The organism is Mizugakiibacter sediminis, assembly GCF_000953855.2.
Lineage (GTDB): Bacteria > Pseudomonadota > Gammaproteobacteria > Xanthomonadales > Rhodanobacteraceae > Mizugakiibacter > Mizugakiibacter sediminis.
In genome coordinates, this window is record NZ_DF970222.1 from 6,877 (window position 1) to 56,040 (window position 49,164).

36 protein-coding genes and 2 pseudogenes are annotated in these 49,164 nt (G+C 72.5%); 24 read left to right on the forward strand and 14 right to left on the reverse strand.

Features of this window, described 5'->3' with window-relative positions; translation table 11 throughout:
* Together MBSD_RS15470 and MBSD_RS10170 are read right to left on the reverse strand one after the other, a co-directional pair.
* A pseudogene (locus tag MBSD_RS15470) lies at positions 1–1,100 on the reverse strand (hypothetical protein); the annotation flags it as partial.
* 73 nt (positions 1,101–1,173) lie between these two features.
* On the reverse strand, positions 1,174–3,294 hold the full coding sequence (locus MBSD_RS10170; RefSeq protein ID WP_062537226.1) for a RelA/SpoT family protein: 2,121 nt from the start codon (positions 3,292–3,294) through the stop codon (positions 1,174–1,176).
* Between the two features lie 100 nt (positions 3,295–3,394).
* Here MBSD_RS10170 and MBSD_RS10175 point away from each other — a divergent pair, with 100 nt between their 5' ends.
* Positions 3,395–3,880 carry a hypothetical protein gene (locus MBSD_RS10175; RefSeq protein ID WP_062537256.1) on the forward strand — a complete coding sequence of 162 codons (486 nt, stop codon included), beginning with the start codon at positions 3,395–3,397 and terminating at the stop codon, positions 3,878–3,880.
* Between the two features lie 89 nt (positions 3,881–3,969).
* Positions 3,970–4,467, forward strand: coding sequence for a hypothetical protein (locus MBSD_RS10180; protein WP_062537227.1), 498 nt, complete (start codon positions 3,970–3,972; stop codon positions 4,465–4,467).
* A 155-nt stretch (positions 4,468–4,622) separates the two neighbouring features.
* On the opposite strand, the gene hrpA is transcribed toward MBSD_RS10180, so the two are convergent.
* Complete coding sequence (gene hrpA / locus MBSD_RS10185) at positions 4,623–8,465, reverse strand: ATP-dependent RNA helicase HrpA (protein WP_201797480.1); 3,843 nt, start codon at positions 8,463–8,465, stop codon at positions 4,623–4,625.
* Between the two features lie 110 nt (positions 8,466–8,575).
* Between hrpA and MBSD_RS10190 the strand changes: the two genes are divergently transcribed.
* The 4 genes from MBSD_RS10190 to MBSD_RS10205 all read left to right on the forward strand — a co-directional run bounded on the left by MBSD_RS10190 (position 8,576) and on the right by MBSD_RS10205 (position 17,499).
* Positions 8,576–9,043, forward strand: a complete 468-nt coding sequence (locus MBSD_RS10190; protein ID WP_062537228.1) for a Dps family protein — start codon at positions 8,576–8,578, stop codon at positions 9,041–9,043.
* A gap of 326 nt (positions 9,044–9,369) precedes the next feature.
* Positions 9,370–11,910 carry a glycosyltransferase gene (locus MBSD_RS10195; RefSeq protein ID WP_062537229.1) on the forward strand — a complete coding sequence of 847 codons (2,541 nt, stop codon included), beginning with the start codon at positions 9,370–9,372 and terminating at the stop codon, positions 11,908–11,910.
* Positions 11,911–12,037: 127 nt separating this feature from the next.
* Positions 12,038–13,795, forward strand: coding sequence for an autotransporter assembly complex protein TamA (locus MBSD_RS10200; RefSeq protein ID WP_062537230.1), 1,758 nt, complete (start codon positions 12,038–12,040; stop codon positions 13,793–13,795).
* Complete coding sequence (locus MBSD_RS10205) at positions 13,792–17,499, forward strand: translocation/assembly module TamB domain-containing protein (protein ID WP_062537231.1); 3,708 nt, start codon at positions 13,792–13,794, stop codon at positions 17,497–17,499. The genes MBSD_RS10200 and MBSD_RS10205 overlap by 4 nt, the downstream gene beginning before the upstream one ends.
* Positions 17,500–17,575: 76 nt before the next feature.
* Here MBSD_RS10205 and MBSD_RS10210 read toward each other — a convergent pair whose 3' ends face one another.
* Genes MBSD_RS10210 through MBSD_RS10225 form a run of 4 tightly spaced genes read right to left on the reverse strand, consistent with a single transcriptional unit; the run spans position 17,576 to position 23,578 of the window.
* Positions 17,576–18,262: a cytochrome b/b6 domain-containing protein gene (locus tag MBSD_RS10210; RefSeq protein WP_062537232.1), complete on the reverse strand. Its 687-nt coding sequence runs from the start codon at positions 18,260–18,262 to the stop codon at positions 17,576–17,578.
* A gap of 60 nt (positions 18,263–18,322) precedes the next feature.
* Positions 18,323–19,681: a UDP-N-acetylmuramoyl-L-alanine--D-glutamate ligase gene (gene murD, locus MBSD_RS10215; protein WP_062537233.1), complete on the reverse strand. Its 1,359-nt coding sequence runs from the start codon at positions 19,679–19,681 to the stop codon at positions 18,323–18,325.
* The gene (murL, locus tag MBSD_RS10220) at positions 19,662–21,011 is read right to left on the reverse strand and encodes a UDP-N-acetyl-alpha-D-muramoyl-L-alanyl-L-glutamate epimerase (RefSeq protein ID WP_062537258.1); all 1,350 of its coding nucleotides are present in this window, start codon (positions 21,009–21,011) and stop codon (positions 19,662–19,664) included. The genes murD and murL overlap by 20 nt, the downstream gene beginning before the upstream one ends.
* Positions 21,012–21,025: 14 nt before the next feature.
* Positions 21,026–23,578: a bifunctional aspartate kinase/diaminopimelate decarboxylase gene (locus MBSD_RS10225; protein WP_062537234.1), complete on the reverse strand. Its 2,553-nt coding sequence runs from the start codon at positions 23,576–23,578 to the stop codon at positions 21,026–21,028.
* Positions 23,579–23,867: 289 nt separating this feature from the next.
* Here MBSD_RS10225 and MBSD_RS10230 point away from each other — a divergent pair, with 289 nt between their 5' ends.
* The 8 genes and pseudogenes from MBSD_RS10230 (at position 23,868) to MBSD_RS10260 (ending at position 32,229) form a co-directional block, all read left to right on the forward strand.
* Positions 23,868–24,155, forward strand: a complete 288-nt coding sequence (locus MBSD_RS10230; protein WP_062537235.1) for a type II toxin-antitoxin system RelE/ParE family toxin — start codon at positions 23,868–23,870, stop codon at positions 24,153–24,155.
* A gap of 1 nt (position 24,156) precedes the next feature.
* Entirely contained in the window at positions 24,157–24,411 is a 255-nt protein-coding gene (locus MBSD_RS10235; RefSeq protein ID WP_062537236.1) for a helix-turn-helix domain-containing protein, read from the forward strand.
* Between the two features lie 570 nt (positions 24,412–24,981).
* Positions 24,982–29,589, forward strand: coding sequence for an AAA domain-containing protein (locus tag MBSD_RS10240; protein WP_201797481.1), 4,608 nt, complete (start codon positions 24,982–24,984; stop codon positions 29,587–29,589).
* Positions 29,590–29,663: 74 nt separating this feature from the next.
* Positions 29,664–29,744: pseudogene (locus tag MBSD_RS15935) on the forward strand (YHYH domain-containing protein); the annotation flags it as partial.
* A complete protein-coding gene (locus MBSD_RS15940) occupies positions 29,744–29,947 on the forward strand; it encodes an excalibur calcium-binding domain-containing protein (RefSeq protein ID WP_343192908.1) in 204 nt (67 codons plus the stop codon). The pseudogene MBSD_RS15935 and the gene MBSD_RS15940, both read left to right, overlap by 1 nt.
* Before the next feature lie 295 nt (positions 29,948–30,242).
* Positions 30,243–30,644 (forward strand): GFA family protein, encoded by a 402-nt coding sequence (locus tag MBSD_RS10250; RefSeq protein ID WP_062537237.1) that lies wholly within the window; start codon positions 30,243–30,245, stop codon positions 30,642–30,644.
* Between the two features lie 23 nt (positions 30,645–30,667).
* Positions 30,668–31,543: a PhzF family phenazine biosynthesis protein gene (locus MBSD_RS10255; RefSeq protein WP_062537238.1), complete on the forward strand. Its 876-nt coding sequence runs from the start codon at positions 30,668–30,670 to the stop codon at positions 31,541–31,543.
* Between the two features lie 161 nt (positions 31,544–31,704).
* Positions 31,705–32,229: a hypothetical protein gene (locus MBSD_RS10260; protein ID WP_062537239.1), complete on the forward strand. Its 525-nt coding sequence runs from the start codon at positions 31,705–31,707 to the stop codon at positions 32,227–32,229.
* Between the two features lie 177 nt (positions 32,230–32,406).
* Here MBSD_RS10260 and MBSD_RS10265 read toward each other — a convergent pair whose 3' ends face one another.
* A complete protein-coding gene (locus MBSD_RS10265) occupies positions 32,407–32,643 on the reverse strand; it encodes a hypothetical protein (protein ID WP_062537240.1) in 237 nt (78 codons plus the stop codon).
* Between the two features lie 141 nt (positions 32,644–32,784).
* The gene (locus tag MBSD_RS10270; protein WP_062537241.1) at positions 32,785–34,452 is read right to left on the reverse strand and encodes an amidohydrolase; all 1,668 of its coding nucleotides are present in this window, start codon (positions 34,450–34,452) and stop codon (positions 32,785–32,787) included.
* Positions 34,453–34,630: 178 nt separating this feature from the next.
* Here MBSD_RS10270 and MBSD_RS10275 point away from each other — a divergent pair, with 178 nt between their 5' ends.
* The 3 genes from MBSD_RS10275 to MBSD_RS10285 all read left to right on the forward strand — a co-directional run bounded on the left by MBSD_RS10275 (position 34,631) and on the right by MBSD_RS10285 (position 38,975).
* Positions 34,631–35,968, forward strand: coding sequence for an APC family permease (locus tag MBSD_RS10275; protein WP_062537242.1), 1,338 nt, complete (start codon positions 34,631–34,633; stop codon positions 35,966–35,968).
* 227 nt (positions 35,969–36,195) lie between these two features.
* Complete coding sequence (locus MBSD_RS10280; protein ID WP_114693251.1) at positions 36,196–36,729, forward strand: (2Fe-2S)-binding protein; 534 nt, start codon at positions 36,196–36,198, stop codon at positions 36,727–36,729.
* Positions 36,726–38,975: a xanthine dehydrogenase family protein molybdopterin-binding subunit gene (locus MBSD_RS10285; RefSeq protein WP_062537243.1), complete on the forward strand. Its 2,250-nt coding sequence runs from the start codon at positions 36,726–36,728 to the stop codon at positions 38,973–38,975. Before MBSD_RS10280 ends, MBSD_RS10285 begins: the two co-directional genes overlap by 4 nt.
* Here the strand turns inward: MBSD_RS10285 and MBSD_RS10290 are convergent.
* From MBSD_RS10290 to MBSD_RS10305, 4 genes are all read right to left on the reverse strand, one after another.
* Positions 38,967–39,899, reverse strand: coding sequence for a hypothetical protein (locus MBSD_RS10290; RefSeq protein ID WP_062537244.1), 933 nt, complete (start codon positions 39,897–39,899; stop codon positions 38,967–38,969). The genes MBSD_RS10285 and MBSD_RS10290 overlap by 9 nt on opposite strands.
* 89 nt (positions 39,900–39,988) lie before the next feature.
* The gene (locus MBSD_RS15955; protein WP_062537245.1) at positions 39,989–40,453 is read right to left on the reverse strand and encodes a glycine zipper 2TM domain-containing protein; all 465 of its coding nucleotides are present in this window, start codon (positions 40,451–40,453) and stop codon (positions 39,989–39,991) included.
* Positions 40,454–40,702: 249 nt separating this feature from the next.
* Positions 40,703–41,239, reverse strand: coding sequence for a glycine zipper 2TM domain-containing protein (locus MBSD_RS15890; RefSeq protein WP_062537246.1), 537 nt, complete (start codon positions 41,237–41,239; stop codon positions 40,703–40,705).
* Between the two features lie 94 nt (positions 41,240–41,333).
* Positions 41,334–42,083, reverse strand: a complete 750-nt coding sequence (locus MBSD_RS10305) for an alpha/beta fold hydrolase (protein WP_062537247.1) — start codon at positions 42,081–42,083, stop codon at positions 41,334–41,336.
* A gap of 147 nt (positions 42,084–42,230) precedes the next feature.
* On the opposite strand from MBSD_RS10305, the gene fusA reads away from it, so the two are divergent.
* From fusA to MBSD_RS10325, 4 genes are all read left to right on the forward strand, one after another.
* Entirely contained in the window at positions 42,231–44,279 is a 2,049-nt protein-coding gene (fusA, locus tag MBSD_RS10310; protein ID WP_062537248.1) for an elongation factor G, read from the forward strand.
* Between the two features lie 263 nt (positions 44,280–44,542).
* The gene (locus tag MBSD_RS10315; protein ID WP_062537249.1) at positions 44,543–44,956 is read left to right on the forward strand and encodes a hypothetical protein; all 414 of its coding nucleotides are present in this window, start codon (positions 44,543–44,545) and stop codon (positions 44,954–44,956) included.
* A gap of 150 nt (positions 44,957–45,106) precedes the next feature.
* Positions 45,107–45,610: a GreA/GreB family elongation factor gene (locus tag MBSD_RS10320; RefSeq protein WP_062537250.1), complete on the forward strand. Its 504-nt coding sequence runs from the start codon at positions 45,107–45,109 to the stop codon at positions 45,608–45,610.
* Positions 45,611–45,633: 23 nt separating this feature from the next.
* The gene (locus MBSD_RS10325; protein ID WP_062537251.1) at positions 45,634–46,056 is read left to right on the forward strand and encodes a DUF2784 domain-containing protein; all 423 of its coding nucleotides are present in this window, start codon (positions 45,634–45,636) and stop codon (positions 46,054–46,056) included.
* Between the two features lie 13 nt (positions 46,057–46,069).
* On the opposite strand, the gene MBSD_RS10330 is transcribed toward MBSD_RS10325, so the two are convergent.
* Positions 46,070–46,552 carry an SET domain-containing protein gene (locus MBSD_RS10330; RefSeq protein WP_062537252.1) on the reverse strand — a complete coding sequence of 161 codons (483 nt, stop codon included), beginning with the start codon at positions 46,550–46,552 and terminating at the stop codon, positions 46,070–46,072.
* A gap of 121 nt (positions 46,553–46,673) precedes the next feature.
* Between MBSD_RS10330 and MBSD_RS10335 the strand changes: the two genes are divergently transcribed.
* The 3 genes from MBSD_RS10335 to modA all read left to right on the forward strand — a co-directional run.
* Complete coding sequence (locus MBSD_RS10335; RefSeq protein WP_062537253.1) at positions 46,674–47,030, forward strand: DUF488 domain-containing protein; 357 nt, start codon at positions 46,674–46,676, stop codon at positions 47,028–47,030.
* A gap of 144 nt (positions 47,031–47,174) precedes the next feature.
* Positions 47,175–48,533: an alginate export family protein gene (locus MBSD_RS10340; RefSeq protein ID WP_062537254.1), complete on the forward strand. Its 1,359-nt coding sequence runs from the start codon at positions 47,175–47,177 to the stop codon at positions 48,531–48,533.
* Positions 48,534–48,602: 69 nt separating this feature from the next.
* On the forward strand, positions 48,603–49,164 hold a 562-nt coding region (modA, locus tag MBSD_RS10345), incomplete at its 3' end, for a molybdate ABC transporter substrate-binding protein (protein ID WP_062537255.1).

Here is a 49,164-nt window from a genome sequence, read left to right on the forward strand (position 1 = left end):
TCGAGCAGGCGGCCGGCGTCGTCGAAGCGGCCGGCGTCGATCGCCGCGCTGGCCTGCACGATCAGCGCCTGCGCGACCTGGCCCAGCCCGGCCTTGGCGCGCGCGTTGTCGGGATCGACCGCCAGCACGGCGTCGAACTGCGCCAGCGCATTGTCGTCGCCCTCGCCGGTGAAGCGGCCGGCGCGCAGGAAGGCCTCGCCGTCGGCGAGGCGCTTGTCCTGCGCGGCCTGCGCCTCGCGGTCGGCCTGCGCCAGCGCGGCGCGCAGGCTGGGCAGGTCGCCGTAGTTCGGCAGCAGCGCGGTCAGGCGGTCGGCGAGCGCGCCGGCCTTCGCGCGGTCGCCCTGCGCCAGCGCCTCGCGCGCCTGCTGCGCCAGCGCGTCGCCGACCTGGTCGAGGCCGTGGCGGGCGACGGCGTTGCCGGGATCGGTGGCGAGCGCGCGGCGGAACAGCGCCGCGGCGCCGTCGTCGCCGTCCAGACGCCCGTCCGCGAGCGCCTGGCGGGCGCGTACGACCAGTGTTTCCAGCGCGCCGCTCTTGGTGCGCTCGGCGCGGATCGCCTGCGCCACGCGGTCGACGTCGGCGCCGCCGCCGAGCAGCGCGCGCGCGGAAGCCAGCGCCGCGTCGGCATCGTCCAGCCGATGCTGGGCCAGCGCCTTGCGCGCCTGCTCGAGTTCGGCGTTGCCGACGTTCTTCAGCCCCTGCAGGGCGTGCTCGTTGTCGGGCTCGAGCGCGCGCGCGGCTTCGTACAGCTCGCGCGCGCTGTCGCCGGCGCTGCCGTCCAGTTTGCCGGCGGCCAGCGCCGCGTCGGCGCGCTCCAGCACGGAATTCAGTTCCGTGCGCGGCAGCAGCGCGCGCAGGCGGTCCTGGTGCACCACCGCCCAGCTGCCGGCGGCGAGCAGCAGCACCGGCAGCAGCCACTTCCACGCGTGCCGGCGCGGACCGCGCGCGGGCGCCGCGCCGCCGGGGCGGCGCGGGGCGGCGTCGATCACGATGTGCGGCAGCCCGTCGTCGGCCGGCGGGGCGCCGGGCCGATCGAGGTCGAGGTCGCCGAGGGTGGGTTCGGTGCGGCCGCGCGGGGGAAGATCGTCTCGTCCGGCCATGGTCGACGCGGGTGGGGAATCGACCGTTAGATTAGCACCGGAGGCGCGGCGTTCCCCGACGCGCGCGCGCGATTCAGCCCGCGGCCAGCCGGCGCGCGTCCAGCACGTTCGGCAGCGCGGCCAGCCTGGCCAGCAGCGCGGACAGTTGCTCGTAATCGCGCACGCGCAGGGTGAAGCGCATGTCCACCTCGGCGGTGCGTGTGGTGACGCGGCTGGACGAGGCGACGATGTGCGCGCCGCTGTTGGTGATCACGCTGGTGACGTCCTTGTGCAGGCCCTTGCGGTCGTAGCCGCGCACGTCGATGTCGACCTCGTAGGCCTGCGCCGGCGCGCGGCCCCACTCCACCTCGATCACGCGCTCGGGATCGCGCGCGCGCAGCCGCGCCAACGCGCGGCAGTCGGTGCGGTGGATCGACACGCCGCGGCCGCGGGTGATGAAGCCGGCGACCGGATCGCCGGGCAGCGGCTGGCAGCAGCGCGCCAGCACGGTGAGCAGGTTGCCCACGCCCTGGATGGTCAGCGCGCCGTGGTCGGCGGGCGCGCTGCGCTGCAGCGGCGCCGCGGACTGCGTCACCTCCGGCGGCGCGGCCGGCTCCTGCAGCGCGCGGGCGATCTGTCCCGGCGTCACCTCGCCCAGCGCCAGCGCGACCAGCAGCTCGTCGTGCGTCTTCAGGTGGAACTTCGCCGGCAGCTTCTCCGGCTCGGCGTTGGCCAGCGCGAGGCGCTTCAGCTCGCGCTCGAGGATGGCGCGGCCGACGGCCAGGTTGGTCTCGTGGTCGGCGCGGCGGAACCAGGCGCGCACCTTTTCCTTCGCGCGCGCCGTGGCGAGGAAGCCGTGGTGCGGCGACAGCCAGTCGCGGCTGGGCTCGGACACCTTGCCGGTGAGGATCTCGATGCGGTCGCCGCTGGACGGCTGGAAGCCCAGCGGCACGATGCGGCCGTTGACCTTGGCGCCGCGGCAGCGGTGGCCGACCTCGGTGTGCACGTGGTAGGCGAAGTCGAGCACGGTGGCACCGCGCGGCAGGTCGAACACCTCGCCCTTCGGCGTCAGCAGGTAGACGCGGTCCTCCAGCAGGTCGGTGCGGAAGCCGGCCAGCAGCGCGGCGTCGTCCTCGCCATCGCCGCGGCCCTCCAGCAGGCGGCGCATCCACGCCACCTTGGCCTCGAAGCCGGGGTCGGCGCTGCCGCCTTCCTTGTAGCGCCAGTGCGCGGCGACGCCGAGCTCGGCGGCGCGGTGCATGGCGTGGGTGCGGATCTGCACCTCCAGCGTCTTGCCCTCGGGGCCGATCACCGCGGTGTGCAGCGAGCGGTAGTCGTTGCCCTTGGGACGCGCGATGTAGTCGTCGAACTCGCCGGGCACGTGCGGCCACAGCGAGTGCACCACGCCGAGCGCGGCGTAGCAGGCGGGCACGTCGTCGACCAGCACGCGCACCGCGCGGATGTCGTACAGGCCGGAGAAGTCGACGCCCTTGCGGCGCATCTTCTTCCAGATCGAGTAGATGTGCTTCGGCCGCCCGGCCAGGTCGGCGCGGATGCCGGCCTGCTCCAGCGCCGCGCCCAGCGTGCGCACGCAGTCGGCGATGTAGGCCTCGCGGTCGGCGCGGCGCTCGTCGAGCAGCTGGGCGATGCGCTTGTAGGTGTCCGGCTGCAGGTAGCGGAACGCCAGGTCCTCCAGCTCCCACTTCAGCTGCCAGATGCCGAGACGGTTGGCCAGCGGCGCGTGGATGTCGGCGGTGAGCTGGGCCAGCGCGCGGCGCTCGTCCTCGGGCAGGGCGGCGGCCGCGCGCATGCGCGCCAGTTGCCGGGCCAGCAGCACGAACACCACGCGCAGGTCGCGGATGATCGCCAGCAGCAGCCGGCGCAGACCTTCGGCGCCGCCGCCCGGCGCGCGCTGCGCATGCAGCGCCCACACGCGTTCCGCGGCGAGCTGGCCCTCGACCAGGCGGCGCACGCCTTCGGGCAGCGCGGCCGCCTGCGCCGGCCAGTCAACCGGCGCCGCCCGCGCGCGTTCGAACCAGACAGCCGCGGCGAGCGTCTCGTCGTCGCAGCCGAGCGCTTCCAGCAGGTCCAGCACCGCGTTGCACTCCGCGGTCGCCGCGGCTGGAGGGCCGAGGGCGCGCAACGCGGCGTCCAGCAGCGGACCGCCGGCGCGCCGGCCGGTGCCATCCGGGACGATGTGCGGAGACGTCGCCATGCCACGGCCGAAAGGTCTTCGAAAGGCCTCCAGTTTAGCCGTTGTGACGCGGCTCACGGACCTTTGTGCCGCGCCCGTGCCGCTTGCTATGATCGATCGCATGCCTACCCTCCGCTCGACCTCCCTCGCCGCCGCGCTGTTCGCCGTCGCGCTGGCGGCGACCCCGGTGCTGCATGCGCAACAGTCGTTCTCCTCGCTGGAGGAGCGCATGTCCTCCGCCGAGTTCAAGGCCGCCGGTCTCGACAAGCTCACCCCCGAGGAGCTGAAGACCCTCGACGAGTGGCTGCGCACCCACGGCACCGGCGGCACGCAGCTGGTCACGCCGGGCGGCAAGCCGGTGTTCTATCCCAGCGAGGCCGCGCGCAAGGAAGAACAGGGCCATCTGGTCGGCCGCTTCGCCGGCTGGACCGGCGGCAGCGTGTTCACCCTCGACAACGGCCAGGTGTGGAAGCAGGCCGAATCGGGCAGCTACGTCTGCCCCGAGCGCGACAACCCCGCCGTCACCCTGAAGCCGATGCTGCTGGGCAGCTGGCTGATGTACGTGGAAGGCTGTAACCAGAGCGTAAGAGTCCAGCGGATACGCTGAGCGGGTCGTCGCGACCGCGTGTCCGCCGCGCGGCCCACGCGCGGACGCCAGCGGCCGCGACGCGTTCCTCCTGCCAGCGAGTCTCCGCCATGCACCTGCCGCGCCTGCGTTTCCTCGCCCTCGCCTGCCTGCTCGCCGCGCCGCTGCTCGCGGCCGGCGCCGAACCGGCGCCGCACGGCTTCTCCTCGCTCGAGGAAACCATGCCCTACGCCACCTTCCGGAAGCTCGGCCTGGACAAGCTCAGCCCCGAGCAACTCGAAGGCCTGAACGCGTGGCTGCGCGAGCACGGCATGCCCGGCCAGGCACCGGCGGCGCCGGGCGCCGGCGCGGCGGCCGCGAACGCGGCCGCGGCGAGCGCCCCGGCGCGCGCCTTCAGCAGCCGCATCGCCGGCAAGTTCAGCGGCTGGAACTTCGACACCGTGCTGACCCTGGAGAACGGCCAGAAGTGGCGCGTGCTGGACCACGATCCGGTGCTGGCCAATCCCCGCATGAATCCCAAGGTCACGCTCGAGCCCGGCATGTTCGGCAGTTGGTCGCTGAGCGTCGAAGGCGTGACGGAAGTCGCCCACGTCGCGCCGGTGCCCTGACACGCCCCTTCGGCTCCGCACCCGCGGCGCTACGCTCGGGGCGAACGGCGACCCGGCCGATCCGACCGGTAACGACTGGCCGAGCGCTAGCGGCGTTCATCCGCGTCGATCGGTGTCCAGCAATCTCTTCCGGCCGGATACCGCAGAGATGCTGCTCAGCCCAGCGCCTCCAGCGCCTTCGCCAGGCGCTTGGGCGAGACCGGTTCGGCGGTCTTCAGCTCCTGCGCGAACAGCGACACGCGCAGTTCCTCGATCAGCCAGCGCAGCGCGTCCAGTTCTGCCGATGGCGCGCCGCGCGCGCGCTTGCGGTACTCGCGCCAGTACGGCTGCACCTGCAGCATGCGCGCCTGGTCGCGCGCGGGGTCCTGGCGCAGGCGCTCGGCGCGCAGGCGCATCGCGCGCAGGTAGCGCGGATAGTGCGCCAGCCGCGCCGCCGGCAGCTCGCGCAGGAAGTGCGGCGCGAGCAGCGCCTCGCGCTGCTCGCGCAGGTCGTCGTAGCTGGCGCGCGCGAAGCCGAGCAGCGGCGGCTCCAGCCACGGCGCCAGCTCCGCCTGCGCCTCGACGATCGGCTCGGCCAGCTTCAGGCGTTCCACCGCGGCGGCGAACAGTTCGCGCGCGAGCTCCGCGCGCAGCGCCTCGAACGCGGCGCGCGTGCGCACGTCGAGGTCGCGCGCGGCCAGCAGGTCGCGGAAGCCGGCCTCGACCAGGTCGTCGCGCAGCGCGTCGGCGCCGCCCAGCGGCGCGTACTTCAGCGCCAGCGCGTTGCCGATCGGCAGCTGCCGGCGCGCGCGCTTGAACTCGCCGGCCAGCGCGTTGCGCAGCAGCCGCGTCACGCCGGCGACGTGCGCGGCGCGCGCCTCGTCGGCCTGTTCGAACACGCGCAACGCGGCGGTCTCGCCGAGATCGACCAGCGCCGGATACGCGGCCAGGCCGCCGGCGGCGCGCACCTCACGCGGGATGTCCTCGAACTCGAACGCGGCCACTTCCTCGCGCACCAGCTCGGCGTCGGCCTTGCGCGCGAACGCTTCGCGCGCACGCGCCGACCACTCGGCGCGGATCGCCTCGAGGTCGCGACCCTCCGCCAGCGTGCGGCCGGACTCGTCGTGCACGCGGAAGCGCATGCGCAGGTGCGCCGGCAGCTCGCTGCCGGCGAAGGCGCCGCCGTCGATGGCGACGCCGGTCGTGCGCGCGAGGAACGCCGCCAGCGCCTCGGCCAGCGGCCGATCGCGCGGCGCCTCGGCCTCGGCGAAGGCGCGCGCGAAGTCCGGCGCCGGCACGAAGTTGCGGCGCAGCGCCTTGGGCAGGCCGCGGATCAGTTCGGCCGCCTTGTCGGCCAGCAGGCCCGGCACCAGCCACTCGCAGCGCACCGCCGGCACCGCGTTCAACAGCGCCAGCGGCAGGTTCAGCGTGACGCCGTCGGCGGGATCGCCGGGCACGAAGCGGTAGTCGAGGCGCAGGCGGTGGCCGGCGATCTCGAGCGCGGCCGGGTAGGCGCGCGCGTCCAGCGCGGTCGCGCCGTCCAGGACGTCGTCCAGCGTCCAGCGCAACGCCGCCTGCTCGGCCGGCGCGGCGCGACGGTACCAGGCGTCCAGCGCCGCCGCGCCGGCGATGTCGGCAGGCAGCTTGCCGGCGAAGAACGCGGCCAGCGCCTCCTCCGGTTTCAGCAGGCCCTGGCGGCGCTGCTTGGCCTCCAGCTCGCGCGCCTGCTCCAGCACGCGCGCGTTGGCGCGCACGAAGTCGGCGCGGCAGTCGATGTCGCAGCGCGCCAGCGCTTCGCGCAGGAACACCGCGTGCGCCTGCGCCGGGTCCTGGCGCTGGAAGACCACCGCGCGTTTTTCCACCAGCACGAGGCCGAACAGCACGGTCTGCTCGTAGGCCACCACCACGCCGCGCTTGCGCGACCAGTGCACGTCGCGATGGCTGCGCCGCACCAGGTGCGCGGCCTGCTGCTCGATCCACTCGGGCTCGACGCGCGCGCAGGTCATGCCCCACACCTTGCCGCCCAGGTCGACGATCTGCGCCGCCAGCAGCCACGGCGGCGCGGCCTTGGCGAGCGCCGAACCGGGGAAGATCTGGAAGCGCCGCTCGCGCGTGCCGCGATAGACGCCGCGCTCGTCCTTGCGCCCGACCTGCGTGGGCAGGCCGGCGAGCAGGCAGCGGTGCAGCGCCTCGTACTCCGCCGTCTCCGCGCGCGACTTCCAGCCGAGTTCCTGCGCCAGCAGCAGCAACTGCCGGTGCAGCTCGCGCCACTCGCGCATGCGCAGGAAGCTGAGGAAGTGCCGCGCGCACCACTCGCGCAGCTTCGACTGGCCGAGCTCCTCGTGCGCGGCGCCGTAGGCCTGCCACAGGCGCAGCACGGAGACGAAGTCGGACCTGGGATCGGCGAACGCCGCATGCGCGGCGTCGGCCTGCTGCCGCGCGTCGGCCGGGCGCTCGCGCGGGTCCTGGATGCCGAGGAAGGCGACGATCGGCAGCAGCTCGCGCAGCGCGCCGAGCCGCGCGGCCTCGACCAGCATGCGCGCCAGCTGCACGTCGATCGGCAGCCTGGCCAGCGTGCGGCCGATCGGCGTGAGGCGGCGGCGCTCGTCGATCGCGCCGAGCTCGGTCAGGCGCCGGTAGCCGTCGGCGATCGCGCGCTCCTCGGGCGCGTCGAGGAACGGGAACGCCTCCACCTCGCCCAGCTCCAGCGCCAGCATGCGCAGGATCACGCCGGCCAGCGAGGAGCGCAGCAGCTCGGGGTCGGTGTAGCGCGGGCGGGCGGCGTAATCCTCCTCCGCGTACAGCCGGTAGCAGACGCCGGGACCGACGCGGCCGCAGCGGCCCTTGCGCTGGTCGGCGGCGGCCTGCGAGATCGGCTCGACGTGCAGGCGTTCGAGCTGGCTGCGCTGGCTGTAACGCTTGACGCGCGCGGTGCCGGTGTCGACCACGTAGCGGATGCGCGGCACCGTCAGCGAGGTCTCGGCGACGTTGGTGGCGAGCACCACGCGGCGCTGCGGCCCGGGCTTGAACACGCGGTCCTGCTCGGCCGCGGACAGCCGCGCGTACAACGGCAGCACCTCGGTCTCGCGGAACTTGCGCCGCGCCAGCGCGAGGTGCGCGTCGCGGATCTCGCGCTCGCCGGGCAGGAACACCAGCACGTCGCCGCGCGGGTCCTCGGCGGTGATCGCCTCGACCGCCTCGACCACCTGTTCGGCGAGGTTGGCCTCGCCGCGCTCCGCCGGCGGGCGCCAGCGCACCTCGACCGGCCAGGTGCGGCCCTCCACCTCGACCACCGGCGCGCCGCCGAAATGCGCGGCGAAGCGTGCGGTGTCGATGGTCGCCGAGGTGACGATCAGCTTGAGGTCGGGCCGGCGCGGCAGCAGGCGCTTGAGGTAGCCCAGCAGGAAGTCGATGTTGAGGCTGCGCTCGTGCGCCTCGTCCAGGATGATCGTGTCGTAGGCGCTCAGCCAGCGATCCGCGCCGGTCTCGGCCAGCAGGATGCCGTCGGTCATGAACTTGACCAGCGTGTCCTCGCCGACCTGCTCGGTGAAGCGCACCTGGAAACCGACCCGGCCGCCGATCGTCGTGCCCAGCTCCTCGGCGACGCGCCGCGCCACCGCGCGCGCGGCCAGCCGGCGCGGCTGGGTGCAGCCGATCATTCCGGCCTCGCCGCGGCCGGCGGCGAGGCAGAGCTTGGGCAACTGCGTGGTCTTGCCGGAGCCGGTCTCGCCGGCGACGACGACGACCTGGTGTTCGCGGATCAGGCGCACCAGCTCGTCCGCCCTGGCCGCGAGCGGCAGCGATTCGTCCAGCCGGATCGCCGGCTTGGCCGCGGCGCGCGCCGCGCGCCGCGCGGCGGAGGCCTCGATGTCGGCGGCCAGCGCGGCGAGGCGCGCCGGCTCGGCCTGCCGCGCCAGCGCGCGCCAGCGCCCCAGCAGGCGGCCGTAGTCGCGCGTGCAGACGCCGCCGAGCGCCTGGCGCAGCGATGCGACGGTGGGCGGTGACAACGTTTCGTTCATAGGAACCGCGCATCATAGCCGCACGCTATCGGCGGCATCGAACGCTTCCATTTCCTTTCGCCGCCGTGGCGCATTAGGCTGGAAACCCCTCTGGCAAGGAGAAGCATCCCATGGCGATCGACATCGGCATTTCCAAGAAGGACCGGGAAAGCATCGCGAAGCACCTCTCCAAGCTGCTCGCCGACACCTATTCGCTCTACCTCAAGACCCACGCCTTCCACTGGAACGTGACGGGTCCGATGTTCAACACGCTGCACCTGATGTTCGAGCAGCAGTACAACGCGCTGTGGACCGCGGCGGACGCCATCGCCGAACGCATCCGCGCGCTGGACGTGGTGGCGCCGGGCTCCTACACCCAGTTCGGCAAGCTCACCGCGATCCGGGAGGAAACCGGCGTGCCGGAGTGGAAGGTGATGGTCGAGCAGCTCGTCGAGGGCCACGAGACGGTGGCGCGCACTGCGCGCGAGACCTTCAAGGCCGCCGACAAGGCCGACGACCAGCCCACCGCCGACCTCGCCACCCAGCGCATGCAGGAGCACGAGAAGACGGCTTGGATGCTGCGCTCGCTGCTGAAGTAGGCGCCGGAAACCGGCGCCGCAGCCGCAGCACCGCCCCGTCGTCCCGCCGCCGGCCGGAACCGGGCGCCGATGCGCGCCCGTCGAATGGCGCCGCCGGGCCCGGCTCGCGTTCGCGACGACGGCCTTGCGCCGCGATGGCGGTCGTGGAGTCCTTCCCGCATGAGCCGCCGCGCCACCTGACCTGCGGCTAACCATCGCCGCGCGGCGCATTGAGCGCGCCTCGGCGCTTCGTTAAGCTCGCGGAGTTTTGTCGCCGCCCGGCCGCCGAGACCCGCTTGAACCCTCCTTCCCCTCCGTCCCGCCGCACGCTCGTCGCCGCCTTCCTGATGGCGACCCTGGTCGCGGCGCTGAACTTCGGCCTGTGGTGGTGGGCGAACCGGCCGACGGCGGTGGTCGACTGGGACGGCCCGGTCGGCGGCTTCGCCTTCAGCGCCTTCCAGCGCTACCAGAGCCCGTTCACCGACAGCTATCCCAACGCGGCGGAACTGGCCTCCGACATCGCTCTGCTGTCGAAGTACACCCACCGGCTGCGCACCTATTCGACGCTGGACAACCCGGAGATCCCGCGCCTCGCCCGCGACGCCGGCCTGCAACTGCTGGCCGGCGCCTGGCTGGACCGGCGCTGGGAACACAACGAGCGCGAGCTGGCGGCGCTGATCGCCGCCTCGCGCCGCTATCCCAACATCACCCGCGTGATGGTCGGCAACGAGGTGCTGCTGCGCAACGACATGACGCCGGCGCAGTTGATGGCCTACCTCGACCGCGCGCGCGCGGCGATCCGCCAGCCGGTGTCGACCGCCGAACCCTGGCACATCTGGATGAAGTATCCGGAGCTGGCCGACCACGTCGACTACATCACCGTGCACCTGCTGCCCTACTGGGAAGGCGTGCCGCGCAAGGACGCGGTCGGCCAGGCGCTGATGCGCTACCAGCAGATCAAGGACCTGTTCCCCGGCAAGCACGTGGTGATCGGCGAGATCGGCTGGCCGTCCAACGGCGACCGCTACCAGTACGCGCAGCCCTCGGTCGCCAACGAGGGCATCTTCCTGCGCCAGTGGATGAACGTCGCCCGCGAGCGCGGCATCGACTACTACCTGATGGAAGCCTTCGACCAGCCCTGGAAGGAGAACCTGGGCGAAGGCCGCGTCGGCGCCTACTGGGGCATGTTCGGCGCCGACCGCAAGCCGAAGTTCCCGTTCTCCGGGCCGGTGATCGAGGACGTCGACTGGCCGTGGAAGGCGCTGGCCTCGGCGGCGCTGGCGTTCCTGCCGATGCTGTGGTTCGCGCGCCGCTACGGCCGCTTCAAGCCGGCGGGACGGCTGTTCTTCCTCGTGCTGATCCAGCTCGCCGCCGGGCTGATCGTCTGGTCGGTGACGGTGCCGTTCCAGTTCTACCTCGGCGTGATCGACTGGGCGATGCTGGTGATCCTGTTCCCGGCGCAGTTGGCGATCCTGGCCGTGCTGCTGATCAACGGCTTCGAATTCACCGAGGTGCTGTGGCGGCGCAAGTGGCTGCGCCACGCCGGCCCGCTCGAGCCCGAGCCGGGCGCGCCGCAGCCGTTCGTGTCGATCCACCTCGCCTGCTACAACGAGCCGCCGGAGATGGTGATCCTCACCCTCGACTCGCTGGCCGCGCTGGACTACGAGAACTACGAAGTCCTGGTGATCGACAACAACACCAGGGACGAGGCGATCTGGAAGCCGGTCGAGGCGCACTGTGCCAAGCTGGGGCCGAAGTTCCGCTTCTTCCATCTGGCGCCGTGGCCGGGCTTCAAGGCCGGCGCGCTCAACTACGGCCTCAAGGTCACCGACCCGCGCGCCGACGTGGTCGCCGTGGTCGACGCCGACTACGTGGTGCGCCACGACTGGCTGCGCGCGTTGACCGGCTACTTCCACGACCCCAAGGTCGCCGTGGTGCAGTGCCCGCAGGCGCACCGCGACTTCGAACGCAACCCGTTCCGGCGCATGACGGCGTGGGAGTACGACGGCTTCTTCCGCATCGGCATGCACCACCGCAACGAGCGCAACGCGATCATCCAACACGGCACCATGACCATGGTCCGGCGCAGCGCGCTGGAGGGCACCGGCGGCTGGTCGGAGTGGACGATCTGCGAGGACGCCGAGCTCGGCCTGCGGCTGATGCATTCCGGCTACGAGCTGGTCTACGTCGACGAGCTGATGGGCAAGGGCCTGACGCCGGCCGACTTCAAGGCGTACAAGTCGCAACGCACGCGCTGGGCGTTCGGCGCGATGCAGATCCTCAAGGGCCGCTGGGGCTGGCTGGTGCGCAAGGGCCCGCTGACCGCCGGCCAGCGCTTCCACTTCCTGACCGGCTGGTTCAGCTGGTTCGCCGACGCGCTGCACCTGGTGTTCACGCTGATGGCGCTGTACTGGACCGCCGGCATGATCGGCCTGCCGCAGGTGTTCAGCCTGCCGATGCAGCTGTTCCTGGTGCCGGTGATCGGCTTCTTCTTCGCCAAGGCGGCGTTCGGCATCGTGCTGTACCGCGCGCGCGTGCCGTGCGGCTGGCGCGACACGCTGATGGCCTCGCTGGCCAGCATGGGTCTCAGCCACGCCATCGCGCGCGGCATCCTGCAAGGGTTGGTGAAGAAGAAGGGCGAGTTCGTCGTCACCGCCAAGAGTCGGCGCATCGGCGGCGGCGCGTTCGGCGCGTTCGCGCCGGTGCACGAGGAACTGCTGATGGCCACGGCGCTGGCGCTCGGCGTGATCGGCATGCTGCACGCCTACGGCGGCACCTATCTCGAGGGCAAGCTGTGGGTCGGCATCCTCGCCGCGCAGTCGATCCCCTATCTCTCCGCGCTGGCCGGCGCCTGGATCGCGCACCGCGCCGGCTCCGAAATCGGCTGAGCGCCGCGGCCGCGCGCGCCGGTGGCGCGCGCCGCGGGCGAGGCCGTCGCGGCGGACGGCGCAGCGCCGCGTTGATGCGCCGCGAACCGCGCACCTGCTATAAGCGCTGCACGGAAAGGCATTCGCGATGAGCCGGCCCCTGCGACGCCTCGGCCCCCTGCTGCTCGCCTGCGCACTCCTCGCCGCGCCCGTCGCGCGGGCGGCGCGCGTGTCGGTGAGCGTCGACGGCGTCGACGATGCGCTGAAGCAGGCGGTGCTGGCCGGCGTCGAGGTCCAGCAGTACGCCGCGCGCGACGTCACCGAAGCGCAGTTGCGGCGCCTGTACGAAAGCGCGCCCGCGCAGGCGCGTCGCGCGCTGGAACCCTACGGCTACTACAACGCCCGGGTCGACGGCGAGCTGCGCCGGACCGAGGGCGGCTGGCAGGTGGTCCTGCATGTCGCTCCGGGCGAGCCGGTCGAGGTGGCCGCGCTGGAGATCGCGCTGGAAGGGCCGGCCGCCAGGTTGCGCGAGGTGCGGCAGGCGATCCGCCGGTTCGAACCCAAGGTCGGCCAGCCGCTGGACCAGGCGCGGTACGAGAAATCGAAGTCCGCGATCGGCGCCGCGCTGACCGAGACCGGCTTCCTCGACGCGCGCCTGACCGTGCACCGCATCGAGATCAGCCGCGCCACGAACCGCGCCACCATCCGCCTGGCCTGGGAGCCCGGCCGGCGCTACCGCTTCGGCGCCACCGACTTCCAGGGCGCGCCGTTCCGCCGCGGTTTCCTCGACCGCTACCTGCCGTGGAAGCCGGGCGACTATTTCGCGTTGAGCCAGTTGCTGGAACTGCAGCGGCGCCTCACCGACGCCGACTACCTCGCCTTCGTCGACGTCGAGCCGGACCTCGAGCACGCCGTCGACGGCGTGGTGCCGATCAAGGTCGGCGTGGCGCCGGCCAAGCGCACGGTCTACACCGCCGGCATCTTCGTCGGCACCGACACCGGCCCCGGCATCCGCGGCGGCATCCAGCGACGCTGGATCAACGACCGCGGCCACAAGTTCGGCGTCGACACCCTGATCGCGCAGCGCCTGAAGACCGCCGCCGTCACCTACGGCATCCCCTATCCCGGGCCGAACGACCGCCGCTTCAACTTCGGCGCCAACTTCCGCGACGAGGACACCGCCACCTCGCGTTCGCGCACCTTCGGCCTGGTCGCCAACGAGACGCGGCAGTGGCACGGCTTCATCCGCACCGTCGGCCTGCACCTGCTGACCGGCGACTTCACCGTCGGCAGCGGCCCGGACGCCGAGCGCGGCAACACCACCCTGCTCTATCCCGAGTTCGGCCTGTCGAAGAAGGTGGGCGACGACCCGCTGTTCGTGCGCCGCGGCTGGTCGTTCGGCGTCGCCGCGCGCGCCGCCTCGCGCGGCGCGCTGTCGCAGGCCAACTTCGCGCAGGTCACCGCCGACGCCAAATGGATCCGCGCGTTCAAGGGCCGCAACCGCCTGATCCTGCGCGGCAGCGCCGGCGCCACCTGGACCGACGACTTCGGCAAGCTGCCGCCGGAACTGCGCTTCTTCGCCGGCGGCGACCGCTCGATCCGCGGCTACGGCTACCAGACCATCGGCCCGAAGAACGATGCCGGGCTGGTGATCGGCGGCAAGAACCTCGCCGTCGCCAGTGCCGAAGTCGAGCATTATTTCACGCGCAACTGGGGCATGGCCGCGTTCGTGGACGCCGGCGACGCCTTCACCTCCACCGCCGACTTCCGCCTGAAAACCGGTGTCGGTCTGGGTGTACGCTGGCGCTCGCCGGTCGGCATGGTGCGCGTCGACCTGGGCACGCCGGTGCGCGACCGCCAACGCCGCGGCGTGGAGCTGCACATCGTGATCGGGCCCGACCTATGACGTGGCTGCGTCGGCTCGCGCTGATCGTCCTCGCGCTGGCGCTCGTCGCGGGCGGCGCGCTCGGCTGGCTACTGTACACGACCTCCGGTCTGCGCTTCGCGCTGGCGCGCGCCGAGGGCGCGCTGGGCGGCCGGCTGGCCGTGCGCGGCGCCGCCGGCACGCTGGCCGGCCCGCTGACGCTCGCGGATCTGCGCTGGCGCGACGCCGGCGTCGACGTGCGCGTCGCCCGCGCGCATCTCGACTGGTCGCCGTGGCCGCTGCTGGCGAAGCGCCTGCACGTGCGCACGCTGGACGTCGACGGCGTCGACGTCGCGCTGACCGCGCGGCCGCCGCAGCCGCCGAGCGAGACGCCGTTCGACCTGCAGCCGCCGCTGGACCTCCTGCTCGACCGCCTGCGCGTCGCCCGCGTGCGCGTGACGCAGGACCGCCGGCCGGCGTTCGCCGCCGATACGTTCGACTTCGCCGGCGCCTGGACGCACGACGGCCTGGAGGTGCGGCGGCTGGCGCTGCGCGCGCCCGACGGCCGCGTCGACCTCGCCGGCACGCTGGCGCTGCGCCGCGGCTACCCGGGCCGGGGCCGCGCGCAGTTCGACTGGAAGGCCGGCAGCGCGCGCTACGCCGGCACGCTCACCGCGCGCAGCGACGGCGCGCGCGCCGACCTCGCGCTGACGCTGGCGCAGCCGGCCGCGGCCACGCTCGCCGGCACCCTCCGCCCCGCCGAACCGTGGGCGTGGACGCTGGCGCTCGATGCGCCCGCCTTCGCTCCGGCGCCGCTGCTCGGCGAAGGCGCGCTGAAGACGCTGGCGCTGCACCTCGAAGGCCGCGGCGATCGCAACGGCGGCGAGCTGCGCGGCCGCGTCGACGCCGACGGCCACCGCGTGCTGCTCGATCCGCTGCGCTTCGCGCTGACGCCCGACCTGCTGCGCGTCACGGCGCTGACGCTGCGCGCGCCGCAAGTCCCGGGCACGCTGCAGGCGCACGGCGACGTGCGGCTGAAGGCACAACCGGTCGCCGCCGAATTCGCGGTGTCCTGGCGGGACGTGGTGCTGCCCGCCGACCTGGCCGGCCAGGCGCTGGCCACGCACGGCGACCTGCACCTCGTCGGCAGCAGCGCGCGTTACGCCGCGCAGGGCAGCTTCGCGCTGGGGCCGCCGCAGCACGTGGCCGATTTCGCCGTGGTGCTGGACGGCACGCCGCAACAGATCGCGCTGCAGACGCTGCGGCTGGTGCAGCCGCAGGGCGACCTCGACGCGCGCGGCACCCTGACCCTGCAGCCGCGCCTCGGCTGGGACATCGAAGCGATCGCCCGGCGCCTCGACCCCGGCGCGTTCTTCGCCGGCTGGCCCGGCGCGTTGGACTTCCGCCTCGCCAGCCGCGGCACGCTGACCGACCGCGGCCCGCAGGCGACGCTGAAGCTCGACCGCGTCGGCGGCACGCTGCGCCGGCGCGCCGTGCGCGGCCGCGCCGACCTGCGCCTCGCGCCGGACTACGTGGTCGACGGCAACCTCGAACTCGCCTCCGGCGGCAGCCGCGTCGCCGTGAGCGGCCGCGGCGGCCAGGCCACCGACGCCGCGGCGACGCTGGCGATCGCTTCGCTGGGCGACTGGCTGCCGCGGGCGTCCGGACGTCTGGACGGCCGTTTCGACGTCGCGGGCCGCTGGCCGCGGCTCGCCGTGCGCGGCCAGCTCGCCGGCGAGCGTCTCGCCTACGCCGGCGCGCAGATCGACGCGTTGCGCCTGCAGGCCGACCTGCCCGACCTCGGCACGCCGGGCGGCAAGCTCGATCTCGCCGCGCACGGCGCGGCCGCCGCAGGTTTCGCCTTCGCCAGCATCGCCGCGCACGGCGACGGCGTCGCCGAAAAACACGCGCTGCGCGTCGACGCGCGCGGCGCGCAGCTCGGTCTCGCGCTGGCGCTTTCCGGCAGCTATCGCAACGCCGCCTGGAACGGCACCCTCGCCGCGCTGCGCCTCGAACCGGCGGGCATGCCCGCGTGGACGCTGCAGCAGCCGGCGCAGCTCGCCTGGCGCGACGGCGCGGCCCGCCTGTCGCCGCTCTGCCTCGCCGCCGGCGAGCCGCGCGTGTGCGTGGCCGGCCAGCAGACCAAGGACGGTGCGGCCAGCGCGAGCTATCGCCTCGAGCGTCTGCCGGTCGCGCTGATCGCCGCGCTGGCCGCGCCCGCTGCGCCGCTGCGCTTCGACGGCACGCTGGACGGCAGCGGCGAGCTGCGCCGCGCTGCCGACGGCGCGCTGTCCGGCAGCGCCGTCCTGCGCTCGGCGGCCGGCAGCATCGCCTATCCCGAGAACGCCGGGCAGCCGCTGCTCGGCTGGCGCGATCTCGCCGCGGAGGCGACGCTGTCGCCCTCCGCGCAGCGCGTCACGCTGCACAGCGCGCTCGCCGACGGCGGCCGCATCGACGGCGAAGCGACCGTCGGCGGCGCGCAGCGCGCGCTGTCCGGCACGCTCGACGCCAACCTGCCCAGCCTCGCCTTCGTCGAGCTGCTGACGCCGCAACTGGCCGCGGTGAAGGGCGCGCTGGACGGCCGCTACACGCTGGGCGGCACGCTGGACGCGCCGCGCGTGGCCGGGCGGATGGCGCTGCGCGGTTTCGCCGCGGAGGTGCCCGCGGCCGGGCTGAAGCTGCACGACGGCGAACTCGCGCTCGAGGCGCGCGACGCCGCGCACTTCGCGATCGACGGCCACGTCGGCTCCGGCGACGGCACGCTGGCGGTGAAAGGCACGTTGAGCACCGTCGCCGGTGAGCCGTTGCGGCTGGACATCCGCGGCGAGAACTTCCTCGCCGCCGACATTCCCGCCGCGCGCGTGCGCGTCAGCCCCGAGCTCGCGGTCGCGCGCAGCGACGGCAGCTACGCCGTCACCGGCCGCGTGGCGATTCCCGCCGCCGACATCGACCTCACCAAGCTGCCCGGCGGCGGCGCGGCGCAGCGCTCGCCCGACGTGGTGGTCGTCGACGAGCCGAGCACCCCCGAGGGCGCCGGGCTGCCGGTCGCGGCCGACATCGCCGTGACGCTGGGCGACGAAGTGCATCTCAAGGGCTTCGGCCTTGACGGCAAGCTCGGCGGCCAGCTCGCCGTGCGCGACCGCCGCGGCAAGGCCACCACCGCGCGCGGCGAGATCCGCGTCGACGGCACCTACAAGGCCTACGGCCAGAACCTCACCATCGAGCGCGGACGATTGCTGTTCGCCGGCACGCCGATCGACGACCCCGGCCTCGACATCACCGCGGTGCGCAAGCTGCCGGACGTGACGCCCGGCCTGCGCGTGCAGGGCACCGCCCAGCGGCCGGTCCTGACGGTGTTCGCGACGCCGCCGATGGAGCAGTCGGAGGCGCTGTCCTACCTGATCACCGGCAAGCCGCTGTCGGCGCTGAAGAGCGGCGAGGGCGACATGCTGAGTTCCGCCGCGCGCGCGCTCGGCACCGCCGGCGGCGACCGCCTGGCCAAGCAGATCGGCAGCCGGCTCGGCCTCGACGAAGCGGGCGTGGCGAGCAGCGAAGCGCTGGGCGGCGCCGCCTTCAGCGTCGGCAAGTACCTCTCGCCGCGCCTCTACCTCGGCTACGGCGTCGGCCTGTTCACGCCGGGCGAGGTGGTGACGCTGCGCTACACGCTGACGAAGAAGCTGCGCTTCGAAGCGCAGAACGCCACCACCGGCAGCCGCGCCGGCCTCGACTACCGCTACGAGCGTTGATGTCCCGCCTTGCGCGTCGCCACGACGCGTCGCGCCGCGACCGCGCAGGGCGGAACCGCCGCGCAGCGTGCGATCGTCAATACGTCGCGCCGCCGGCTTCGCCCCAGGCCACCACGCCCCACACCAGCGCCGCAGCGATCGTCAGCAGCAACAGCGCGCGCCACACGGGCGCGAAACGCAGCGCGACCGCCGCCGGCCAGCGCTTCCAGCCGTGCAGCATCGGCGCGATCAGGTTGTCGCGCTTGAACCACAGATGCGCGAACACCGCGCCGACGTGCAGCGCGACCAGCGCCAGCAGCAGCTTCTGGTTCGCCTTGTGCAGCGCGCTCATCAGCGCCACCGTGTCGTCGGCGACGCGGCCCGCCAGCGGCCCGAACAGGGTGATGTCGTCGCTGCTGAACAGGCCGGTGACGGCCTGCAGCGCCAACGACAGCAACAGCGCCAGCACCGACCAGCCGCCCAGCGGATTGTGGCCGAGCGTGCGCGCCTCGCGCTGCGCCAGCGTCGCGCGCAGGTAGGCGGCGACGCGCGCCGGGCCGCGCACGAAGTCGGCGAAGCGGCTGCTCTGCGAGCCGGCGAACCCCCAGGCGATGCGGAACAGCACCAGCGCCAGCGTCGCGTAGCCGAAACGGAAGTGCCAGTCCATCGACAGCCAGTGCCACTCGGCGGTGCCGTACTGCAACAGCACCAGCACGGCGAGCGCGCCGTGCGTCAGGCGCGTCGGCAAGTCCCAGGCTTTCACGCGTTGCATCGCCTTCGACATGCGCGCTCCTCGTCCCGGGGCATGGCCGCGCCATGATGCCGACGCCGGCTTACCGTTCGCTTAGGCGACGCCCAAGCCCTCGATGCCGGTGATCGCCGCGCCGTCGAAGCCGGCCAGTTCGGCGAAGCGGCGGCCGCGCGCGGCGTAGTCGCGGAACTGGTCGAAACTGGGCGCGCCGGGCGACAGCAGCACGCAGCCGCCCGGCGGGGTCAGCGCGTGCGCCTGCGCCACCGCGTCGGCGAGATCGGCGCAGCGCGCGGCCACCGCCACGCCGGCGCGCTCGAGTTCGTCGGCGATGCGCGCGCCGCTGGCGCCTTGGCAGATCAGCGCCAGCGGCGGGCGTTCGCGCATCCGCGCGACGAACTCCGACCAGTCGAGGCCGCGGTCGTGACCGCCGACGATCAGCGTCACCGCGCGCCCTTCGAGGCTCTGCAGCGCCGCCAGCGCGGCCTGCGGCGTGGTGCTGATCGAATCGTTGATCCAGGCGATGCCGTCGCGCTCGCCCAGCCGCTGCAGACGATGCGGCAGCGCGCGGAAGCTGCGCAGCGCCGGCGCCGCGGCGCGCGCGTCGAGATCGAGCAGTTCCAGCGCCGCCAGCGCCGCGCAGGCGTTCGCGGCGTTGTGCGCGCCGGGCAGCGGCAGCTCGGCCAGCGGCAGCACGGCTTCGGCGGCGCGGCGGATCGCGCCGCCGGCGACATGCCAGCCGTCGGCGTCGCCGAACGTGCGCCGCCGCGGATGCGCCGCGGTCAGCTCGAGCAGCCGCGGCTGCGCGGCGTTGACCAGCAGCGTGCGCGCGGCGTCCGCCAGCGCCAGCTTGTCGGCGACGTAGCGCTCGCGCGAGCCGTGCCAGTCGAGGTGTTCCTCGTACAGGCTGGTGACCACGCCGAGCTCCAGCGGCCCGGCCTCGCGCGTCTGGAAGCTGGACAGCTCCACCACCCACAGCGCGGCCTGCGCCTCCAGCAGCTCCAGCAGCGGCATGCCGATGTTGCCGGCCAGCGCGGTGCGCACGCCGAGGCTGCGCGCGAGGTGCGCGATCAGCGCCGTGGTGGTGCTCTTGCCCTTGGTGCCGGTGACGGCGATCACGCGCGCGTCCGGCCGCTCGCCGAACCACAGCGCCGTGCCGGAGGTGAAGCGCGTGCCGCGCGCGGCGGCGGCGGCGATCTCCGGGCGATAGGCGCTGATGCCCGGCGACTTCACCACCACGCCGTGGCGCGCCAGCGCGTCGGCGTCGGGCGGCACGTCGATCACGGTCACGCCTCCGACGAAGGCGGCGCGCGCGTCGGCGGCCTCGGCGGGCAGGCAGTACAGCGTCAGCGGCTTCCCCGGCGCGCGCGCGCGCAGCGCGGCCAGCGCGGCGCAGCCCTCGCGGCCGTAGCCCCACACCGCGACGTCGGCGTGCTCAAGCTCCGCGAATCGCATCCAGCGCTCCGCTCAGCCGCGCCGGCAGCAGGTGTTCGCCGCTCGGCTCGAGCCAGGGTTCCAGCGCCAACTGCGCGGTGAGGATCTGCGGGCGGATCTCCTCGCGGTAGCGCGCCACCAACGCGTCCTCGCGCCATTCCGGCCGCTGCGCGAGCGCCTCCATCGCCGCGCGCGCCTCGGCCGCCTCGCCGACGCACTCGAACGGCTTGTGGTCGCGGTACTCCATCAGCGCGTCGAAACCAGCGGTTTGGGCGTCGTCGTCCAGCAAGTTCCGGCCGAAGATCGCCAGCAGCCGCGGCTTGGGCAGGAACGGCGCCAGCGCCAGGAACACGAAGTGGCACTTCGGGCACTGCCCGCACCAGCGGTCGGCGGGGCGCGGGCCGAGGATGCGGAAGTTGCGGTTGCAGCTGGAGAACGCGTCGAAGTACTGCGGCAGGCGCGCGAACGCGCGCGTCACCGCCAGCTCGGAGAACGGCCGCAGCAGCGAGCAGTAGTGCAGGTCGGCGGCGACGTGCGACTTCAGGTAGGCGTGGAACATGCGCTCGAAGGCGAGGCCCTTGCTCCACTGGTGGTTGACCGCCTGCCCTTCGTACTCCAGCGTCGCGCTGGAGGCCGAGCGTTCGTTGGCGAAGGCGATGGTGTCGTGGCCGTACAGCAGCGCCGCGCAGGCGAGGATCGCCGAATTGATCGCGGTCACCGGGATGTGGCCGTTCCATGCGCCCAGCCGGTTCAGCTCGAACAGCAGCGGCGACAGCTCGCGGCCGAGGTTCAGCATCGGCAGGCCGGTGCGCGACGCGCAGGCCTCGATCAATGCCGAGCGGCCGACCCACGCCGCGGTCGCCTGCTCGCCGATGCGCTTCAGCGCCTCCACCGCCACCAGCGAATCCTTGCCGCCGCCGATCGGCACCAGCGTGCGCCGCGGCAGGTGCAGCGTCGTCGCCGGCGCGCCCGCCGTGCCGCCGCGCGGGAAGCGGATGCGGCCGCGCAGGTCGAGCCTGTTGCGGTAGGCGAACTCGGCCAGCCCGTGCAGGTACAGCTCGTCCATCAGCGCGGCGGCGGCGGCGTCCGGCGTCCAGCCGTCCACCACGATGCGGGCCGGCACGCCGGCCTTGTAGTAGCTGACGCCGGCGACGAGGTGCAGCAGACGCAGCGCCGCGTCGAAGGCGGCGCGGCGCTCCGCCGGCAGCGCCGGCGCCTGCGGAAACACGACGCGCTCGACCAGCTCGGGGCCGTCGTCGAACGCATACGCGAGTTCGGCCACGCCGTCGGCATAGCCGCAGCGAACGAAACGGAAGGCCTGCGCCTGGCGCGGGTCCTGCAGTGCGGGCATGGTCTTCTCCGCGCTCATTCGATCACCGTCTCCTCCGCCGGCTCGCGCAGGTTGTAGCGCGAGGCCATGGCCGCGCCGTAGGCGCCGGCGTTGGCGATCAGCAGCACGTCGCCCTCGGCGCTGGCCGGCAGGCGGCGGTCGCTGCCGAGCACGTCGCCGGTTTCGCAGATCGGGCCGACCACCTGGTACAGCGTGTCGGCCTCGGCGTCGAGGCGGCTCAGGTTGACGATCTCGTGCCAGGCGGCGTACAGCGCCGGACGGATCAGCGAGTTCATGCCGGCGTCGGCGCCGAGATAGTGCGCCGCGCCCTTGCGCTTGTCCTGGGTGACGCGCGCCAGCAGCACGCCGGCCTCGGCGACGAGGTAGCGGCCCGGCTCCATCCACAGCGCGTACTGCGGATAGGCGCGCTTGACCTCGGCGAGATGGCGCATCACCGCGTGCACGTCCAACGGCAGGTCGTCCGGGTGCGCGGGCACGCCGAGGCCGCCGCCGACATTGAGGAATTCGATGCTGCCGATGCGCTCGGCCAGGCTGGCGAGTTGCGCGTAGACCTCGCCCCAGTGCGCGGCGTCGAGGATGCCGGAGCCGAGGTGCGCGTGCAGGCCGCGCAGGCGCGCGCCGCAGTCGTCGGCCAGCGCGAGGAAAGCGTCGAGCTGATCCAGCGGCAGGCCGAATTTCGAGCCTTCGCCGCCGGTGCGCACCTTGTCGTGGTGGCCGAGGCCGCGGCCGAGGTCGACGCGCAGCGCGATCTCGCGCCCCTTGAACAGCCGGCCCCAGTGCTGCAGCGGATGCAGCGCGTCCAGCGTGGTGAGGATACCGTCGGCCAGCGCCTCGGCGTAGTCGCCGCGCGGCGCGAAGTTGGGCGTGAACAGGCGCGGCGCGGACGCCGGCACGTTGGCCGCCACCGCGGCCAGCTCGCCGGGCGAAACGCACTCGAAACCGAGGCCTTCCTCGGCCAGCGCGCGCAGCAGCACCGGATGCGGATTGGCCTTGACCGCGTAGTACAGGCGGTCGATGACGCCGCTGGCGCGCAGCGCCCGTGCATGCGCGCGCACGGTCGGCAAATGGTAGACGTAGCGCGGGCTGCGCTCGGCGGCCAGCTTCAGCAGCCGCGGCCGCGCCGCGCGCCACCACGGCGCCGGCGCCGCGGCGGCGGCGCGGCCGTACAGCGCCTGCCAGCTCGGGCCGAACAGCGTCGCGTCGTCGGCACGCAGCGCGCCGGCGCGCACCAGCATCTCGTGCAGGCGCGGCAGCAGGTCGTCGACCACGTCCTCGTCGACGACGAAGGTGAGGTTGAGGTTGTTGGACGACTGCGTGATCAGGTGCACGCGCAACTGCCCGAACTCCGCCAGCACCGCCGACAGCTTGTGCAGCATGCCGCGCATGCCGCGGCCGACCAGGGTCACCGCCGCGCACGGCGCGATCACCTTCACGCGGCAGACGCGCGCGAGGTCGGCGGCCAGCGCGGCGACCACGTCGGAATCCAGCAGGTTCTCGGTCGGGTCCAGCGACACGGTGACGTTGGTCTCGGCCGAACCGATCAGGTCCACCGACAGGCCGTGGCGCTTGAAGTGCGCGAACACGTCGGCGAGGAAGCCGACCTGCTGCCACATGCCCACCGACTCCATCGACACCAGGGTGATGCCGCGCCGCGAGCTGATCGCCTTGATGCTCGGCGCCTGCTCGCGCACCTCCGGGCCGATCTCGGTGCCGGCCAGCTCGGGGCGCTGCGTGTCCTTGATCAGCAGCGGCACGCGCGCCTCGCGCAACGGCGACAGGCAGCGCGGATGCAGCACCTTGGCGCCGGTGGTGGCGATCTCCTGCGCCTCCTCGTAGTCGAGGCGGGTCAGCAGCCGCGCCGCCGGCACCTGGCGCGGGTTGGCGCTGAACATGCCGGCGACGTCGGTCCAGATCTCGACGCGCGCGGCGCGCAGCAGCGCGCCGAAGTACGACGCCGAGGTGTCGGAACCGCCGCGCCCCAGCAGCACGGTGCGGCCCTGGCCGTCGCGGGCGATGAAGCCTTGCGTGATGAACACCTCGCCGCGCGCGGCGAGGTCGGCCGCCAGCGCCGGATCGTGGCGCGGCTCGACCTGCGCCGACAGCAGCCGCGCGCGCTCGTTGAGGAACGGCAGGTCGGTGGCGGCGTAGCAGGTGCGCGCGTCCAGCCACTGCGTGGACAAGCCTTTCGCGGTCAGGAAGACGGCGCCCAGCGCGCTCGACAGCAGCTCGCCGTGCGCCTGCACCTCGGCCTGCCAGGCCAGCTCGCCGCCGGCGCCGGGGCCGTCGGCGGCGGCGCGCTGCAGCGAATCCAGCCAGCGCTCCATCGCCTCGACGCGGCCGAGGCCCATCTCCGCGGCCAGCGCGCGGTGGCGCTCGGTCAGCCGCCCGGCGGCGGCGACGCGCTCGTCCGGCGGCAGCGCGCACAACGCCTTCAGCGCATCGGTGACGCCGGACAGCGCGGACACCACCACCACCACGCGCGCGCCCTCGGCGCGGCGCGAAGCGGCCAGGCGCAGGATGGTGTCCCAGCGCTCGCGGGTGGCGACGCTGGTGCCGCCGAACTTCACGACGATCCAGGGCGCTGCAGGCGGCAGCGGCGCGGCGGCGGGAGCGCTCACGGTGGCAGGCAGAGGGGCGTCGGGCACGGGCAAAAGTCCGTTCAGTGTTGCGTGCGGTGCAGCAAAAGGCAATGGAGGAGCTATAGCGGAAGCGGCGGGCGGACGGCCGGCGCGGACGTGGCGGAATGCGGGCGAAGGCCCGCGCCCGTTCCCTCGAATTGCGGACCCAGTGGCCGGCCCCTGCCTGGCAGCAGCGCGCATCCTTGACAGTCCATTTTTAGACTAGTCACAATGAGACATGTGGCGAATCGAAGAGCATCGACAGGTCGACAAGGAGCTTTCCTCGGGCCGCGTTCCTCTCTACATCCTGAAGCGATACGAGAAGTGGAAAGACATCGCCATGCTTTCCGGCCCCCAGGGGCTCCGTGCCATCAAGGGTTTTCGCGACGAAGCCCTGTCCGGCGAGTGGAAAGGCTTCCGTTCGTCCCGCCTCAACGAGCAATGGCGCGTCATCTACAAGGTCGTCGCGGACGTACTGCTTGTACAGGTGGTTCGCGTGACGCCGCATGACTATCGGAGAACCTGACATGCGTAACTTCATCCCGGCCAAAAAGCGCGTGGACGTGTCGCCCGGCGAGTCCGTCCGCATCATCCGCGAACTGCAGGGCCTCACCCAGACGCAGCTGTCCGAGCTGTGCGGCATCCCCCAGACCACGATCTCCGGCATCGAGACGGGCCGGATCAACCTCGGCGTCGAACGCGCCAAGGCGCTGGCGATCGCCCTGCGCTGCCATCCCGCGGTTCTGGTCTTCCCGGGCTGGGAGGTTCCAAACGCTGCCTGATGCCCAACGGCATCAGGCAAGCCTCCCGGCGGCCGGTCGAGCCACTGTCATACCCGATCCGGCCGGAGCGAAACCGCCCCACTCTGCCGCTGTTCGCAGCCGAGGGCATCCAACCGTCATCCCGTCACTGGACTTACGCCCACGTTGCCGCGTAGCGAGGCCAGCGGCGCCGACAGGCACGCGCGCGAAGCACGGCACGCGCGCGCCGCCTATCCGACGACTTCGGGGCGATAAGTCTTGTCACCGCGGAATCGCCGGATAACGCGGCCGGCCGCAACCGACGAAGCGACGCCCCCGCGCGCAGGCGCTTGAAAAGCACCCGGAAGCGGTCTTGACACCCTCGTCGACACGGGCGCAGGCTGCCGCTTAATCGCCCCGTGTCCTGAAAATATCAGTCTGGCTCAACGAAGCCGTGGTGACGCGGGGGGAGTCTATTCCGTCATCCAAGCCGACGCCGCTTCGCCGCGCGGCTTAATTCAGGCGTTGGGCAGCCATCAGGCGGGCAAGATTGCGGGAAAGTGGGATGTTGATGTACTTGATCTCTTGAGCATCCATGGGGGCGGTGGTGGCGTGAATCCGCGCGATCTACTCACTCGACTCCTCGACTACATCGAGGAGCAGGCCAAGGACATCGATCCGCGCGCGTTCCGACTGGCTAACGCCAAGGGTTTCCTCAAGCGGCGCGCCGACTTGGCAGGACTGCCCGGCGTCGAATTCGATGTCAATGTCGAAGGCGACCACGTTTGGCTGCGCGTGGAAAGGCTGCAGGCCAGCAAACCGCCTGTGCTCGACGAGAAGGTCAAGGGGCTCATTCACGTCAGCGATGACCCCAACGGCGCAAGACCCTCCATTGATGAAGCCGCGCTAAAGGCAAGCTTGGCGCCCGCGCTTGCCGGCAAGAAGCCGGATGAGCATGGGCAGCTTGAACGGCGTGAACGTGTCGCACTCGAGCAGGCGCTGGCGCAATACACGCCGCTGTGGGAGGCGTGGTCCGAAGGCGAAAGGCCTCGGCGCCGGAGCATCGACTTGTACGGCGAACTCTTCGCCATCAAGCATCAGCTCGAAGCCGACGAAACCGCCCACCCGACTGAGCTAGTGTGGGGCTTGGGTGTCGCGACCTGGCAGCTCAAGTGGCAGGAGTCACAGGACAAGGTGTCGGCTGTCGACTTCGAGTACCCGCTCCTGACGCAGCAGATGGAGGTCGGGCTCGACGAGGCGACGATGGCGCTGTACCTGCGACCGCGGGCAACCGACACGCGTTACGAGGGCGATGCGTTTGCCGCGTGCCTCGGTCGCAATGCGACCGAAGTGGAACGGACCGCGCGCGAGCAACTCGTGCGTAACGAAGAACGCCCGGTCACGCCGTTCGACCCGGGTTCATACACCGACGCGCTCAAACTCGCCGCTGGCAATCTGGACAGTCAGGGCGAATATCGCCCGCTGCCTGAGGGCGATGGCGTTGTGCCGCCACTCGGCAAGCACCTTGTCGTCACGGATGCATGGGCGCTATTCGTACGGCCGCGTTCGAACAACTACCTGCTCGACGACCTGCATCGCCTGAAACAGCGCCTGGTTGAAGGCTGCGACATTCCCGAAGGCCCGGGTGCGCTTGTGACGGTTCCATCGGACGCGCCGGTGCCGTTTGCCAACATCCGGTTTCGCGGCCTGTCGAGCCGCGGCGGCGGAGGCGGCGGTGAAGCGCGGGAACTCTACTTCCCGCTGCCGTACAACCAGGAGCAGGTCACCATCGTCCAGCAACTGGAGCAGGCCGAAGGCGTGACCGTTCAGGGTCCGCCGGGCACCGGCAAGACCCACACCATTGCCAACGTCATCTGCCATTACCTAGCCACGGGCCGGCGGGTGCTCGTCACGTCGAAGGGCGAGCCCGCGCTGCAGGTCTTGCAGGAAAAGATTCCCGAGGAAGTCCGCCCACTGACGGTGGCGCTGCTTAGCAGCGACCGCGAGAGCCTGCGCCAGTTCGAGAGCGCCATCAACACGATTCAGGCGAAGGTCTCGCAGCTCAACCCGGAACTCACGCATCAGGAAATCGAGCACTGCAGGAGCCAGATAGACCGTGCGCATGCGGAGCTGGCGGCCATCGACCGGCGTGTCGACGACATCGCGCTAGCACAGCTCGCCGAGATCGAAATCGACGGCCAGCCGATGCGCGCGCAGAAGCTCGCCGAGATGGTCGTCAGCGGGCAGGCCGAACACGGTTGGTTCGACGACGCGGTCACGCTCGCACCGGAACACGCGCCGCAGCTTTCCGACGACGAAGCCGGACGCTTGCGGGAGGTGCGCCGCAAGCTCGGTAAGGACCTCGTTTACGTCCAGGCGCGCCTTCCCGCGGCGGACGACCTGCTGGCGCCGGACGAGGTGGTGCAACTGCACGACGTCCTGGTGCGCATGCATGAAATCGGGCGGCAGGTCGCCCAAGGAGCTTTGCCTCCGTTGAAGGCCATGACACCGGAGGTACTCGAGGCGGCGCGGCAGCTGCTTGCGAACATCGAATCCGCGCGCAGTGTTCTTGCCGGAATCGACGAGCTGGGCGAACCGTGGCCGCATCAGTTGCGGCGGAAGTGCCGACTGGCGTCGTTTCACACTGAACGCGCCGCGCTGGAGGCGCTCTTCGACGATATCGCGGCGCTGACCCAAGCGCGTGCCGCCTTCCTTAAGCGCCCGGTGGACGTACCGCCGGCGGCGGTCACATCCGCAAAGGTTCGCGAAGCCGTGCAGCGCGCCGCGGAAACGGGCAGGCCGTTCGGGCTCATGTCGTTCGGTAACGGCGACGTCAAGGATGCGGTCGCAAAGATCAGGGTTGCCGGTTTGCCACCAGCGGACGCGGACGATTGGCAGCATGTCTGGCGTTTCCTCGACCTGCATCTGCGCGTGACTTCGTTCGTCACGCGCTGGAACCAGTTCGCTCCGGCGCTCGCCGCACCGAAGCTCGAGGGGGGTGTGACTGAACTGCGCCGCATCGAGATGGTCGCCTCGGCGGCACGCAAGGCACATCGTCTCGCCACGCACCATGACGTCGTGCTCGTGCGCAAGGCCGAAGAAGTTTTTGCGCAGGCACCGGTGAAGCACCTGAACGGCACATCGGAAGAGCTGGACACCGTGCGCGCTCAATTGATGGCACATCTGACCAAGGCAGATCTGGCGCGCGCGGCAACCCAGCTTTCGACGCTGAAAGCCAAGCTCGCCGGTGCGTCGGGACCGGTGTCAGAAGCATTGCTCGGGTTCATCGACAAGGCGCTCGGCAAGGAGGAGCTCGCTGCCGAACGTGTTGCCGCCGACTACGCGCAGCTCATTGCTGAACTGCGCCGCGCTCAGGGGCTGAACCCGGAGCTTGCCTTCGTGCGTGAGGCGGCCGCCCGGCTCGAACGCAACGGCGCCCCCAAGCTCGCGGCGCGTGTTCGCTCCATCGCCGTGCCACAACACGGCGAAGACACGGTGTTTCCGGCGACCTGGCGCCGTGCGTGGACCTGGGCTCGGGTGAAGAGCCACCTCGAGCAGATCGAGGCCCGCAAGGAACTCCTGAGCCTGTCGGCGCGCAGGCGCGACCTGGAGCAGAGGCTGTCGAAGCTGTACAAGCAGATGGTCGCGCGCGCGGCCTGGATGGAGACCAAGCGCAATGCCACGCCGCGCGTGTTGCAGGCGCTGCAGGGCTACGCCACGGCCATTCGAAAAATCGGAATGGGCACGGGCCCCAACGCCATGCGCTATCGGCGTGATGCGCGGCACCACATGACCAGTGCGGCCGGGGCTGTGCCGTGCTGGATCATGAGTCACGCCAAAGTCTCGGAGTCGATGCCCGCCGACATCGGCGCCTTCGATCTCGTCATCGTGGACGAAGCAAGCCAGTCCGACCTGTGGGCGCTGCCCGCCGTCCTGCGCGGCAAGAAGATTCTGGTCGTGGGCGACGACAAACAGGTCTCGCCCGACGGTGGCTTCATCGCCGCGCAGCGCATCCAGGAGCTCCGCGACCGCTTCTTGGCGGATCAGCCGTTCAAGGAGGAAATGACGCCGGAGAAGTCGCTCTACGACCTGGCGGCGCGCGTCTTCGCGACCCGCCAAGTGATGCTGCGCGAGCACTTCCGGTGTGTGCCGCCCATCATCGCCTACTCCAATCGCATGTTCTACAAAGGCGCCATCCAGCCGCTACGCATTCCGAAGAGCACCGAGCGCATCGACCCGCCGCTGGTGGACGTGTATGTGGAAGGCGGACTGCGCGACCGGCGGGATTGCAACCGCGAGGAAGCCGAGTTCATCACTCGCGAGGTTGCCGCGCTGCTCGACGACGAACGCTTTGCCGGCCGCACGCTCGGGGTCGTGTCACTGCTGGGGATGGAGCAGGCCAAGCTCGTCGACGAGCTCGTTCGCAGCAAGTGCAATGCCGCCGAGCTGCTGCACCGCCGGTTCGAGTGCGGCGATGCGCGCACCTTCCAGGGCAGCGAGCGCGACATCATGTTCCTGTCGATGGTCGTCGACCCGGGCAACTGCAAGGCGCTGTCGGGCACGATGTTCGAGCAGCGCTTCAACGTCGCCGCCAGCCGCGCCCGCGATCGCATGTACCTTGTGCGGTCGGTGACCGCCTCGCACCTGTCGGACAAGGACTTACGGATGTCGCTGCTGAAGTACTTCGACAAGCCCATCGTCGCCGACAAGGAGGAAGCCGAAATGCTCATCGACCGGTGCGAATCGGGATTCGAGCGGCAGGTGTACTCGGCGCTCGTGGAGCGAGGCTATCGCGTGGTGCCGCAGGTGCGGACAGGCGCCTATCGCATCGACATGGTCGTCGAGGGTGCGGGCGACGTGCGTCTCGCCATCGAATGCGACGGCGACGAGTTCCATGGCCCCGACCGCTGGCCGCATGACATGACACGCCAGCGCGTGCTCGAGCGCGCCGGCTGGACGTTCTGGCGATGCTTCGCGTCGACTTGGCGGCTACGTAGGGACGAAGTGCTCGCCGAGCTCATTGAGCGCCTGACGGTGATGGGTATCGAACCGATTGGCACATTGGAGCGTGCACCCCAGCTCGTTGAAAAGCGGGCGGTCAGTCGCGTGTCATCCGACGCGGAGGAATCGTCGAGCGACAAATTCATTCACCGACGACCGTCCATGCAGGCTGCCGAACAACCCGCAGCAGCGGACGCGCCGCAAGCGGCGCGCCGCTGAGCGGGAATGTTAGGGCGCAATGGGGTGTCATGCGTTCCGCACTCCAGCTGATCGCAGCCGTGGCCCTAGTCGCCATGCCGACTCTTGCCCTGCCGCACCCGGGCGGCCTCAATGCGGAGGGCTGCCACAACAACCGCAAGACCGGGGAGTACCACTGTCACCGCGAGAGTCGTGCTGGAACTCGCAGCTCGGACGCGCCCCGCCAAAGCTTTGCGCCCCCGGTCGCGCCGCGAGCGGCAGCCGCTCGTTCGCCAGCTGCGCCGAAGCGCGTGCTGCCGGTGCCGCACCCGTTCGCCGTGGCGATCCCGGTTATGCTCCGCGGCTGGACCGGGACAATGATGGCGTGGGATGCGAGTGATGTGTCGCAAGTTGCGCCCGAACAATTCGTATATGGACTCCCCTGCAAGTGACCGCGACAGTTCGGGGACGGCCATCAAGCGCGCAGACTGCACCGGCATGGAATGGGCTCGCGCGAGTCGGCCTGAGCCCGCGAAGCCCGTCTGATCGCGGCGTGCCCTCTGCTGGGCATGTCGGTTCATGTCGGCTCAGTTTGTTCGCAGCCCACTTGCTCCGCGCATATGCGCGCGATGCGCTCCCTGGAAGCCACCGCGTAGAATCCCGGGCTTCGGCACCTTTCTCACCCGAGGTTTCCCATGCGCGGCAGTTGCCTGTGCGGCACGGTCCAGTACGAAGTCTCGCAGCTCGATGGTCCCATCGAACATTGCTCCTGCCGCTATTGCCGCAAGGCGCATGCGGCGGCGTTCAACACCGCTGCGTGCGTGAAGCAGGAGCACTTCCGCTGGCTGGCCGGCGAGGAAAGCCTCAGGGCCTACGAATCCTCGCCGGGCAAGCACCGCTACTTCTGCGGCAACTGCGGCTCGCAGCTGATCTCCCGGCGCAAGGGCCTCGACATGCTGATCCTGCGCGTGGCGACGCTCGACGAGGATCCGGGCCAGGTGCCCGAATTCCAGATCTGGGCGTCCGACCAGGTGCCGTGGCTGGACTACGGCCCGCACATCCCCGCCTACCCCGGGTGGGAACCCGGGCATCGCTGACTGAGCGAAGGGGACCGCGCGCCATGACCACCCGCCGCTTCGCCCAGCTCGACGTGTTCAGCGACCGCGCGCTGGGAGGCAATCCGCTCGCGGTGATCGTCGACGCCGACGGGCTCGATGCGGCGACGATGCAGCGCATCGCCGCGTGGACCAACCTGTCCGAAACCAGCTTCCTGCTGCCGCCCACGCAGACGGGCGCCGACTACCGCGTGCGCATCTTCACGCCGCGCAGCGAGCTGCCGTTCGCCGGCCATCCCAGCGTCGGCAGCGCGTTCGTCGCGCTGCAGACCGGCGTGGTGGATGCGCGCAAGACGCGGCTGGTGCAGGAATGCGAAGCCGGGCTGCTGCCGGTGCGCGTGGAAGGTGAAGGCCGCGCGCGCCGCATCCACGTGCAGGCGCCGCCGGCGCGGCTGGCCGCGGAGGATCCGACGCTGGCGCCGGCCATCGCCGCGGCGCTCGGCGCAACACCCGTCGGCGCGGCGCCGCGCAACGTCTGCAACGGCCCGTGGTGGATCGTCGCCGATCTCGGCGACGAGGCGACGGTGCGCGCGCTGCGCCCCGACCACGCCGCGATCGCCGCGCTGAGCGCACGGCTCGACGCGGTCGGCCTGTGCGTGTTCGGCAGCGCGCATGGCGGCGATGCCGCGATGGCCGTGCGCGCGTTCTGTCCCGGCGACGGCATCCCCGAGGATCCGGTCACCGGCAGCGCCAATGCCGCCATCGCCGCCTGGCTCGCCGCCACCGGCGGCCTCGGAAGCTACGGCCGCCGCTACCGCGCCAGCCAGGGCCGTGAGGTCGGCCGCGACGGCATCGTCGAGGTGATGGTGGACGACGCCGGCAACGTGTGGATCGGCGGCGCGTGCGCGCCGGTGATCGAAGGCACGATGCGGCTCGACTGAGCGGGGAACGTGGGATTCCGCCACTCCGCGGCCACGGAAGCGCCGCGACACCGCCCGGATGGCGGCTCGCTCGCGCCCCGGCTTCGAGCATCATTCGGCCTCGCGGGCGACCGCCGGCATGGCCGGCCCGCCTGCCTCGACACGCGCAAGGAAACGAAACGATGACCGCACCGTTGCACAGGCCGATAAAGGCGCTCGGCGCCGCCGCCGTCTTCCTCGCCGCCGCACCGGCGAGCGCGCTCGACCTGGTCGCGGTGTACGGCGGCATGGCGCACGGCTGCAGCTACGACGCGGACGCCAACTACCGCGTGATCACGGCCTACGTGGACGAATCCGGCGAGCGGCCGAAGCTCGCGCATCCCGATGGCGGCCGCAGCCTGAGCAAGGCGCTCGGCAGGGCGACGTTCGAGGACGCCGGCGAATCCTATGCGCTGACCATTCCCGTCGCGGACACGAAGCTCTACGACATGCCGCTGTCGCGGCTGACGATCTACCGCGGCGTCCACAGCGACATCGCCGGCGTGATCGTCACCTTCCCCTACCCGCCCGACGCGGTGCGCGCGCGGCTGGCCAAGGCGGGCATCAAGCTGGAGCCGCACGACTACGGCTGGGGCGACGTCGCGCCGACGCTCGTCCCGGCGGACGGCGGCGCCGCCACGCAACTCACCTGCGATTTCTCGATGTAGCCGCGCCGGTGGTCGGGCCGGCAGGCGGAAATCGTCGCGCCGGCCGCGTTCGCGGCGCGCCTTCTCCGTCGACGCGCAGGCGTTCGCCTCGGCGAGGTTGTTGACGCCGGCGGCGCCGCGATCCACCGCCAGCAGCGCGGCATAGGCGGCGTCGACGCGCAGCGGCAGGGATGCTCTTCACCGCCTCGATCCAGTCCTGCCTGCGGCCGAACTCGTCGACCACCACCGCGTCGTCGGCGAGCACGACTGCCGCACCTCGGCCTTGCCGGACGCGCGCGCGTCCATCGGTTCCCGGGTGATCGAGACGATCTCGGCGCGCGTGGCGGCCGGCGCTTCGTCGGCGCGGGCGGTGGCGACGGCGGTCGCCAGCGCCGCGGTCAGAAGGATGGCGGTGGTCGCACGCATCCTGGACATGGCCTTGCTTCCGCGTTTCGCGCCGGGATGGCGCGCGAAGGCCGTCTCTCGGCCTCCGCCAGCGTCGCAGCCGGTCGTCGGGCGGCGCCCATGCCGCTGGTCACGCCGCGGCGCGTCCGCACGATTTTTGCGCATCCCCGCTCAGGGCGCGCGATACACCGGCTTGCCGTCGACCCAGGTCGACATCGGTTTCAGGTCGGCGATGGCGCGCGGCGCGAGGGTCATCGGGTCGGCCGGCAGGATCAGGAAGTCGGCGCGCATGCCGGCTTTCAGCATGCCCACCTCGTGCTCCATGAAGGCGGCGTAGGCGGCGTCGCGGGTGAAGCCGGCCAGGGCCTGCTCGCGGCTCAGGCGCTGGTCGGGGTACCAGCCGCCGGGCGGATGGCCGGCGAGGTCCTGGCGGGTGATCGCGGCGTACAGGCCGAGCATCGGGTTCGGATATTCCACCGGGAAGTCGGAGCCGAGCGCGATGTGCACGCCGGCGTGGATGAAGCGCTGCCAGGCGTAGGCGCCGCGGATGCGCTCGGGGCCGAGCCGCGCCTCCACCCACGGCATGTCGGAAGTGGCGTGGGTGGGCTGCATCGAGGCGATCAGGTGCAGCGCGGCGAAGCGCGGGATGTCGTCCAACGCGACCACCTGCGCGTGCTCGACGCGCCAGCGGTGGTCGGTGGTGGTCGCATCCTTGCCGAGCACGGCGGCGTAGGTATCGAGCACCAGGCGGTTGCCGCGGTCGCCGATCGCGTGGGTGGCGACCTGCAAACCGCAGCGGTGCGCGCGGGCGACGATCTCGCGGTAGCGGTCCGGATCGGTGACGAGGATGCCGCGGTTGCCCGGATCGTCGCTGTAGTCGGCCAGCAGCGCGGCGCCGCGGCTGCCGAGCGCGCCGTCCATGTACAGCTTCAGCGCGCGCATCTGCAGGCGCCCGGACGGATGCGCGTAGGCGCCGTGCTCGCACAGCCAGGCCAGCGCGGCGTGGTCGCCGTCGGCCATCGTGTACAGGCGCAGCGGCAACTCGCCCTGGTCGGCCATGTCCTGCAGCACGCGCAGGTCGTCGAGGCTGATGCCGGGATCGTGCACGCCGGTCAGGCCGACCGACACCAGCGTGGCGAACGCCACCTGGTAGGCGTGGCGCTTCTGCGCGGCATCCATCGGCGGGATCGCCTTCCCGACCAGTTCGACCGCGCGGTCGACCAGCACGCCGGTGGCCTTGCCGCCGGCGCGCTCGATGCGGCCGCCGTCCGGCTGCCAGTCGCCGTCCAGCGGTTTCAGCGCGCGCTTCATCGCCACGGAGTTGACCCAGGCGGCGTGGCCGTCGATGCGCTCGAGAAACACCGGGCGGTCGGGAAATGCGGCGTCGAGGTCGGCCGCGGTGGGGAAATGCTTGTCGGGCCAGCGGTTCTGGTCCCAGCCGCGGCCGATCAGCCACGCGCCCGGCGGCAGCGTCGCCGCGTGCTTCTCGAGGCGCGCGATCACTTCCTGCTTCGAGTTCGCGCCGACCAGATCGGCCTGCAGCAGCGCCATGCCGAGGCCGAGCGTGTGCCCGTGCGCGTCGATCAGGCCGGGGATCACGGTGGCGCCGTGCACGTCGATGCGGCGCGCGTCGGGGAAGCGGTCGGCCAGCGCCGGCGCGGTGCCGACGGCGAGGATGCGGCCGGCGTCGTCCCAGGCCAGCGCGTCGGCCTCCGGTTGGGCCGGATCCATGGTGTGGATGCGCGCGCCCACCAGCAGGGTGGCCGCATGCGCGAGCGATGCCTGCAGGGCCGCAGCGGCGACGAGCGCGAGCAGGGCGTGACGATACGTGCGGCGCATACACATGCTCCCCGTGAAAACCCTCCGGTTGTTGCACAATGGCGCAACCGCCGCAAGCGCCACTCGTTGATCGGGGTCACCCGAGGGGCATCGGCGGACGGCGTTCCCGAACTTCCGGCCTCGACAGCGCGCGCCGGCCTGGGTCATGCTCGCGGCTCGCTGCACAGCGGGGACCCCCATGCAGGCACAGGCGGAAGTCGGGCAGGACGTGGGCTACGTGCGCCGCCTCGGCGCGTGGTCGGCCGCGATGATGGTGGTCGGCGGCGTGATCGGCGGCGGCATCTTCCTCAATCCGGCGACGATCGCGCAGCGCACCGGCTCCGGCTGGACGCTGCTGGCGGCGTGGGTCGCCGGCGGCCTGCTGACGCTGGCCGGCGCGCTGTGCTACGCGGAACTGGGCGTGCGCCGGCCGCAGGCGGGCGGCAGCTACGTGTACCTGCGCGAGGCGTTCGGCTCGCTGGCGGCGTTCCTGTTCGGCTGGACCATGCTGCTGGTCAACTACTCCGGCAGCATCGCCTCGGTGTCGATCATCTTCGGCCGGTACGCCTGCATCGGCTTCGGCCTGCCGCTGACGTGGGTGAAGCCGCTGGCGGTCGGCGCCATGGTGTTCCTCACCGGCGTCAACTGGTTCGGCATCCGCGCCGGCGCCTTCACGCAGAACCTGCTGACCGTGCTGAAGCTGCTGGCGGTGGCGGCGCTGGTGGTCACCGGCGTGTTCCTCGCCGGCGGCGACCTGCCCGCCGCGCTCGGCCCCGACCCGGCGCGCACCGATCTTTCGACATGGGCGTTCGCCGGCGCGCTGCTGCCGGTGCTGTTCACCTACGGCGGCTTCAGCTACGTCAACACCGTCGCCGGCGAGGTGCGCGATCCGCAGCGCGCCATCCCGCGCGCGCTCGGCCTCGGCATGCTGCTGGTGATGGTCTGCTACGTGCTGGCCAACCTCGCCTACCTCGCCGCGCTGGGCCACGACGGCCTGGCGCACAGCGCGGCGCCGGCCGCCGAGGTGATGAGCCGCGTGTTCGGCGACAACGGCGCGCGCGCGATCGCGCTCGGCATCGCCGTCTCCACCTTCGGCTACTGCAACATCGCCCTGATCGGCAGCGCGCGCGTGCTGCAGGTGATGGGCGAGGACGGGCTGTTCTTCCGCTTCGCGGCGAAGCTGCATCCGCGCTGGCGCACGCCCAACCTGGCGCTGGCGCTGGTCGCCGCCTGGGCGGTGACGCTGGCGCTGAGCGGCACCTTCGAGCAGTTGCTGGACTACTCCACCATCGGCGACTGGCTGGGCTACGCCGCGGCGATCGCCACGCTGTTCTGGTACCGGCGCATGCGCGCCGACGAGGCGGCGGCCTACCGCACGCCGCTGCATCCGCTGCTGCCGCTGGTGTTCGTCGCCACGGTCGCGGCGGTGGTGGCGGTGATGGTGTTCACCACTCCGCGCAACGCCGGCATGTGCATGCTGATCATCGGCGCCGGCGTGCCGGTCTATGGGCTGTGGCGGCGGCTGGCGCCGCGGTGAGCGCGTCACGTTCCACGCACGGCACGGCGGCCCACCCGATCTTGTCTCCCTCTCCGCGCCGGGGATAAGGGAAAGGGGAAGCGGCGTCGCTGCGACGTGACGTCGTGGCGACGTGACATGCGGAGCGCGCAGGGCGGATCCGCGGCGCAGCCGCATATCCGCCTGCGCTCCGGCGTTCCCGCCCCGCGCCCACGGTGCGACAATCAGGCGGTCCGCCGGAGACCGCCATGCAACAGCAGCCCCTGCAAGCACCGCCGCCGCCCAGCGAGATCAAGCCGGAGCCCAAGCGCGAAGGCATCGACGTCGTCGTCAACGGCGAACGCTTCCGTCACTACGGCGATCCGGCGATGCCGCTCTTGTGGTTCCTGCGCGACGTGCTGCGCCTGACCGGCACCAAGTACGGCTGCGGCATCGGCGCCTGCGGCGCCTGCACCGTGCTGGTCGACGGCCAGGCGATGCGCGCCTGCGTCACGCCGGTGACCGCGGTCAAGGACCGCCGCATCACCACCGTCGAAGGCCTCGCCGACGCGCAGGGCAACCTGCACGCGCTGCAGCAGGCGTGGATCGACGAGGACGTCGCGCAGTGCGGCTACTGCCAGGCCGGCCAGCTGATGGCCGCGGCGGACCTGCTGAAGCGCAAGCCGGAGCCCACCGACGAGGACATCGACGGCATCACCAACCTGTGCCGCTGCGGCACCTACCCGCGCATCCGCGCCGCGATCAAGCGCGCCGCAACCGCGATGAAGGAGCGCAAGGCATGAGCGCCACGCTGCGGCTCTCGCGCCGCCGCTTCCTGCAGGTGCTGGCCGGCGCCGCCGGCGCGCTGGTGGTCGGCGTGCGCTTCGCCGAGGCGCAGGACACCGGCACGCCGGTCGAACTGCTCGGCGACGTCTACAGCCAGATCGGCCCGTTCGTGCGCATCGAGCCGGACGGCCGCGTGATCATCGGCGCGCGCACGCCGGACATGGGCCAGGGCACGCGCACCGCGCTGCCGCGCATCATCGCCGAGGAGCTCGACGCCGACTGGGCGCAGGTCACCGTGCTCGGTCTGCCGCTGGGCGTCGAGGACGACGGCGGCAAGCCGCGCTTCATCTACGGCGACCAGTCCGCCGGCGGCAGCACCAGCGTGCCGCAGGCGTGGCAGGACCTGCGCCAGGCCGGCGCCGCCGCGCGCTGGCTGTTGGTGCAGGCGGCGGCGCGGCGCTGGAACGTGCCGGCCGAGCGGCTGCGCACCGAGGCGGGCGCGGTGATCGCGCCCGACGGCCGCCGTGCCGGCTACGGCGACCTGGCCGCGGACGCCGCGCGCATCGACCTGCCGAAGCAGCCGCTGCCGCTGAAGAACCCGGCGCAGTACCGCCTGGTCGGCAAGCCGGCGGGCAACGTCGACGCGCACGGCATCGTCACCGGCACGCTGCAGTTCGCCATCGATCACGGTTTCGCCGAGGCGTTGGTCGCGGTGATCGCGCGCTGCCCCTACCTCGACGGCAGCCTCGCCGAGGTCGACGACAGCGAGGCGCTGAAGGTGCCGGGCGTGGTCAAGGTGCTGCCGCTGCCCGGCCCCGACCCCGCGCTGCCGATCGGCGAGCAGCCGCTGGCGCCCGGCGTCGCCGTGCTGGCCGAGGACACCTGGGCGGCGCTGCAGGGACGCGATCGCCTGAAACTGGCGTGGAAGCCGGGCAAGTGGGCGGACGAGAGCACCGCCGCGCTGGAACGCCAGGCGCTGGACAAGCTGGCCGGCGCGCCGACCATGCGCGCGCGCGACGACGGCGACTTCGACAAGTTCTTCAAGCTCGGCCGCAAGCTGCAGGCCGACTACTACGTGCCCTACGCCGCGCACGCGACGATGGAGCCGATGAACTGCCTGGCGCGCGTCGAGGAGGACCGCGCCGTCGTGGTCGCGCCGACGCAGACGCCGGACCGCGCCTTCGAGGTGGTGCGCCGCATCACCGGCCTGTCGCCGGCGCAGATCGACATCCGCTTCCCGCGCATCGGCGGCGGCTTCGGCCGCCGGCTCGAGGACGACTACGTCGCCGAGGCGGTGCTGCTGGCGAAGAGCGTCGGCAAGCCGGTCAAGGTGATGTGGACGCGCGAGGACGACATGACCCACGACGTCTACCGTCCGTGCGGCGTGCACCGCATGAGCGCGGCCACCGACCGCCGCCGCCGCATCATCGCCTGGCGCCACCAGCTCGCCAGCGCCTCCAAGCGCAACGGCGCCGGCGGCGCGGACCAGCAGTGGAAGTCGGAGATCCATCCCGACGACCTGCCCGCCGGCCTGGTCGCCAACCTGCGCTACGACTGGTACGCGCTCGATTCCGGCGTCAAGCGCGGCAACTGGCGCGCGCCGGCGCACGTCTCCAACGCCTTCGCCGTGCAGAGCTTCATCGACGAGATCGCGGCGGCGCTGAAGGTCGACCCGTTGAAGTTCCGCCTCGACCTGCTCGGCGCGCCGCGCCGGTTGCCCTATCGCAGCCACGGCGGACCGGTGCTGGACACCGGCCGCCTCGCCAACGTGCTGAAGCTGGCCGCCGAGCGCATCGGCTGGGGCCAGCGCCGCACCAACGGCCACGGCCTCGGCATCGCCTGCCACTTCACCTTCGGCGGCTACGCCGCGCACGCCTTCGAGGTGTCGGTCGAGGGCGAGCGGCTGCTGATCCACCGCGCGGTGTGCGCGGTCGACGTCGGCCGCGCGATCAACCCGCTCGGCGTCGAGGCGCAGATGATGGGCGGCACCATCGACGGCCTGTCCACCGCGCTCAACCTGGCGATCACGGTCAAGGACGGCCAGGTGCAGCAGAAGAACTTCCCCGACTACCCGCTGGCGCGCATGGCGGCGATGCCGCGCGCGGTCGAGGTGCAGATCGTCGAGTCCGACGCCGACCCCGCGGGCGCCGGCGAGATCGGCATTCCCTCGGTGGCGCCGGCGCTGGCCAACGCGGTGTACGCGGCGACCACGGTGCGCGTGCGCCGGCTGCCGCTGCTGCCGGAATTGCTGCGCCTACTTTGAATCGTCCGCCGATGGCGCGGCGCTGGCCGCGGACGCCGGCGCCTCGGTCGGACAGCCCGCCAGCGGCCTGCCGGCGGCGCGGGCTTCCGCGCAGGCCCTGGCGTCCGGCTTCGGGTCGGGTCCGGCGAGCCGATGTGCCGGCGCGAGGTTCTGCCGGTCGTCCTCGGGCCGCTTGAACGACGACAACTGCTCCGGCCCGGCGATGCCGCAGCCGCCGGCCAGCGCCAGCGGCACCAACGCGCACTTCACCGCGTAGCCGCCGGGCAGCTTGATCAGCCGCTTCTCCAGCGTCGACTTGCGTACCGCTTCGCCGAGCAGGCTCTCGTCGCGCGGCGCCCAGTCCTGCTCGAAGCGCGTCGGCGCGTACTTCACCGGCGAGTCGTGCTGCATCAGCCTGGGCGCCTCGAAGCTGCGCGCCTGGAATTGCGGCGCGGGCGCGGCGGCCGGCTGCTGCGGCACCAGCGGCTGGCCCTGCGCGTCGAACAGCCTGGGCGGCGGCGTCGCGCTGAGCGTGTTGGGCGCTTGCGGCGGCGGCTTGGGCGTGGTGGCACGCGGCGGCCGCTGCGGGATGCGCGGCGCCGGCGGCACCTCGATCGGCGGCACTTCGGCCGGCGGCGCCGGCGGCAGCGGTTCGATCAGGCGCACGTCGATCACGTCCGCCGGCGGCCGCTCCGGCACCGGCGGCAGCGGATGCGGGCGCATGCCGACGCGCAGCCCGATCAGCGCCGCGATGTGCAGCAGCAGCGCCAGCAGCAGCGCGAACAAGAACCGGAAACGCTCGCGCGGCGGCTGCCGCCAGCCCATCTCGCGCAGCATGGCGTGGCCGAGCCGGTCGAAGACGACGACCTCGGCGTGCGCATGTGGCAGCGGGGATTGCCAGCGATGGTGTTCGGTCGCGGGAGTGCGGGCGGTGTTCGCGTGCATGCGAGGACGGTGCGCGCGCCCGCAGCGGCGCGCCGCGGGCAAGCTTACGCCCGCGGCGCTAAACAAACATTAATGCCGACAAGGACGTATCAGCGCCACTCGCAGCGGCGCACCACTTCCGGCTCGTAGGCATAGGCGGTATGGCGGCGGTCGACGTCGTTGCCGATCGCCCCGCCGACCACCGCGCCGGCGATCGTCGCCGCGGTGCGGCCGTCGCCCTTGCCGACGGTGTTGCCGAGGGCGCCGCCGATCAGCGCGCCGAGCAGGGTGCCGTCGGCGTTGGAGTCGCGATAGGCCACCGTGCGACCGCCGACCTGCTCGTCCCAGCAGACGCGGCGCGGCGGCGGCGGCTCGTCATAGACCACGACCTCGCGGCGCACCACCACCGGCGGCGGAGGCGGCGGCGCGTACACGTAGACATCGCGCCGATAGACCGGCGCCGCCTCGACCACGTAGTAGCGGTCGTGCCGGTGGTGGTGATGGTCGTGGGCGAACGCGGGCGCCGCCAGGGTCATGGCGGCGGCGACGGCGAACGGAATCGCGATCCGGGTCATGATCCACCTCGAAGCGGGCCGCGTGGCGCGATTGCCACGGCCGCGACGCTAGGCAGCGGCGGCTGAATTCGCGCTTAAGCCGGCCGCAAGGTTCGGCCGGCGTGTTCAGCTTGCGGAAGCCGTCACGCAGGAGCGCGGCTTCCGGCCTCCGGCGACGCCCGGCCATGCGGCGAAAACCCTCTCGCGGCGCGGATCGCCACCGCGCTTCGTCTTCCCGCGGAACGGCGCTTGCCGCGATGCGCGGCTCGCTCAGTCGTCGTCGTCGCGCCCGGCCGGCACCACGTCGTCGCCGACGCGCACGCGCACGCGCGTGCCCGGATCGTAGTCGAGCCGGCGGCGGAAACGCGCGCCTTCGTATTCGTAGGTGACCTCGTAACCGGCGGGCGCCCCGGCGACCTCGCGGCACTCGCGCCGGTAGCCCTCGCGCGGCGCCTGGTTGGCGGCGATCTCGTGGCCGACCACGCCGCCGACCACCGCGCCGGCCACGGTGGCCGCCTTGCGGCCGTCGCCCTTGCCGACGGTATTGCCGAGCGCGCCGCCGATCACCGCGCCGAGCACCGTGCCGGCGGTGGTGTTCGGTCGCTCCTGCACCGGCACCTCGTAGCACTGCTGGCGGGGCGCGGCGCGCACCGGCACCACTTCGACCACGCGCGCGTAGTCGTAATAGACCTCGTGTTCGGCGTGCTTGGCGCGGCGGCCGTGCGCCGGCGCCCACGGCGGCGGATCGGCGAGCGCGGGAGCGGCAACGCACGCGGCCACGGCCAGCGAAATGGCGCAACGTTTCATGGGGTTCCCCTGGTGTGCGAGTCGGCGCGGCAACGGCGCCGCGCATCGGGCGCCAAAGGTGCCACGCGCGCGCGCCGCGCGCATGAGGCGCGGATCACGGATCGTGCGCGTGCAGCATCCAGTCCAGCGCGTCCGCGGCCACGGCGGCGGCGCCCCGCCCGAGCAGCGGGCCGAGGTGTCCCGCGCCTTCGAGCAGGCGGACGCTGCCGCCGTAACGCTCGCCGATCGCGGACGCCACCGCCGGCGGCACGTCCGCGTCGGCGCCGCCGGCCAGCACCCGCAGCGGACAGGCCGGCGCTTCCACGGCGACGCCGGCGGCGGCCTCGTCCAGCACGCGGCCGGATTCGTCGCGCCAGCGGCGGAACGCGTACAGGCAGGCGGCCGCGTCGGCCTCGGGCATCGCGCGCCGCGTGCCGTCGATGGAGCGCCGCCGCCCCCACGGCACCAGCGGCGGCCGCGGCGCCTGCGGCGGCATGCCGGCGATGCCGGCGGGCGGCAGCGGATTGACCAGCAGCAGCGCGGCGGGCTTCGCCGCGGCGGCCACCGCCAGCGCCAGCAGCCCGCCCAGGCTGGCGCCGGCCAGCGCGAACGGTCCGCGCGACGCCGCCTGCGCGCACCAGTCCTGCACCTGCGCGCGGTAGTCGGCGAAGCGCGTCGCCGCGAGGCCTGCGTCCGCCGGCCGCAGGTCGGGCGCGAACACCTCCAGCCCGCGCGCCGCCGCCACACGCTGCCAGATGCGCCACTCCCAGCCGCCGCCGCCGGCGCCGTGCACGCATACCAGCGCGCGCGGCGGCGGGCGAGGCGCATCGGCGGGCGTGCCCTTGGCTTGACCGCGGGGCGTCATGGGGCAAGGCTATGGGGCGACGGCGCCATTGTAGCCGGCGCCGTCTTCCGCCATGACCGCCCGCCCGAACGCAGCGCGCGAGGGGTCTGCGCTATCCGCGCGGACGTGCATGACGACCTCTTCGCATCCGTCGAAAGGAGGCAGGTCGTGCCCTACCGCACCGCGCAGATCCGCAACGTGGCCTTGGCAGGCCACGCAGGCGCCGGCAAAACCACGCTGTTCGAAGCCCTGCTGCATGCCGGCGGCGCCATCCAGACGGCAGGCACGGTCGAGCGCGGCACCACGGTTTCCGACTTCGATCCGCTGGAGCGCGCGCGCGGCCACTCGATCGACACCGCGATCGCCTCGATCGACCTTCCCGACTGCCACATCAACCTGATCGACACGCCCGGCTACGCCGATTTCCGCGGTCCGACGCTGTCGGCGCTGGCGGCGGTGGAAACCGTGGCCGTGGTGGTCAACGCCGCCGCCGGCGTCGAATACGGCACGCGCCGGCTGATGGACTACGCGAAGGATCGCCGGCTGGCGCGCCTGCTGGTGGTCAACCGCATCGACGCCGAGGGCGTCGATCTGGAAGGCGTGGTGGAAGCACTGCGCGCCGAGTTCGGCGCGGAGTGCCTGCCGATCAACCTGCCCGCGCAGGGCGGCACGGCCGTGGCGGACTGCTTCTTCAGCCCGGCCGGCGTTTCCGATTTCTCCACCGTGGCGATCGCGCACCAGCGCATCATCGACCAGGTGGTGGAGATCAACGAGAAGGTGATGGACCGCTACCTCGAAGCCGGCGAGAGCTCGCTGAGCGGCGAGGAACTGCACGCCGCGTTCGAGCAGTGCCTGCGCGAAGGCCACCTGGTGCCGATCTGCTTCGTCTCCGCGCGCACCGGCGCCGGCGTGAAGGAGCTGCTGCACCTGACCGAGCGCCTGCTGCCCAACCCCGCCGAGGGCAATCCGCCGCCGTTCATGCGCGGCAGCGGCAAGGACGCCGTGCCGGCGCGCGCCGAGCCGGATCCGGCGAAGCACGTGATCGCCGACGTGTTCAAGATCGTCAACGACCCGTTCGTCGGCAAGCTCAGCGTGTTCCGCGTCTACCAGGGCACGGTGCGGCGCGATTCGCAGCTCTTCATCGACGACGGCCGCAAGCCGTTCAAGGTCGGCCATCTGTTCAAGCTGAAGGGCAAGGAGCACATCGAGATCGAGCAGGCGATCCCGGGCGACATCGCCGCGGTCGCCAAGGTCGACGAGATCCACTTCGACGCGGTGCTGCACGACTCGCACGACGAGGACCAGATCCGCCTGAAGCCACTCGACTTCCCGCAGCCGATGTTCGGTCTCGCCGTCGAGCCGGCGCACAAGGGCCAGGAGCAGAAGCTGGCGACCGCGCTGGCGCGGTTGGGCGAGGAAGACCCGTGCTTCCGCGTCGAGCACAACAAGGAACTGAACGAGATGGTGGTGCGCGGCCTCTCCGATCTGCACCTCAAGCTGATGCTGCAGCGCATGCAGGACCGCTACGGCGTCGAGGTGAAGACGCGGCCGCCGCGCATCGCCTACCGCGAGACGGTCAGCGCGAAGGCCGAAGGCCACCATCGCCACAAGAAGCAGACCGGCGGCGCCGGCCAGTTCGGCGAGGTGTTCCTGCGCATCGAGCCGCTGCCGCGCGGCGCCGGCTTCGAGTTCGTCGACGAGGTCAAGGGCGGCACCATCCCCAACCAGTTCATTCCGGCGGTGGAGAAGGGCGTGCGCCAGGTGCTCGAGCACGGCGCGATCTCCGGCTATCCGATGCAGGACGTGCGCGTGATCGTCTACGACGGCAAGTCGCATCCGGTCGACTCCAAGGAAGTCGCGTTCGTCAGCGCCGGCCGCAAGGCCTTCCTCGACGCGATCGCCAAGGCGCGCCCGCAGGTGCTGGAGCCGATCGTCAACCTCGAGGTGGCGGTGCCCGACGCGCACATGGGCGACGTCACCGGCGGGCTGGCGGCGAAACGCGCGCGCATCAACGGCACCGACACGCTGCGCGGCGACGAACTGGTGATCAGGGCGCAGGTGCCGCTGGCCGAGGTGGTCGACTACCAGACCGAGCTGAAGGCGATGACCGGCGGCCGCGGCCGCTACGCCATCGAGTTCAGCCACTACGAGCCGGTGCCGCCGCAGGTGCAGAAGCAGCTCACCGAGGCCTACCGGCCGAAGCCGGAAGAAGACTGATCGCGGCGGAGAGCGCCGCCGTAGCGCGAACCGTCCCGCCCCCGCCGAGCGCGCGGCGCGCGCCCGCTCGCCGCCCGCGCCGCGGTTCGCCTCGTTGATCGTGGTCAACATCGCCCCGGCCGCGCGCGCCGACCATGCGCTTCAGCGGACACGCGGACGCGCCTGCCGCGGAGAGCGGGTGGCGCGGCGGGCCGGACAGGCTCGCAACGCCGCGTCCGGGCAGACCCGCGTGTTCGCACCAGATTCCGGCCGGAGGCCCAGCGATGAAAACGCCCATGCTGCTCGCCGCCCTGCTCGGCATGGCCGCCGCCGCGCTCGCGCAGCCTGCGCCCAAGGCGCCGCCCGCGGCCGGCGAAACCGCGCCGATCTACGGCTGCATGCTGATGACGCCGCAGGAGCGCGCGGACTATCTGGCGCGCATGCGCGCCGCCGCCACGCCGCAACAGCGCGAGGCGATCCGCCTCGAACACCACAAGCAGATGCAGGAGCGCGCCCGGCAGCGCGGCGTCACCCTGCCCGAGATGCCGGCCGCGGGCCGCTGTCCGATGGGCGGAGGCATGGGGCCGGGCATGATGGGACCGGGCGCGGGCAAGGGCATGGGCCCGGGCATGATGGGGCCGGCGCGCGCCGCCAGCGCGGCGCCTGCCCCGGCCAAGAGCGCGGATGACGGCCACTGAGCGCGCCGAACCGCACTCACGCCCGTGGTTGCCGCCGCCGGGGACATCCGAAACCGCATGGCTCATTTCGAACCGCACGGGTCCGGTCGCGCCGCCGGCGCCGCCGCTGCGGCCGCACCATCTCCAGGGGAGGACGCCGTGGCGACCGCGATGAGTCGTGCCTTCGTCAAGGAATCGGATGCGACGACCGAGCTGCCGGAGCTGCCGCTCAGTCCGCATCCCAACTACGTCACGCCGCGCGGGCTGGCGCTGCTGCGCGCGCGCCGCGAGCGCGTGCGCGCCGAGACCGAGCGTCTGGCGGCGCAGAACGGCGACGCCGATGCGTTGACGCTGGCGCATGCGCAACGCGAACTGCGCTGGCTGGACGCGCGCATCGGCGGCGCGATCGTGGTCGCGACGCCGTCGCGGCCGCCCGAGCGCGTCGCGTTCGGGTGCAGCGTCGACGTCCGCGATGCCGAGGGGTGCCGCGCCCGCTACCGCATCGTCGGCGAGGACGAAGCCGACGCCGCGCACGGCCTGATCAGCTGGGTGTCGCCGCTGGCGCGGGCGCTGATCGGCGCGCGCGTCGGCGACACGGTGGTGTGGAAACGGCCGGCCGGCGACCTCGCCGTCGAGGTGCTCGGCATCGGCCACGACGGCGACGCCGCCCCCTGACGCCGCCGTGGCGGCATGGCGCCATGTCCGCCGTCCTGCCGCCCGCGCTCGCCTCGGCACTGGCCGATGCCTTGCTCGTCGCGCACGCGGGGGTGGTGGCGTTCGTGGTGCTGGGCGAAGCCGCCTTCCTGCTCGGCGGCCGGCGCGGCTGGCGCTGGGTGCGCGGCCTGCGGCTGCGCCTCGCCCATCTCGCGCTGACCGGCTTCATCGCCGCGCAGACCTGGCTCGGCGAACTGTGCCCGCTGACGCTGTGGGAGCAGGCGCTGCGCGCACGCGCCGGCGAGGCGACCTATCGCGGCAGCTTCATCGGCCACTGGCTTGACCGCCTGCTCTACATCGACGCGCCGTGGTGGGCGTTCGTCGTCGCCTACACCGCCTTCCTCGCGCTGGTGGCGCTGACCTGGCGCCTGGTGCCGCCGCAGCTCGCGCCGCGCGGGCGGCGGTGAACGGCGCGGGCGCTCAGGCCGCGCGCCGGCCGCGCTTGGGCTTCAGCATCGTGCCGGCGCAGTTGCGCGCGCCGCAGCGACAGGCCCACAGCGCCTTCAGGCGCGGCGTCTGCCGCACCTCGAGGGTGATGCCGTAGTCGTAGGTCAGCTCCTCGCCGGCGCGGATGTCGCGCAGCGCCTCGATCACCACGCGGTCGTGGCGCGGGTTGCCGTCTTCGGCTTCCTCGACGAACGCCTGGCAGTTCGGATCGCAGCCGTGGTTGATCCAGCGCGCGATGTTGCCGCCGACGTTGCCGTCGACGATGTAGCGGTCGTTCAGCGTGAACAGGAAGGTGTGGCCGCTCTCGGCGCCGTCGGCGTACAGGCGGTCGGCCTGGCGATGGGTGATCAGGCGGCCGCGGTAGACGGCGACCGTGGCGCCGGCCTTGATGTCGGCCACGGCGAACACGCCATTGCCGTGGATCGGCGAGCGGCGCAGGGCGATCTTGCGGGACATGCGGGCGTTCGAGGAAGGCGAAACGCCAATATTGTGCCGCTCCGCACGCGCGGCGCAAGGGCGTTTGCGCGCACGGCAGGAAGGTTCACACTGCCAGGCCGGTCATCGCCGGAGTGCCGACATGGATATCCAGATCAAGCGCGCCACCGAAGCACCCGCGCGCGGCGACGGCGCGCGCGTGCTGGTCGACCGCCTGTGGCCGCGCGGCAAGTCGAAGGACGCGCTGAAGCTCGACCTGTGGCTGCGCGAGGCCGCGCCCAGCACCGAGCTGCGGCAGTGGTTCGGCCACGATCCCGCCAAGTGGGCGGAGTTCCGCCGCCGCTACCACGCCGAGCTCGACGCCAACGCGGCGGCGCTGGCGCCGCTGCGCGAACGGCTCGCGCAAGGGCGCGTCACCCTGGTCTACGCCGCGGCCGACACCGCGCACAACAACGCCGTCGCCCTGCGCGAGTGGCTGCAGCGCAAGGCCGGGCGCTGACGTCCGCCCGGCGCGCGTCAGCCGCGTGCGTCGATATGTCGCTTTGATGCCGCCGCGGCGCGCGGCAGCATCCGCGCCGGCTGCGCCGCCCGCCGATCGCGCGAGGTCCGCCGCCCCGCATCGCATCGCCACGAGGAGCGCGACATGAGGACGATCGGACACCTGGCAGCGCTGGCCGCGCTGTGCGCCGCCACCGCCGCCGGCGCCGCCGCGGGCAGCTTCGGCAAGACTTTCCGCTACGACGACGACTTCTCCGCGCTGTGCGCGCCCGGCGCGCGCGCCTCCGCCGCGGCGAAGTGCCTGCCGTTCGGCCGCACGAGCTACCTGTCGCTCGGCGCCGACCTGCGCCTGCGCGAGGAAGCGGCCGACCCGCCGCGCGTCGTCGCCGGGCCGGCCGGACGCGACGCCTACCTGCTGCGGCGCATCCTCGCCCACGCCGACCTGCACCTCGGCGCGCACGCGCGCGCGTTCGTGCAGCTCGGCAACCATCAGGCGCGCACGCGCAATGGCGCGCCCAAGGCCACCGACCGCGACGGCACCGACTTGAGCCAGGCTTTCGTCGACCTGTCGATGCGCGCCGGCGGCGGCCGCCTGACCTGGCGCCTCGGCCGCCAGGAGATGAACTTCGGCGCCGGCCGCCTGGTGTCGGTGCGCAACACCGCCAACGCGCGCCGCAGCTTCGACGGCGCCGCCGCCATCCTCGAGAGCGGCGCCTGGGACGTGCGCGCGTTCGCCGCCCGCCCGGTGCTGACCCGCGCCGCCGCCTGGGACGACATCGGCGACCAGAGCCAGGCGCTTTGGGGCGTCTACGCCCGCGGCACGCGCGCGCCGGCGCTGGAGCTGTACTACCTCGGCTTCCTCGATCGCCGGGCACGGTTCGCCGGCCTGACAGGCGAAGAGCAGCGGCACACGTTGGGCGCGCGCTGGACGGCGACGCGCGGCGCCTGGGATGCCGACGTCGAAGGCACGGGCCAGCTCGGCCGCTTCCGCGACGCCGACATCCGCGCGTTCGCGCTGTACGGCCAGGGCGGCTATACGTGGCGCGGCCTGCCGGGTTCGCCGCGGCTCGGCCTGCGCGCCGACGCGATCGGCGGCGACCGCCATCCGCGCGCGGGCGCGCTCGGCACCTTCAATCCGCTGTACGCCACCGGCACCTACTTCGGCCAGAACGGCCTGTTCGCCGCGGCCAACCTGATCGACCTGGCGCCGTCGCTGCGCGTGACGCCGCGGCGCGATCTCATGCTCGAACTCAGCCACGCGCTGCTGTGGCGCTACAGCGCGCGCGACGCGTCCTACACGCCGGCGCTGACGCCGTTGGTCGCCGCCGACGCCGCGCCGAGCCGCCGCATCGGCACGCAGACCCAGCTCGCCGGCAGCTGGCGCGTCGATCGCCATGTCCTGATCGAGACGGCGCTGCTGCACTTCGCGCCGGCCGCGTTCGCCCGCGCCGGCCGCGCGCGCAGCCAGAACTTCGCGATGGCCTCGCTGGACCTGCGCTACTGACCGCCGCCGCTCCGGCGGCGAGCCGCGGACGGCGTCCGCGCCTTATCATCCGGTGACGAGGACCGGACCATGCCGAAGCGACTGCTGCTGCTCCTGCTCGTGCTCGCCCTGCCGCTCGCGGCCGCCGCCGAGCCGCCGATGCTGTTCGCCGCCGCCAGCCTGAAGCCGGCGCTGGACGCGCTCGCCGCCGCGGGCGCGCTGGGCACGCCGGCGCCGACGCGCGTCTACGCCGCCAGCTCGCAGCTGGCGCGGCAGATCGCGCAGGGCGCGCCGGCCGCGGTGTTCGTCTCGGCGGACGAGGCGTGGATGGACGAACTCGCCGCGCGCGGGCTGATCGCCGCCGACAGCCGCGTCGACCTGCTCGGCAACACGCTGGTGCTGGTGGCGCCGGCGGCGTCGACGCTGCACCTCGAACTGAAACCGGGCGCGGACCTGGCCGGCGCGCTGCACGGCGGCCGCCTCGCCATCGCCCTGCCCGACGCGGTGCCGGCCGGCCGCTACGCCAGGCAGGCGCTGACGGCGCTCGGCCTGTGGAGGGACGTCGTGCCGCACCTCGCACCGGCGCAGGACGTGCGCGCGGCGCTGAACCTGGTGCTGCGCGGCGAGGCGCCGCTCGGCGTCGTCTACCGCT

Excerpts from the sequence above, each read along its gene's own strand:
- MBSD_RS10335 (WP_062537253.1), top strand. The coding sequence starts at position 46,674 with ATGGATATCCAGATCAAGCGCGCCACCGAAGCACCCGCGCGCGGCGAC.
- MBSD_RS10330 (WP_062537252.1), bottom strand. The coding sequence starts at position 46,552 with ATGTCCCGCAAGATCGCCCTGCGCCGCTCGCCGATCCACGGCAATGGC.
- MBSD_RS10200 (WP_062537230.1), top strand. The coding sequence starts at position 12,038 with ATGAGCCGGCCCCTGCGACGCCTCGGCCCCCTGCTGCTCGCCTGCGCA.
- MBSD_RS10320 (WP_062537250.1), top strand. The coding sequence starts at position 45,107 with ATGAGTCGTGCCTTCGTCAAGGAATCGGATGCGACGACCGAGCTGCCG.
- MBSD_RS10190 (WP_062537228.1), top strand. The coding sequence starts at position 8,576 with ATGGCGATCGACATCGGCATTTCCAAGAAGGACCGGGAAAGCATCGCG.
- MBSD_RS10280 (WP_114693251.1), top strand. The coding sequence starts at position 36,196 with ATGCAACAGCAGCCCCTGCAAGCACCGCCGCCGCCCAGCGAGATCAAG.
- MBSD_RS10175 (WP_062537256.1), top strand. The coding sequence starts at position 3,395 with ATGCCTACCCTCCGCTCGACCTCCCTCGCCGCCGCGCTGTTCGCCGTC.
- MBSD_RS15955 (WP_062537245.1), bottom strand. The coding sequence starts at position 40,453 with ATGACCCGGATCGCGATTCCGTTCGCCGTCGCCGCCGCCATGACCCTG.
- MBSD_RS10265 (WP_062537240.1), bottom strand. The coding sequence starts at position 32,643 with ATGTCCAGGATGCGTGCGACCACCGCCATCCTTCTGACCGCGGCGCTG.
- MBSD_RS10210 (WP_062537232.1), bottom strand. The coding sequence starts at position 18,262 with ATGTCGAAGGCGATGCAACGCGTGAAAGCCTGGGACTTGCCGACGCGC.
- MBSD_RS10235 (WP_062537236.1), top strand. The coding sequence starts at position 24,157 with ATGCGTAACTTCATCCCGGCCAAAAAGCGCGTGGACGTGTCGCCCGGC.
- MBSD_RS10275 (WP_062537242.1), top strand. The coding sequence starts at position 34,631 with ATGCAGGCACAGGCGGAAGTCGGGCAGGACGTGGGCTACGTGCGCCGC.
- MBSD_RS10270 (WP_062537241.1), bottom strand. The coding sequence starts at position 34,452 with ATGCGCCGCACGTATCGTCACGCCCTGCTCGCGCTCGTCGCCGCTGCG.
- MBSD_RS10195 (WP_062537229.1), top strand. The coding sequence starts at position 9,370 with ATGGCGACCCTGGTCGCGGCGCTGAACTTCGGCCTGTGGTGGTGGGCG.
- MBSD_RS10340 (WP_062537254.1), top strand. The coding sequence starts at position 47,175 with ATGAGGACGATCGGACACCTGGCAGCGCTGGCCGCGCTGTGCGCCGCC.
- MBSD_RS10315 (WP_062537249.1), top strand. The coding sequence starts at position 44,543 with ATGAAAACGCCCATGCTGCTCGCCGCCCTGCTCGGCATGGCCGCCGCC.
- murL (WP_062537258.1), bottom strand. The coding sequence starts at position 21,011 with ATGCCCGCACTGCAGGACCCGCGCCAGGCGCAGGCCTTCCGTTTCGTT.
- MBSD_RS10170 (WP_062537226.1), bottom strand. The coding sequence starts at position 3,294 with ATGGCGACGTCTCCGCACATCGTCCCGGATGGCACCGGCCGGCGCGCC.
- MBSD_RS10180 (WP_062537227.1), top strand. The coding sequence starts at position 3,970 with ATGCACCTGCCGCGCCTGCGTTTCCTCGCCCTCGCCTGCCTGCTCGCC.
- MBSD_RS10250 (WP_062537237.1), top strand. The coding sequence starts at position 30,243 with ATGCGCGGCAGTTGCCTGTGCGGCACGGTCCAGTACGAAGTCTCGCAG.
- MBSD_RS10290 (WP_062537244.1), bottom strand. The coding sequence starts at position 39,899 with ATGCACGCGAACACCGCCCGCACTCCCGCGACCGAACACCATCGCTGG.
- MBSD_RS10260 (WP_062537239.1), top strand. The coding sequence starts at position 31,705 with ATGACCGCACCGTTGCACAGGCCGATAAAGGCGCTCGGCGCCGCCGCC.
- MBSD_RS10255 (WP_062537238.1), top strand. The coding sequence starts at position 30,668 with ATGACCACCCGCCGCTTCGCCCAGCTCGACGTGTTCAGCGACCGCGCG.
- MBSD_RS10230 (WP_062537235.1), top strand. The coding sequence starts at position 23,868 with ATGTGGCGAATCGAAGAGCATCGACAGGTCGACAAGGAGCTTTCCTCG.
- hrpA (WP_201797480.1), bottom strand. The coding sequence starts at position 8,465 with ATGAACGAAACGTTGTCACCGCCCACCGTCGCATCGCTGCGCCAGGCG.
- MBSD_RS10305 (WP_062537247.1), bottom strand. The coding sequence starts at position 42,083 with ATGACGCCCCGCGGTCAAGCCAAGGGCACGCCCGCCGATGCGCCTCGC.
- MBSD_RS10285 (WP_062537243.1), top strand. The coding sequence starts at position 36,726 with ATGAGCGCCACGCTGCGGCTCTCGCGCCGCCGCTTCCTGCAGGTGCTG.
- MBSD_RS10325 (WP_062537251.1), top strand. The coding sequence starts at position 45,634 with ATGTCCGCCGTCCTGCCGCCCGCGCTCGCCTCGGCACTGGCCGATGCC.
- MBSD_RS10205 (WP_062537231.1), top strand. The coding sequence starts at position 13,792 with ATGACGTGGCTGCGTCGGCTCGCGCTGATCGTCCTCGCGCTGGCGCTC.
- murD (WP_062537233.1), bottom strand. The coding sequence starts at position 19,681 with ATGCGATTCGCGGAGCTTGAGCACGCCGACGTCGCGGTGTGGGGCTAC.
- MBSD_RS15890 (WP_062537246.1), bottom strand. The coding sequence starts at position 41,239 with ATGAAACGTTGCGCCATTTCGCTGGCCGTGGCCGCGTGCGTTGCCGCT.